The sequence below is a fragment of the Paramagnetospirillum caucaseum genome, assembly GCF_000342045.1.
In the GTDB taxonomy this organism is placed as follows: Bacteria; Pseudomonadota; Alphaproteobacteria; order Rhodospirillales; family Magnetospirillaceae; genus Phaeospirillum; species Phaeospirillum caucaseum.
In genome coordinates this window covers 1-56,585 of record NZ_AONQ01000021.1, presented here as the reverse complement: position 1 = coordinate 56,585, position 56,585 = coordinate 1, and the positions used below count along the sequence as shown (strand labels likewise).

The following is a 56,585-nucleotide window of genomic DNA, read 5'->3' as shown; positions in this document are numbered from 1 at the left end:
CCTTCGGCAGCAGCGGCGGCAGCAGAGACGGCCTTCAACGCTGATGGCCCAAGGTCACCACCCGTCACCAGGGAATGGGCGCGGGCGAGGGTGGCGACGCCGAAGGAGACGAGCAGGTCGCCGGCCTCGGCTGTGGTGAACTTGGTCGTGCCACCCTTAGCAGCAGCACCAGGTGCAGACCGTGCTGCCGGTCGGCACCAGCCCGCACGCTTGATCGCGGCATTGGTCTTTTGCCGCGATACACCGAGGGTGTCGGCGATTTCCGTCGCCGTCATGTGGCCGCTCTCGAAAGCCTCTTTGTGGGCATCGAGAGCGACCAAGCCGGGCTTATCGGGATCGCGACGAGCCATCGCCTCAGGCCGCCAGGCCGCGTTTGATGGCGTCCAGACCGCCTCGGGAGGCGCTGGGCTGGTGGTAGGTCTGGCCGGCAAGGCCAGGACCGACCCATTGGCGGTTGGTGGACCTGCCGTCCGGGTTTCGGACCTCGACCATTTCGGCACGATGCCATGTGACGCCGCGCTGCTGGTCGCGGGTCCGCTGGAATTCGGCCAGACAGGCTCCGACACTACCATCGGGGTCGGAAGGGTTCTCTTCGGCCTGACGCTGGCGCTGTTCCTCGACCTGTCGCCCCTCCCTGCGGCGGCCCTCGGCCTTGGCCTCCTCCCAGACACGGGCCAGGGTGTCGTATTCTTCGGCTTCGTGATCGGTCAGGTCTTCGGCGGCGGCCCGGCGCTGTAGATCATTGAAGCGGGACCAACTGAACTGGAACTCAGACATGGGGGGACTCCTTCGGGGGCTGGGGCCGGCGGCACCAACTGCCGGCGGCGGAGAGACGGGCGCGACGCTGTTCGCGACGTTGGGCTTCGAGGATTTCAAGGTGTGCGGCCAGGTGATATGCAGCTTCTCGACCCGCATAGATCGACTGCTCCCATTCCTGGTTGCTCACATGGCGACGAACATCTTTGCCATAGGCGGTGCGGAGCTGGCCTTCATCGACAGGGCCGGCTCCGCGCTCGAACCCCTTGCACAGGGTGTTGTAAAGGCCAACTGGGCTGGTGAGGCCGAACGCCTCCGCAACGGTAGCGGCGGTGTAATGCCGGCCTTGCTCCGACCAGGTGATGCGAAGCGCCAACCGAATGATAGGGTTGGAAGGGTCAAAGATGGGCATTAGCAGCCTGCGTATGTAGTTGTTCCTAACATTTTGTATCATGTCGTCGAGTCGCCGTCAAATCGGCCCCAGCCTGGCACGAGAGGGATTGCAAGCCGGGCTCCAAGAGGGCATATTCCGGCCTTGGGCAGTCCACAAAGACGGTCCACATGCGCTTTTTGGTGCCAGCTATCTAGTTGAAATAATAGCTGTTTTTCGCTTTCGGCTGGGGCTCCAGGCGCCCCAGCCAAGCTCTCCATCCGGATTGACAGACGGCCCGTCCCCGCTCAGCCCTTGGGCCAGGGCAGCATGCCGCGCGACAGCAGGTAGCCGCCGACCGTGCCGGCGAAGGCCAGGGCGGCGAGGATCAGGGCGCGGGGGCTCAGCATGGCCGGTCGGGCTCCAGCAATTGGTGGGTCGAGTTGCGGCGCGGCTGCCACAGGCCGCGCTCGATGGCTTCTTGCAGGCGGGCGCGGATTTCAGCCAGGGCGGCGGGGTTGTTGGTCCTGAGGAAGTCCAGCACCGCCTCGTCGCCGAGATAGGCCTCGGCCACCAGATCGAAATGGTGGTCCTTGACCGCCTTCGTGGTGGCGGCGAAGGCGAACAGGTAATCGACGCTGGCCGCCATCTCGAAGGCACCCTTGTAGCCGTGACGCATCACGCCCTTGATCCATTTCGGGTTGACCACCCGGGCGCGGACCACCCGGGCGATCTCGTCGTCCAGGGTGCGGATGCGGGGTGTTTCGGGGCGGGAATGATCGGCGTGCCAGATGGTGGGCGCCTTGCCCGAGGCGGTCTCTACCGCCGCCGCCAGCCCGCCCTCGAACTGGTAGTAATCGTCGGAATCCAGCAGATCGTGCTCGCGGTTGTCCTGGTTGTGCACCACCGCCTCGACCTTGGCGAGGCGGCCGCGGAACAGGGCGTGGCCGGCCTCGCCCTCCGCCCCGGCGCCATAGGCCCAGCCGCCCCACGCCATGTAGGATTCGGCCAGATCGGCCCGCGTCGCCCAGCCCTTCTCGTCGATCAGCGCCTGCAGCCCGGCGCCGTAGGCCCCCGGCATGGAGCCGAACACCCGGAACCCCGCCTGGCGCGCCGCCTGATCCGGCGGCACGCCGTCGGCCTCGAGGCGGAGGCGCTCGGTCCGGACCCGCTCGGCCAGGGGGTTGACCTCCGGCGGCTCGTCCAGGGCGGCGACGGCGCGCGCCGCCGAATCGAACAGGTCGATCAGGTTGGGAAAGGCGTCGCGGAAGAAGCCGGAGACCCTGAGGGTCACATCGATTCGCGGGCGGTCCAACACCGGGGCGGGCAGGATCTCGAAGCCGGCCACCCGGTTGGAGCCCACGTCCCAGCGCGGCTTGACCCCCATCAGGGCCAGCCCTTGAGCGATATCGTCTCCCCCCGTCCGCATGTTCGATGTGCCCCAGGCGGTCAGCGCCAATGCCCTGGGCCAGTCGCCGTGTTCCTGCAGATGGCGTTCCAGCAGCAGCTGGGCCGATTTCCAGCCCAGGCTCCAGGCCGCCGGGGTGGGCACGGCGCGGGTATCGACGGAATAGAAATTGCGACCGGTGGGCAGCACGTCGGGCCGCCCCCTGGTGGGAGCGCCCGAGGGGCCGGGCGGCACGAAGCGGCCGGCCAGGCCCTTCAGCAGGCCGTCGATCTCCGCCGCGCCGCAGGATTCCACCATCGGGCGCAGATGGCCGTCGATCCATTGCAGCACCGGAACCGTCCGGCTCCAGCCGGGCTCGGCCCGACGCTGGCCGGCGATCAGGGCGCGGGCGAGGCGCTCCAGGCGCTCCACCGCGTCGCCCTGGCTGCGCCAGGGATCGTCGCCGTCCAGGGCGGCGGGCCGCGGGCCGCTCCAGGCTTCGCCCGGCACGCAATCCAGGGGGTCGAAACCGTCCAGCCCCAGATCGGCGGCCAGGGCGCGGGGCAGCGAGACGCCCTCCGGCCCGCCGCCCCGTGGCACCCGGGCCAGGGCGACCAGCAGGTCGGTCAGCTGGTCGTCGGCGGGCGACACGCCGAACACATGCAGGCCGTCCCTGATCTGCAGTTCCTTCAGTTCGCACAGATGGTTGTCGAGTTTCCTCAGCGCCTCGTCCGGGTCGTCGTCGCGGCCGATGCCCAGATCGGCGTCCAGTCCGGCGGCGGCCGACAGGGTGAGGATTTCCCGCCGCAGCAGGCCCAGGCGGCGCGGGTCGATGCCCGCCGCCTCGTAATACTCGTCGACCAGCCGCTCCAACTCGCGCAGGGGGCCGTAGCTCTCGGCGCGGGTCAGCGGCGGGGTCAGGTGGTCGATGATCACCGCCGCCGCCCGCCGCTTGGCCTGGGTGCCCTCGCCGGGATCGTTGACGATGAAGGGGTAGAGATGGGGCAGCGGCCCCAGGACGGCCTCGGGGAAGCACTCCGCCGACAGGGCCAGGGCCTTGCCCGGCAGCCATTCCAGGTTGCCGTGCTTGCCCATGTGGACCACGGCGTCGGCCCTGAAGCCGTCCTGCAGCCAGGCATGGAAGGCGAGGTAATTGTGGGGCGGCACCAGATCGGGGTCGTGGTAGCTGGCGGCGGGGTCGATATTGTAGCCGCGCGCCGGCTGTACCGCTACCGTAACGAAACCGAAGCGGGTGGCGGGGAGGATGAACTCGCCGCAGGTCAGTTCGCCCTTGGCGAAAAAGGGATCGGCCTCGGGCGCGCCCCAGCGGGCCGTCACCCTGTCCTGCAGCGCCCTGGGCTGGGACTGGAACCAGGCGAGGTAATCGGGCAGGGACAGGGTTTCGCGCCGCTCGCGGTGGGCCAGGGCGCGCCAGTCGTTGGTGGCGCCCGCCTGCATCAGTTCGATCAGGGCGTTGCCGCATTCGGGAATGTCGCCCACCCGGTAGCCCGCCGCGTCCAGGGCGCGCAGCACCTGGACGGTGCCGGCCGGGGTGTCGAGGCCGACGCCGTTGCCGATGCGGCCGTCGCGGTTGGGATAATTGGCCAGCACCAGGGCGACGCGCCGCTCCCCCGCCGCCTTGCGCCGCAATGCGGCCCAATTGGCGGCCAGCCTCGTCACGAAACCGATCCGGTCGGCGACCGGGGCATGGGTGGCCAGGTCGCACTGGGTGGCCTCGTCGCGCCGCGCCCGCTTGAACGAGACGGCGCGGGTGATGATGCGGCCGTCCACCTCGGGCAGGGCGACGTTCATGGCGATGTCGCGCGGTCCCAGGCCCTGGTTGCCGCCGCGCCACCCCTCCTCGCTCCCCGACGCCAGGATGACCTGGAGAACCGGGCAATCGGCGGCGTCGAAGGGGCCGGGTTCCGCCTTGCCCGGCGACGACACGGCGAAGCCGGTGGCGTTGACGATCACGTCGGGCGGCGTCTCGGCCAGCAGGGCGCGGGCCAGCGCGGCGCTGACCGGGTCCTTCAGGCTGTGGACGAACAGGGCCGCCGCGCCCAGCCCCCGGTCCCGCAAGCCCTGCATCAGGGCGTCCACCGGCGCGGTGTCGCCGGCCAGCACCAGGGCGCGGTAGAACACCACCAGGGCGCGGGGCCTGCCGTCGAGAGGATCGGCGGCGCCGTAAAGACCGGCCTGGGGCAAGGGACGCGGCTCTAGCCACTCCGCCGCATGCCCGATCAGGCTGGCGGCATGGCCCAGGAACCAGCGGCAATTGTCCGGCCCGCCGTGCAGCAGATAGGCCCACAGGCGCTCCACCGCCGCGGGCGCCACGGTGGAATCGTCGCTGAGGTCGGGGTCGGGCTGGTCGGCGCCGGGCAGCAGGGCCAGCGGAATCTTCAAGCGGCGGCAGGCGTCGGCGATCTGTTCGATGCCGTAGGGCCAGTAGGAGCGCCCGCCCAGCAGGCGCACCACCACCAGACGGGCCTTGGCGATCACCTGCTCGACATAGAGGTCCACCGACATGTGGTGGGCGAGGCGGGTGAGATTGGCCAGCCGCAGGCCGACCGGCGCGCCCTCCCAGGCGGCGAAGGCGGTGGCCAGCGCCGCCAGCTCGGTGTCCGCCGCCGACAGAACCACCAGGTCGGCGGGACTCTGGCCGAGGTCGATGGCCTCGTTCCCGTCGGAAATGGTCCCGGCCTGGGCGGCGAGAAGATGCATCAGAGGCCCAGCAGCGCCGCTTCGATGGCGCTCCGGTCGAGGCCGGTGCGGCCGATCACCACCAGGGTCCCGACGCGTTCCTCGTCCGCCTTCCACGGCCGGTCGAAATATCGTTCCACACGCGTGCCGACCGCCTGGATGACGTGGCGGGCCGGCTTGCCGCTCACCGCCAGGAAGCCCTTGAGCCGCAGGATGTCGTGGGCCTCGATGGCGGCGATGGCGCGGCTCTCGACGGCGGCCGGGTCGTCGACCATGGGCAGGCGCACCGCGAAGCTCTCGAAATCGTCGTGGTCGTGGCCGTCCTCGGCGTCGTGGTGGGATGGCCGCGCGGCCAGATCCTCCTCGGCGGCGGCGGACAGGCCCAGCACCACCAGGGGGTCGATGGCCGACAGGCGGGTGGGGTGGGTCTTGACGCCGGGGCGCAGCCGCGCGCCGATGCCCTCCCGCAGGGCGGCCAGGGCGGCCTCGTCCAGCAGGTCGGCCTTGTTGAGGAGGATCAGGTCGGCGCAGGCCAGTTGGTCCTCGAACACCTCCTCCAGCGGATTGTCGTGGTCGGGGCGCGCCATCTCCTCCGGCGTCGAGGCGAAGCGCCCCGAGGCGGCGGCGGGGGAATCCACCACCGCCACCACGCCGTCCACGGTGACGCGCGAGCGGATTTCCGGCCAGTGGAAGGCCTTGACCAGCGGCTTGGGCAGGGCCAGGCCCGAGGTCTCGATGACGATGTGGTCGGGCGGATTGGGCCGGTCGAGCAGGGCCTGCATGGTGGGCAGGAACTCGTCGGCCACCGTGCAGCACAGGCAGCCGTTGGCCAGCTCGACGATGTTATCGTCGGCGCAGCCGGGCACGCCGCAGGCGGCCAGCAATTCGCCGTCCACCCCGATATCGCCGAACTCGTTGACGATCAGCGCGATGCGCCGTCCCCGGCTGTGGGTCAGCAGGTGGCGGACCAGGGTGGTCTTGCCGGCCCCCAGGAAGCCGGTGATGATTGTGGCGGGAATCTTGCGCATCTATGGAACGTCCTTGAGAAGCAGGGGAAGGCCGGCGGCGACGAACACCACCCGGCGGCTGATGACGGCCACCCGCTGGTTGACCCGGCCCTGGTGGTCGCGGAAGGCGCGGCCCAGGCTGGTGTCCGGCACCAGCCCCATGCCGACCTCGTTGGAGACCAGCACCACCGGCCCGGCGGGAGCGGCCAGCACCTCGCACAGGCGGTCGAGGGAACGGTCGATGTCGCGGCCGACATGCATCAGGTTGGACAGCCACATGGTCAGGCAATCCACCAGCACCGGCCGGTCGGGGCGCATGACGTTGTCCAGGGCGTCGGCGAGGTCGAGGGGCTCCTCCAGGGTGCTCCAGCCCGGACCGCGCCGGCGGCGGTGATGGTCGATGCGCTCGGCCATCTCGCCGTCCAGGGCCTGGCCGGTGGCGAGATAGAGGGCCGGCTGGCCGCCGAACAGGGATTCGGCATAGGCCGACTTGCCGGAGCGGGCGCCGCCCAGGACCAGGGTGGCCGGGGGAAGGGCGGGTGGCGGAAGGATGCTCATCCCGGCCGCCTATTTCCGTTTGTTCTGCGAAAGGAATTCGGCCAGTTGCTCGACCTCGGCGTCGGACAGCTTGCGCACGTTGGCGGCCATCATGCGGGCGCGGCGCGTCGAGCGGATCTCGTCGCGGATCGCCTTGATCTGGATCATCAGGTAATCCTTGCGCTGCCCGGCCAGGACGGGATAGTCGGCCAGCGGCCGGGCTCCGTCGGCGCCGTGGCAGCCGATGCAGCCCTTCTCGTCGAACAGCTCGGCGCCCTTGTCCGCCTTGGCCCGGTCGCCGGCCAGGGATTCGGCGGACCTTTGCGCCGCCAGCCAGTCGGCCAGGGCGATGCGGTCGTCGGGGCTGGTCTTCTCGATGACCGGCTGCATCGCCTTGACCGGGGCGGAGGCGCGGAGCCCGCTGGCGATCTCGTTCATCTGGCGCAGCAGATAGACGGAATTCTGTCCGGCGATGACCGGCGAGCCGGGAATGGGCCTGGCGCCGGCCTCGCCGTGGCAGGCGGCGCAGCCCTTGGCGGTGAACAGCGCCTTGCCGTCCTTGGCGGAATTGGCCGGGGCGGGATCAGCCAGGGCGGCGGGGGCGGTGAACAGAAGGGCGGCGGCGATCAGGGCGTAACGGGTCATGTCCACTCCAGTCGGCCGGCGGCGCCGCAGGCCGGGCAGCGCAGCGCGAAGTCGGGGGCATGGTGGCCGCAGCCGCCACAGGTCCAGGACGGTTCCGATACCGAATCGGTCGCGGCCCGGAGCGTCCAGGCGCCGGCGGCGGCCTCGTCCTTGCGCTCGTCGCGCTCGACCTGGGCCAGCAATTGGAAGACGGCGCGGGTGGGGCGCTGCTCCAGCGCCTTTTCCAGATGGGTGCGGGCCTGCCCCCACAACTGGGCGGCCAGCGCCGCCTCGGCCAGGGCCACATGGCCGTCAGGCGAGGCGGGATTGGCCTGGACCAGTTCCTGCATCCGTTTGACCCGCTCCAGGGCGCCTTCGCCCTCGCCCAGCGCCCGCCAGCCGGTGACCAGCAGCGGATGGGGGGCGGCCTTGAAGGCGGCCTTCAGCAACGCCGCCGCCTTGCGCCCCTTGCCGCGGCGGCGGTACAGCCCGGCGGCCAGGGACACGGCGGGAACGAACAGCGGGTCGGCGTCGCGGGCATCCAGCGCCCAATCCAGGGCCCGGGATTCGTCGCCGGCCGCCAGGGCCTCCTCGGCGCGGCCCAGCAGGATCAGGGCGCGGCGTCGCGCCAGTTCGGCTTCGGGCAGGGCGTGCCGCCGCCGGGCGGTGCGCAGCACCTGTTCGGCTTCCGCCCAGGCGCCGGCCTCCACATGCAGGTCGAGCAGCAGGGCGGCCAGATCCTCGGCGCCGGGCCGCAGCAGGAAGGCCTGGCCCGCCTGGTCGCGGGCGGTTTCGCGCTCGCCCTGCTTCAGCGCCAGCTCGGCCAACCCCTTGTGTCCCAGGAAGGCCGTCTCCCGGCGTTCGGTCATGACTTCATAACGCTGGCGTAACTGTCCGTCGTCGCCGCTCAGCCGGGCGGCCTGGGTGATGAGCAGGCCGGTGACCGCCGGGTCGTTCAGCAGCTTGTCGGCCCGGCGGGCCAGCTTTCCGGCGCGGGCGGCGTCGCCCGAGGCCGCCGCCGCCAACCCGTCGGATAGCGCGGCGTAGCCCTTGCGCTCACGCCCCAGCCGCCGCGATTCGAACCAGCGGCCGGGAGCGCCGAACACGCCGCGGACCAGGCGGTTCAGCATGGAGAACGCCACCAGCAGCAGCGCCAGGAAGGCCAGCAGTACCGGCACGGTGGTATCCATCCGCCAGCCTTGCCAGCGGATGGTGACCTCGCCCGGGCGGTCGGCCAGCCAGACGGCGCCGGCCACCGCCAGTCCGGTGAGGGCCAGGAAGGCGAGCAGCCGCCTCATAGCTTGGCTCCGGCCAGGGCCAGGGCCTGGGCGGTCAGCTGCGACAGGGCCTTGTCGGCGGCCTGCCGCGCCTTGGCCTCGGTGACCCAGGGCGCGGCGGCTTCGGCCGGGCCGCCGTCCAGGGCGTTCAGTTCGGCCAGGGCGGCGGCAAGATTGCCGCCGCTCAGCGCCGCCTGGGCGCGGCCGACGATGGCGGCGGTGTTGTGGCCCATGGCGGCGCCGTCCTCGCGGCGGATGGTGACCAGCGACAGCAGGCGGTCGGCGGTGCGCCGCCACCAGCCCTCGCCCTCGGGCAGGATCTCGGCGCGGATCAGCGCCGGGGCCAGGGCGTCGAAGCGCTGCGCCAGGGCGTTCCGGGTGGCGATGCCGGAGGCGGCCTGCCCTCCCAGCCCGTCGAGCAGGGCGAGGCTTTCCCCGTCCTCGCCGGCCAGCACGCGGGCGGTGCGCCATTCGGCTTCATAGGGCCGTCCGGCCGCCACCGCTTCGCGTAATTGTCCGGCGGCCAGCAGCAGGGCGGCGGCCGAGGACCGCTTGCCCTGCAGGTCGCGCAATGCCGTCTCCACCTGCTCCAGCCGGTCGGCGAGGCGGAGCAGGGCGGCGGCATCGGCCGAGTTGCGCTTGAGCTCGGCCACTTGTTTCGTTAGCGACTCGACCTCGCCGGCCGGGCCGGCGGCATGGGTGGTCTTCAGAGCCTCTTCCAGGCGGTCGAGGCGGGTGGCATCCACCGCCCCCGCCGTGGCGGGGCCGCGCGCCTCCAACTGGGCGATGCGGCTGGTGGCCGCCGACAGTTCGGCCCGCAGGTTCTCTACCTCGAAGGATTCGCCGGGGGCGGCGGCGGGCAGGCCGAGAGGGCCGCGCCAGAGGGGGAAGCTGGCATAGGCGCCGGCGCCCAGCGCCAGGATCGCCGCCACGGCGATCAGGCGGCCCGACGATGAGCGCGGCGGCGGGCTCTGCACCTCCGCGGGGGCGGCGGGCTCGGAAACGGGCTCTGACGTCATGGGCTGAATCCCCGGTTGAGATCGTCGTCGATGGCGGCGAGCAGGGCCGCCTGGCTGGGTTCGGCGGCTTGGCGCAGCACCCGCCAGGGCAGCGGGGCCAACTCGGCCGAGACATTGGCCGACAGGCCGTAGGCGGCGATGGCGCCGAGACTCTCCCGCATTCCGGCCCCGATCGCCAGGGTAGCAAAGGTCCGGGCGGTGCGGGGAGAGAAAAACAGGGCCAGCTGCAGGCCGCCGGCCAGCAAGCTGTCGCACAGGGCGGCGGAAAGGCGGGTGGCGGGCACCGCCCGGTAGAGGACCTGACGGCGCACCTGGAAGCCCCTGGCCGACAGCCATCCCGACAGGTCGCCGGCCGTCACCGTTCCGGCGGCGTGAAACAGCGCCCCGGCCTGGGGATCGGCGCGGGACGCCACCAGTTCGGCCAGGCTGTCCACGTCGCCGCCGGCGCATTGGACACGCGAAAAACCCATCTCGCGCGCCGCCCGGCCCGAGGCGTCGCCCACCGCCCAGATGGGCAGATCACGATCGGGGGAAAGGCGGGCCAGGGCGCGGATGCCGTTGGCACTGGTCACCAGGATGCCCTGGGCGCCTCCGGTGTCGACCGTGGCGCCCTCGACCGGGACGATGTCGAGCAGCGGCTCGACCATCACGTCGAGGCCGCGTTGGGCCAGCGCCCGCGCCACGCCTTCGGAATCCTCCTTGGGGCGGGTCACCAGGGCGCGCATGGCTCAGTGCGGCTTGATGAGATCGAAGAAGCCCGGCCCGGCTTGCCCGATCAGTTCCTCGGCGGCATCCTTGCCCATGGCTTCGGCGTCGGCGCGGCTGCCGGTGCGCGACGCGGCATGGATCTTTGTGCCGTCGGGGCTGACGATCAGGCCGCGGAACGACAGCCGGTCGCCGTCCAGCGTGGCCAGGGCGGCGATGGGGGTGCGGCACGAACCGTCCAGGCGGGTGAGGAAGGCCCGCTCCGCCGCGACGCGGACGAAGGAATCCGGGCAGTTCAGCGCGGCGAGATAGTCCAGCGATTCCTGGTCGCCGGCGCGGCAGGTGATGCCGATCGCGCCTTGCGCCACGGCGGGCAGCATGTCGTCTTCGGCGAGCGCCGAGGTGGCGTGCTGGACCAGCCCGAGACGCCGCAGGCCGGCCATGGCCAGCAGGGTGGCGTCGACCACGCCTTCGTCCAGCTTGCGCAGGCGGGTCTGGACGTTGCCGCGGAAGTTCACCACCTTGAGATCAGGGCGGCGGTGGAGAATCTGCGAACCGCGCCGCAGACTCGAGGTGCCCACCACGGCGCCCTGGGGCAGGTCGGCCAGCGAGCGGTACTTGCGGCTGATGAAGGCGTCGCGCACGTCCTCGCGCGCTAAGATGCAGGGCAGCACGATACCGTCGGGCAGCTGGGTCGGCACGTCCTTCATGGAATGGACGGCCAGATGGATGCGGCCCGAGAGCATGGCCTCGTCCAGTTCCTTGGTGAACAGGCCCTTGCCGCCGATCTCGGCCAGCGGGCGGTCCTGCACCAGGTCGCCGGTGGTCTTGATGACCTCGATGTCGATGGCGCCGTCGGCGGCCAGGGAGGGCCAGGCGGCGGCGAGGCGGTCGCGGGTCTCGTGGGTCTGGGCCAGGGCCAGCGGCGAACCACGGGTGCCGATGCGGAGGATGGGAAGTTTTGCGGTCATGGTCCGGTTGTTGTAGTAAGTCGGACGCCGCTCTGCAAAGGGATTTGCATCTTGCTTGTTTTGGGCATCGAAAGTTCCTGCGACGAAACCGCCGCCGCCGTGGTCAACGACCGGCGGGAAATCCTCGGCGAGGTGGTGCTGTCGCAGTTGGACGAGCACCGTCCGTTCGGCGGCGTGGTGCCGGAAATCGCGGCGCGCTCCCACCTCGCCCATCTGGACCGGCTGGTGGCCGAGGCCATGCGCCGGGCCGGGCTGGGATTCGCCGACCTGGACGGCGTGGCGGCCACCGGCGGCCCCGGCCTGATCGGCGGCGTGATCGTCGGCGTGATGACCGGCAAGGCCATCGCGCTGGCCTCGGGCAAGCCGTTCCTGGCGGTCAACCATCTGGAAGGCCACGCGCTCACCCCGCGCCTGACCCACGACATCGGTTTCCCCTACCTGCTGCTGCTGGCCTCGGGCGGCCATTGCCAGCTGCTGGCGGTGGAAGGGGTCGGCCGCTACACCCGGCTGGGCACCACCATCGACGACGCGGCGGGCGAGGCCTTCGACAAGGTGGCCAAGATGGCCGGCCTCGGCTATCCCGGCGGCCCGGCGGTGGAAAAGGCGGCGGCGGGCGGCGATCCCGCCCGCTTTGCCCTGCCGCGCCCCATGAAGGGCAAGCCGGGTTGCGATTTCAGCTTCTCGGGCCTGAAGAACGCCGCCCGCCTGCTGATCGAAAGCCTGCCCCAGCCGCTTGCGGAGCAGGATCAGGCCGACGTGGCCCGCGCCTTCCAGGACGCGGTGGCCGATTCCATGGCCGACCGGGTGCGCAGGGGGGCGCGCGAGATGAAATCCCGCTGGCCGGCGGCCCGCCATCTGGTGGTGGCCGGCGGCGTGGCCGCCAATGCGGCGCTCAGGCAGGTCCTGCTCCGGATCGGAAACGAAACGGGACTGGAATTCCTCGCCCCGCCGCTGAAGCTGTGCACCGATAACGCCGCCATGATCGCCTGGGCGGGGATCGAGCGGCTGCGCCTCGGCCAAAGCGACGACCTGTCCTTCGCCCCGCGCCCGCGCTGGCCGCTGGACCCCAACGCCCGGAAGGGAGCCCCCAACACCTGGAAGGGAGCCAAGGCGTGAGCAAGGCCTTCACCAAGGAAAGCGACGGCGACGACGAGCCGGAAGACACCCCCAAGGGCCTGCCGCCGGGCTCGAAGAACTACATGCGGCCCCAGGGCTTCGCGGCGCTGAAGGCCGAACTGGCCCAGCTGCTCAAGGTCGAGCGGCCCAAGGTGGTCGAGGTGGTGTCGTGGGCGGCGGGCAATGGCGACCGCTCGGAGAACGGCGATTATCTCTACGGCAAGAAGCGGCTGCGCGAGATCGACCGCCGCATCCGCTTCCTGACCAAGCGCATGGAATCGGCCCATGTGGTCGATCCCAGCCAGCAGAAGAAGCTGGACCAGGTGTTCTTCGGCGCCACCGTCACCTATGCCAATGCCAGGGACGAGGAGATCACCGTCACCATCGTCGGCATCGACGAGGCCGACCTGGAAAAGGGCCTGATCAGCTGGATTTCGCCGGTGGCTCGGGCGCTGCTGAAGGCCTTCGAGGGCGATTCCGTGCCCGTGCGGACTCCGTCCGGTGTCGAAATGATCGAGGTGGTGGGCATCCGCTACGGGGGGTGAGGCCCCCCTGCAGCGGATTGCGTCCTCAGGCCGCCTTGTCGAACAGGTCGTAGAGGCGGCTTTCCTCGCGCTCGACCCGGGCCTTGAACAGGCCGAGGATCTGCCGTGTGGCCGCCACGAAGCCGGCGGGATCGCGGCCGATGGCCAGCGGGCCGGCCCAGGCCTTCTTGTAGGAATCGAAGCGCAGCGACAGGCTGCCCATCTCGGCCTGGAACTCGGCGGCGGTGCGGCGCAGCGCCGTGTCGGGATGGGCGGCGCATTTGGGGTACAGCGTGTTGTCCTCGATGGCCAGATGGATGGAGAACTTGCCGAACAGGTCGAGCACCACCTTGGACACCGCCGCCGGGTCCTCGGCGATCCGCTTGGGGTCGAGCATGGGCTCGAGCCGGCCGACGACTCCCCGCAGATCGTCATGATGTTTACGGAAACCATCGGTCTTTCTCATGGCGGTATTCCTTCGTTTCAAGCTGATGAAGCGACAATACCCAAGTAATTGACTATGGTACTTGACGGCGGTCAAGCGTGGATGGGAACGGGGCTACCGCCGTCCGAACAGCTTCTCGATATCGCTCAGGCTGAGGGAGACGTGGGTGGGCCGGCCATGGTTGCACTGGCCCGACAGCGGGGTGGCCTCCATGCGGCGCAGCAGGGCGTTCATCTCGGGGATGGAGAGGCGGCGCCCCGCCCGCACCGAGCCGTGGCAGGCCATGGTGGCGCAGATGTGCAGCAGCCGCTCCTCGAGCGCGGTGGCGGCGCCCCACTCGGCCAGCTGGTCGGCCAGATCGCGCACCAGCCCCTGGACGTCGCCGTCGCCCAGCAAGGCGGGAACCTCGCGCACCACCACGGCGCCGGGGCCGAACGGTTCGACCACCAGCCCCAGGCGGGACAGCTCCCCGGCCCGTTCGGCCACGCGGGCGGCGCCGGCCTCGCCCAGGTCCACCACCTCGGGCAGCAGCAGGCCCTGGCGGGCTACCTTGCCCTCGGCCAGACCCAGCTTCAGGCGCTCGAACACCAGGCGCTCGTGGGCGGCGTGCTGGTCGACGATCACCAGCCCCTGGGCGGTCTCGGCGACGATATAGGTGTCGTGCAGTTGGGTCCGTGCCGCGCCCAGGGGATAATCGGCGGCCGCTCCGTCTTCTGTCTCGCGCTCGGCGGCGGGGGCGGCGGGCGGCAGGTCGAGGCCCAGGCCGGGTCGCAGCGGCGCCTCGGCCAGCCCGCCCAGGGGGGCCTGGGCGCCGATACCGGCGCGGAGCAGCGGCAGGGAAGGGCGCGGCGGCGGATGATGGGCGAAGGCGGGCGGCGGGCTGTTGCCCAACGCCCCCAGCGCCACCCCGGTCAGGGTGGAACTGGCCCGGTGGCCGGCCCCGGCCAGGGCGTGGCGGATGGCGCCGACGATCAGGCCGCGCACCAGCCCGGAATCGCGGAAGCGCACCTCGGCCTTGGCGGGATGGACGTTGACGTCCACCTGGTCGGGATCGAGTTCGAGGAACAGCGCCACCACCGGATGGCGGTCGCGGGCCAGCACGTCCTGATAGGCGCCCCTGACCGCGCCGATCACCAGCCGGTCCTTGACCGGGCGGCCGTTGACGAACAGGTACTGGGCGGCCGCACTGGCGCGGTTGTAGGTGGGCAGCCCGGCCCAGCCGGTCAGGCGCACCCCGTCGCGCTCGGCGTCCAGCGCCAGGGCGTTGGGCTCGAACTCGCGCCCCACCACCTGGGCGATGCGCGACAACAGGGCGGCGCCGGGCTCGCCGCGCCTGGCCGCGAGGTCCAGCACCCTGCGGCCGCCGTCGGAGAGGGAGAAGGCGATGTCGGGATGGGCCATTCCCAGGCGCTCGATGACGTCGGCGGCATGGGCCAGCTCGGTGCGCGCCGCCTTGAGGAATTTGAGCCGCGCCGGGGTGGCGTAGAACAGGTCGCGCACCTCGACGCGGGTGCCCTGGGGATGGGCGGCGGGGACCGGGCTTGCCTTGGCGCCGCCCTCCACCGACAGGCTCCAGGCGGATTCGGCGCCCCGCGGCCGGCTGGTCAGCGTCAGGCGCGCCACCGAGCCGATGGAGGGCAGCGCCTCGCCGCGGAAGCCCAGGAAGCGGATGCGCACCAGATCGTCGTCGGGCAGTTTCGAGGTGGCGTGACGCTCGACGGCCAGCATCATCTCGTCGGGGCTCATGCCGCATCCGTCGTCGCTGACCGCGATCAGCGACTGGCCGCCCTCGGCCAGCACCACGTCGATGCGGCCGGCCCCGGCATCGATGGCATTCTCCACCAGCTCCTTGACGGCGGAGGCGGGGCGCTCGACCACCTCGCCGGCGGCGATCTGGTTGACCAAAGTGGGGGGAAGGAGGCGGATGGACATGGTTACGCCGGATTTATGCCGAGAGCCTCGGCGAGGCGTTCGACAAACCGCCCCGCCCCGGTGACCGCCATGGCGGCCCGGTCGAGCGGAATTTCCGAATCGGCGCCGATCTCATAATCGGCGACGGCCTTCAGGTTATAGCTCTGGGCGAGGAAACGGCGACACCCGGTATCCAGCCTGGCTTCGTCCTGGGCGAGTCGGTTGAATTCGGCATGGACACCATGGTGGGACTTGGCGACCCGGCCTGTCCGTTCGAAGATCAGGGCCTGAGCCGCGTGAAAGGCGGCCAGATAGGCATTGCGGCCCGCGTCGTTGCCCAATCCGACGTCGAGGTTGGTGCGGGCGAAGGCAAGGCAGCGGCGGGCCTTGTCCAGATAGCCGGTCGCCTCGGGCGTCACAGATCAAGCCCCTCGCGGCGGATTTCGTGCATCAGCGGGGTGCGCTCCTCCCAGGCGCCGGCCCGGTAGGGCATGGCGTGGATGAAGGCGCCGGTATCGTCGAGAACCTGGGTGGTGAGTTCGGCAATGCGGTCCGCCTCGGCCCAGCGGTCGCCGAGATTCATCAGGAATACCGCCACGTCGTAATCGGAATCCGGACGGGCGTCGCCCCGAGCCCTCGAGCCGAACAGCACCACCCTCTGCAGGCGGTTGCCATAGGTCAGGGTCAGGGAATCGCGGAAACGGGTCAGGACCGGATCAACCATAGCCATGGCAAACCATAGCATGAAATCCGGCGGCCGGACTATTGGCCTCTACCCCACCGCCACTCTGTTGCGGCCGGAACGCTTGGCGGCGTAGAGCGCCATGTCGGCGCGCGACAGCATGGCATCGATGGTGGAATCGGTCTCCAGCCGCTCGGCGGTGCCGATGCTGATGGTGAAGGCGACGGTTCCCGCTTCGACCGGGATGCGGATGGCGGCGATGGCCTGGCGCAGCCGCTCGGCCACCTGCAGGGCGCCGTCCAGGTCGGTCTCGGTCAGCACGATGGCGAATTCCTCGCCGCCCAGGCGGCCCAGCACGTCCTCATGACGGATGACCTGGGCGCAGGTGTCGGACAGGGCCTTGATGGCCACGTCGCCCACCGGATGGCCGTAGGTGTCGTTGACGCGCTTGAAGTGGTCGATATCGAGCATCAGGGCGACCAGCGGCCGGCCGTGGCGCCGCGCCCGGTCGACCTCGGCCCCGGCCAGTTCCATGAAATGACGGCGGTTGAAGGCGCCGGTCAGCACGTCGGTGGTGGCCAGACGGCGCAGCTCGGCCTCCATGCGCTTCCTGTCGGTGATGTCGAGCATCACGCCGATCACCCCTTCCGGCCGCTTGTCGCGCCCGCGCCACACGGTCTTGTTGACCACCACGTCCAGGGCCTTGCCCGCCGCCACCTCCAGATGGGCCTCGAACTGGACGCGGCCGGTCTCGGCGATGGCCCGCAGGTCGGCCTTGGCCGAGATGGTGGCGAAGTCGGAATTGACCATCTCGGCGGTGGTGCGGCCGAGCCAGTCGGCGGCGGCGATGCCGTGCATCTCGCGGAAGGCGCCGTTATAGCCGAGATAGCGGCCGTCGGTGTCCTTCCACCACAGGGGATTGGGCACCGCCTCCAGCAGGCTTTCCACGAAGGCGCGGGCCTGGACGGCATGCGAGCGCTGTTCGGCCAGCTCGCGGGTGCGGGCGACCACCTGCTGCTCCAGGGTGTCGTTCATGTGGCGCAGCGCCGCCACCGCCCGGATCTGGCCGGTGATGTCGCGCGCCTCGATCATGTATTCCGGCGCGGCGCTCCGGGACGGCAATTGGGTGGCCTTGATCTGGGCATCGAAGGCCGAACCGTCGAGGCGGGCGAGGCGCACCGCACGATGCCGCCTTCGTCCAGCAGGGCGGCCAGGTCGGTGGCGACGATCTCGCGATACTCGCCGGCGAAGATTTCCGATACCGGGATGCCGACGAACTGGCTGGCGTCGCCGCCGCCCAGCACCTGCACGCCGGTGGCGTTGATATAGCCGATGCGCCCGCCGTGGCAGAGCAGCACCAGGTGCATGGAGCGCTCCACCAGGGCCTGGAAACGGTCCTCGCTGTAGCGGGCCGTGCGGGCCAGGCGTCCCTGGCGGGAAATGTCGCGCGCCGTGACCACCGCATGGGCCGGGCCCAACTCGCGGGCGGGATGGATCTGCAACTCGGCCTCGAAGGTGCCGCCGTCCAGGTGAAGCACCTTGATGGGGAAGGCGGAATCCTCGATCTCCTTGAGATGGAGAAGATCGTCGATCACCCCGGCGTAATCGCCGCCCACCAGATCGCGGAAGGCGCGGCCGATGATCTCTTCGGCGTTTTCGGCGCCCAGCATGGCGGCGCCGGCGCTGTTGACGTCCAGCACCACGCCGTCGGCGCACAGGCAGACGAGGTCGCGCGACACTTCCAGCACCGTCATGAAATTGGCGCCGAATCGCGGCCCCTTGCGCCGCCGCTCGGCCGGCGTTTCCACCCGTCCCATGTTGCCCATCCCGGCTTGCCCCTTCCCCGGGCGATCAACCTGAAATCTGGATCAGCATATACAGATTCGCAGGCGCCGTTACCAGCCTAAATGCCGGTCCGGAACTGGTAAGACCAAAGAACAATAATTAGTTGATTGTTATTGCCGCAGGGCGCGGATAGCTTTGATCAGCCCGGCGGTCGAGCAATCGTGGCTGCCGATTGTATTGCCGGGTGAAAGTTCCGGCAGGATGGCCTTGGCCAGCACCTTGCCCAGCTCCACCCCCCACTGGTCGAAGCTGCAGACGTCCCAGACCACGCCCTGGACGAAGACCTTGTGTTCGTAAAGGGCGATCAGCATGCCCAGGGTGAAGGGGTCGAGGCGGGGATAGAGCAGGGTGTTGCTGGGGCGGTTGCCGGGAAACACCCGGTGGGGCAGCTGGCGGGCGATCTCGTCCGCCGCCGTGCCGGCCTGTTCCAGCTCGGCGCGGGCCTCGGCCTCGGTCTTGCCCCTCATCAGCGCCTCGGCCTGGGCCAGGACGTTGGACAGCAGCATCAGGTGATGCTCGCCCAGCGGGTTGTGGCTGTGGGCGGCGGCCAGGAAGTCGCAGGGGATCAGGCGGGTGCCCTGGTGGATCAGCTGGTAGAAGGCGTGCTGGCCGTTGGTGCCCGGTTCGCCGAACACCACGGGGCCGGTGCCCCAGGCCACCGGGGCGCCGTCCTTGGCGGTGCCCTTGCCGTTGCTCTCCATGTCCAGCTGCTGGAGATAGGCCGGCAGGCGGTGCAGGTACTGGTCGTAGGGCAGCACGGCATAGGATTCGGCGCCGAGGAAATTGGCGTTCCAGATGCCGATCAGGGCGAGGATCACCGGCAGGTTGGCCTCCAGGGGCGCGGTGCGGAAATGCTCGTCCATGGCGTGGCCGCCGGCCAGCAGTTCCTCGAAGCGCTCGAAGCCCACCGCCACGGCGATGGACAGGCCGATGGCCGACCACAGGGAATAGCGGCCCCCCACCCAGTCCCAGAACCCGAACATGTTGGCGGTGTCGATGCCGAACCCGGCCACCGCCTCGGCATTGGTGGACAGCGCGACGAAATGGGCCGGGATGGCGGCCTCGCCCAGCCTTTCCACGGCCCAGGCCCGGCAGGTCCGCGCGTTGGCGATGGTCTCCTGGGTGGTGAAGGTCTTCGACGCCACGATGAACAAGGTGGTCTCGGGATCGCAGAGCTTCAGCACCTCGGCGGCGTGGCTGCCGTCCACGTTGGAGATGAAGCGGACCGCCAGATCGTCCTTGTGATAGGGCTTCAGCGCCTCGGTGACCATCACCGGCCCGAGGTCCGAGCCGCCGATGCCGATATTGACCACGTTGCGCATGGGCCGTCCGGTGGCGCCCCGCCACTCGCCCGAACGGACCCGCCCGGCGAAGGCCTTCATGCGCTCGAGCACGGCGCGCACCTCGGGCATCACGTCGTGGCCATCGACCGTCACCGGGCGGTCCGAGCGGTTCCGCAGCGCGGTGTGCAGCACGGCGCGGCGCTCGGTGACGTTGATCCTGGCCCCGCCGATCATGGCGTCGCGGGCGGCCGGCACCCCGGCCTGCGCGGCGAGGCGCAGCAGGGCGGCCATCACGTCCTCGTCGATGCGGTTCTTGGAATAATCGAGCAGCAGCCCGTCCAGGCGGGCCGAGAAACGCCCGAAGCGCTCCGGGTCCTCGGCGAACATCTCGCGCATGGGCCGCCGGCCGGTGGTGGCGGCCAGGGCCTCCAGATCCTTCCAGGCGGGAAGTGACGTCGGATGTGCCATGAGATTCCCCCGTATCAGTCGGGGGAATCCTACCCTACCAGACGAAGAAGAACACCCCCCACATGCCGAGCTGGGCGAAAGCCCCGGCCAGCCCCAGCCCCCAGGCGGCCAGCCGGCGGGCGAAGGCGGCGGCGGGCAGCGAGCGCCACAGCAGCAGGGCGCTCCACAGCAATCCGCCGGTCAGCAGCAGGGCGCGGGCGTCGGGCACCCAGGCGAGGAACACCCCCTCGGCGGTGAGCTGGGTCAGCGTCATGGACGACAGGCCGACGATGAGGCCCGCCGCCCCGGCCGGCACCAGCCCGTAGCCGAGGCGCCACAGCAGGCGCTTTTCGCCCAGCACCCGGGCGGCGGCGGCCAGCCCGGCCAGCCCGATGCCGCCCAGCGCCAGGGCGGCGCCGCCCATATAGGCGACGATGCAAAAGCCGTCCAGCAGGCTGAACACCTCGCCGGTCTCGTCGGAATTGGTCAGCAGCCACCAGGGCAGGGTCTCGGTCATGGGGAACAGGATGTCGCGCTCGATCAGGATGCGGGCGATGCCCTGCTTCAGGGCGACGAACCACGGCGAGCCGGCCCACTGGAAGGCGCCGGTCGCCACCCCCATCACCCCGAACAGCAGCAGGACGATGTCCCAGGGCGACACCTCGCGGGCCGGCAGGGCGGCGATCTCGGAGCCGGGCAGGCGGGGCGCCAGTTCGACGGCGTCGCGATGGCCGGAACAGCGGCCGCACATGTGGCACGAGCCGCCGCCGGTCATGGCGCGGACGTCCACCAGGGTGGCGCAGTCCACCGCATGGGTGCGCGGCGCCACCCGCCAGGCCTCGGCATCGACGCGGAAATGGACGGGGGCGAGGCGCGACAGCAGCGAGAATACCCCGCTGGCCGGGCAGAGATAGCGGCACCACACCCTTTTTCCCCGCCCGTAGACCAGCCCGATGCCCAGCGCCATGACGGTGGAGGCGCCGAGGATCAGCAGCGCCGCCTTGGGGTATTCGTAGACGGTGATCATCTGGCCGTAGACGGTGGTGCAGACGAAGGCCACGAACGGCCAGCCCTTCCAGCGCAGCCAGGCGGGAATGGCCCGGCCGAGGCCGTGGCGGCTGACCCATTCGGTCATGGTGCCCTCGGGACAGAACAGGCCGCACCATGCGCGGCCCATCACCACCATGCTGACCATGACGAAGGGCCACCACACGCCCCAGAAGGCGAACTGGGCGAACAGCACCAGATTGTCCCAGATATGCTGGGCATCGTCGGGAACCGGCAGGAAGGCCGGCACGGTCACCAATCCGAGATAGATGACGACCATCAGCCACTGCACCGCCTGGATGGTCCCGGAATGGCGGGCCAGGAAATGGCCGATAACGGCCAGCGGGGCGGAGCGGGAGGAGAGGGCGTTCATGCGGTCCTCAAAAAGATCAAACCATGCCCGGCATTGGGACCGGGCATGGCCGATAGTGATAATACGACTGAGAGGCGCTTGCACCCATTAATAGGCCAGCTGCCCCCTCAATCCCAGGGCGTAGACCACGGCGCCCGACGGGTCGCCGCCGGCATGGCGGATCACCTGGGCGTCCGGGGTCAGCTCGAAATTGGGAAGCAGGCGGTAGCGGTAGTAGACCTCGGCCATCTGCTCGAAGGAAACCGCGCGGTAGCCGAAATCCGGCGTGCCGTCGGCATCGTTGTCCAGCGTTTCGGAGCGGTCGCGGAACTTCTTGTTGACGTGGGACGCCGCCAGGGCGAGACCCAGTCCGTCGGCGCCGCGTCCCCAATAGGAGCCGCCGATTTCGCCGCCGACGGTCAGGCTCTGGTCGAAGCGGGGGTTGCCCTTCACCTCGTGGCCGTAACGCGCGAACAACGTGACGTAATCGTCCACCTTCTGGTCGAAGGACAGGCCGATGCCGGCATGCTTGGCGCGCCGGCTGTCGAAATCGGTGGCGCGGTCGTTCATCCAGCCGTAGACGCGGTAATTGCCTTCCAGGCCGCCGAAGAAGCGCTGGGTGGTTTCCGCCTGGACGATGCGGAAGGGGAAATCGGTGGAGTTCTGGAAGGCGGCGCCGTTGCCGGTCTCGAACACGCCGGCCTGAAGGCGCCAGACCTGCGACTTGTCGGATTCATTGGTGTAGGCCACCCGCAGGCCGGGGGTGAAGCCCAGCCCGTCGACGCCGATGTCGCCGCCGGCGTCCAGCAGCGGATTGTGAACCAGGGCCTGGTTCATGAAGAAGCGGGTCTCGTCGGCGGCCACCGCGTTCTGGTCGAAGAACACGAAGGGGTCCATCTTGCCGAGGGTGGCTTCCAGCTTTCCGCCCAACCCGGCGGTTTCCAGCTGGTAATAGGCTTCCACCAGCCCGATGGCGGCGTCGGAATTGTCGGCGCCGGGGCGCTGGAAGGCGGTGGCGTTGACCGAGGAGAAGGAGTTTTTGACCGAACCGACGCCCTGGCCCTGGCCCATGCGCACATGGGTGAAGATGGTGCCCTTGATTCCGGCGGCCTCGCCGCCGGGCAGGCTTACGGTCACGTCGCCGCGCCAGTTGAGCTGGCTTTCCTTGTCCAGCTGCTGGCCCGCCAGGTTCTGGCCGACCATGGTCATGCCGGCGCCGACCTTGACGTCGCCCAGGGCGTCGAGAATCTTCTTGCCCTTCCTGTAGGACAGCGCGTCGGTCTCGGTGGCCTTCATGCGGGCGGCGAGCTGCGGCTCGGTCTCGCTGATGGTGTCCTGTTCCAGGGCCTTTTCCACCGCGGCGTTATGCTGCTCCAGCTTTTCGATGCGCTGCACGGTCTCGGTGGCGACCGGCTTTTTGCGCTCCAGCTCCTCGACGCGGTTGGCCAGGCGCCGGATCTCGGCCAGCAGCTCGGCGGTGGAAGGGTCCTTGGCGGCCCAGGCCGGGGTAGCGGCGATCATGCCGATCGCCGCCACCGTCGCGATGGAACGGGCGCTCATCAGTAGCCACCCTTCTTGCCGATGCCGGCGAAGACGAATTCGTAGTCGAGCTTGAAGGCCGGGAACCACGGACGCACGCCGGTGGCGCGGTCGGTGTGGCGGCCGTAATGCTTGCCGGCATGGTTCTCGGGGGCGTTGGGCGGATAGATGGTGTAGGTGACCTTGTACTTGCCGGGGCCCTTCAGCTTGATGTTGTCGCCGTAATGGGGGCCGTCGCTGGCCACCATGGGCATCATGTCGCCCTTGATCACCTCGCCGGTGCCGTCCTTGACCAGCTCGTAGGTCACATGCAGGTAGGGAATCCACGCCCCTTCGGGATAGCCGTTGGGATTGCCCTGCAGCGCCTTGATGTCGGCCTCGATATGGATGTCCGACTGCTCGGGCTGGGTCATCATGCCGTCGGGCTCCATGCGCACCGCCTGGAGATAGACGGCGCCGATCTCCATGCCGTAGCGGTTCTCGGGGGCGCCGATGGGATACTCCACCGCCATGGCCGGGACGGTGGCGGTGAACAGGCCCGCCACGAGGGCGAGGGCGGAAAGGATGCTCTGACGATTGGTCATGGGGGCCTCTATGCCAATGGTAATGCGACTGCAAGTGACTCGCAGTTGCTGTTCCTAGCCGCTCTGCCGCGGCCTGTCAACAGCCATACTTTTCCTCCGGGTTAGGCGGGAAAGGCCGGCCAGAGCCCTTCCGGCGGATAAATCACATATGAAACAATCCCCTGGAAAAGCTGCAAATAATTCCCACAATCAGGGTCTGGACAAAGCGCTAGGACTTGAGTATGAGAATGCGAGGCGCTATCAATAGCCAAGGAAACGGCCATGCCTGTTCTTTCCCGACTCATTCTTCCGGTTCTGTCGGCCCTGCTGCTCGCCCTGTGGAGCCCGGGCGTCCTGGCCGCCGACGAGGTGCTGGTCAGGCTGACCATCAAGGATCACCGGTTCAGCCCCGAACGCCTGGAAATTCCGGCCAAGACCAAGGTGATCCTGCTGATCAGGAACGAGGATGCCGAGCCCGAGGAGTTCGAGTGCCTGGAATTGCGCCGGGAAAAGATCGTCTTTCCCGGCGCCGAGGTCCGGGTGGTGCTGGGCAAGGTCGATCCCGGCGAGTACCCCTTCTTCGGCGAGTATCACGAGGCCACCGCCAAGGGGGTCATCGTCGCCCGGTGAAGACCTTAATACCGATGATCCGTCGCCTTCCGGCCGTCCTCGGTGCTTAAATAACCTTACAAGAAAAGTGGTTATTTCGCAGCCTTGGGGAGGATGTGGCCATGGACGATTTTTCCAAGAACCTGCTGATCGCCGCCTTGCCCGGCGGCAGCTACTGGCTGCTCGGCCTTTTGCTGCTGTAGCCACCCGTTTCCCGCCGTGTCAGGATTTCCCGACACGGCCGGGAGGAAGGGCATGAGGGACGAGGTCGAGATCGTCGCCGGGTGGCAGCCGGGCGCCATCGGCGACATCGTGGCGATGCATTCGCGCTATTACGCGCTCCACTGGAATTTCGGCCCCTATTTCGAGGCCAAGGTGGCCTGCGAGCTGGCCGCCTTCGTGCGTGACCGCCACCGCTTCGCCAGCCAATTGTGGTGCGCCGTGGATTCCCGCGACCGCATGGTGGGATCGGTGGCCATCGACGGCGCCAAGGGGCTGGAGACGGGCGCGCATCTGCGCTGGTTCATGGTCGATCCCCACCGCCAGGGCATGGGGGCGGGATCGCGCCTGCTGGATACCGCCCTGGAATTCTGCCGGGAAAAGGGCTTCGCCTCGGTGCATCTGTGGACCTTCGCCGGGCTGCACGTCGCCCGGCGGCTCTACGAGGCGCGCGGGTTCGTCCTCACCCAGGAGCTGACCGGCGAGACCTGGGGCAAGCCGGTCACCGAGCAGTGCTTCCAGCTGGGTCTGGCGGGATGACCCCTTGCGTCGGCGGGGGCTTGCCTCAATAGTGCGGCCATGAGTCTGTTCCGCTCCATCGCCACGGTTGGCGGCTTCACCATGCTGTCGCGCGTCACCGGCCTGGCGCGCGAGATGATGATCGCCCATTTCCTGGGCGCCGGCGCGGTGGCCGACGCCTTCTTCGTGGCCTTCCGCTTTCCCAACCTGTTCCGCTCGCTGTTCGCCGAAGGGGCGTTCAACGCCGCCTTCGTGCCGCTGTTCACCGGCAAGATGGCCGCCGAGGGGACGGAAGCCGCGCGGCGCTTCGCCGAGCAGGCCTTCGCCGTGCTGGGCCTGGCGCTCGCCCTGTTCGTGGCGGTGATGGAGCTGGCCATGCCCTGGGCCATCTACGGCCTGGCGCCCGGCTTCGCCTCGGTGCCGGGCAAGATGGCGCTGGCCGTCGAGTTCTCGCGCATCTGCTTTCCCTACCTGCTGTTCATCTCGCTGGTGTCGCTGCAGGCCGGGGTACTGAATTCCATGGGTCGCTTCGCGGCGGCCGCCGCCACGCCGGTGCTGCTCAACCTGACCTCCATGGCCGGGCTGTGGTTCCTTGTCCCCTATTCCGAGACCGCCGGCCACGCCATGGCCTGGGGCACCTTCGCCGCCGGAATCGTGCAGTTCGTCTGGCTGTCGCGCGCCGCGCGCCGCGTCGGCATGGGGCTGGGGCTGACGCGGCCCCGCCTGACGCCCGAGGTCGGGCTGCTGTTCCGGCGCATCGTGCCCGGCGCCCTGGGGGCCGGGGTCTATCAGGTCAACCTGGTGATCAACACCATGATCGCCTCCATGGTGGCCGACGGCGCGGTCAGCTACCTCAACTACGCCGACCGGGTCAACCAGCTGCCGCTCGGCGTGGTGGGCATCGCCATCGGCACCGCCCTGCTGCCCACCCTGTCGCGTCAGTTGAAGGCCGGCGAGGCGGAAGCGGCGCGCGCCAGCCAGAACCGCGCCATGGAGCTGGGCCTGGCGCTGACCTTGCCGGCCGCCGTGGCCCTGATGGTCATCGCCGTCCCGGTGATCCGGGTGCTGTTCGAGCGCGGCTCGTTCGGACCCGATGAGACGGCGGCCACGGCGTCCGCCCTGGTGGCCTTCGCCGTCGGGCTGCCGGCCTATGTGCTGGTCAAGGTGCTGGTCCCCGGCTTCTTCGCCCGCGAGGACACCGCCACGCCGGTGCGGGTGGCGGGGGTGGCCATGGTGCTCAACGTCGTCCTCAACCTGTCGCTGGCCAAGCCGCTCGGCCATGTGGGCATGGCGCTGGCCACCGCCATCGCCGCCTGGGCCAACGTGGCCATCTTAGGCGTGCTGCTGGCCCGGCGCGGCTATTTCACCGTGGACGGGCGCCTGAAGTCCAAGGCGCCGCGCATCGTGGCCGCCTGCGCCGTGATGGGCGGCGCGCTGTGGGGGGGCAAGCTGGCGCTGTGGCCCCTGGCCCAGGGGCAGCTGATGGCGGTGGGCATCCTGGCCGGGCTGGTGGCGCTGGGCGCCGTCGTCTTCCTGGCGGCGGCCCAGCTGCTGGGCGCGCTGAGCCTGGGCGAGATCAGGGGCATGATGCGGCGCAAGCGGGGTTGATTTGGGCGGGCCAGGGAGTATACCTCTCCCCCTGAAGGTTCTCTCCCGGAGTCACTCCCCGTCATGAAGCGCATCTTTTCCGGCGTCCAGCCCACCGGCAATCTCCATCTCGGCAATTACCTGGGCGCCATCCGCAACTGGGTGCGGCTTCAAGACGAGTACGAGTGCATCTTCTGCATCGTCGACATGCACGCCATCACCCTGTGGCAGGAGCCCAAGGAGCTGACCCGCAACATCCGGGAAGTCACCGCCGGGATGATCGCCGCCGGCGTCGACGCCTCGAAGCACGTCGTCTTCAACCAGTCGATGGTTCCCGCCCACGCCCAGCTGGCCTGGATCTTCAACTGCGTGGCGCGCATGGGCTGGCTGAACCGCATGACCCAGTTCAAGGACAAGGCGGGCAAGCACAAGGAGAACGCCTCGGTCGGGCTGTTCGCCTATCCCAACCTGATGAGCGCCGACATCCTGGCCTACAAGGCCACCCATGTGCCGGTGGGCGAGGACCAGAAGCAGCATCTGGAACTGGCCCGCGACACCGCCCAGAAGTTCAACAATGATTTCGGCGTCGAGTTCTTTCCCCAGCCCGAGCCGATCATTCCGCCCGAGGCGGCGCGCATCATGAGCTTGCGCGACGGCGCCAAGAAGATGAGCAAGTCGGACGAATCCGATTACTCGCGCATCAACATGACCGACGATGCCGACACCATCGCCTTGAAGATCAGGAAGGCCAAGACCGACCTGGAGCCGCTGCCCGGCACCCTTGAAGGCCTTGAAGGCCGCCCCGAGGCCTCCAACCTTCTGGGGATCTACGCGGCGCTCGCCGACAAGGAGAAGGCCCAGGTGGTCAGCCAGTTCGAAGGCCGGCAGTTCTCGGAATTCAAGAAGGAGCTGGTGGATCTGGCCGTCTCGGTGCTGGGTCCCATCAACACCGAGATGAAGCGCCTGATGACCGATACAGCCCATATCGATTCCATCCTGCGTTCGGGCGCCGAGCGGGCCGATGCCATCGCCCGCCCGATCATCAAGGACGTCTACGATATCGTCGGGTTCCTGCGGCCGTGACCCAGCGCTTCGCCGAAACCCTGCTGAACGGCATCGCCGCCGCCCTGGCCGGCATCGCCGCCGTGCTGCGCCATCCGTCGCGGCGCTTCGTGCTGTGGGCCTTCGCCATCGTCGTGGTGCTGGTCTTCCCCATCGCCATGGTGGCGATCAGCAAGGTGGACGACAATCCCGACTTCGCCCCGGGCAACGTCATGGCGCCGCGCTCGCGCGGCGTGGCGGTGGCCGCCGCCCTGATCTCGCGCGAGCTGGACGTCAGCAAGTGGCACGCCAACGATCCGTTCTTCATGCCGGGCGCCTGGCTGCGCGACATGCCGGCCTTCCAGCTGGGGCTGGTGGGCGGGCTGGCCCGCATGGTCGGCGCGCTCAATTCCGAAAAGGGCGTGGCCTTCGGCCCCAACGGCGTCGACGTCAACCTCAACCACGCCGCCGGCCTCTTGAAGTATCCCGGCACGGTGTGGAAGTTCGACACCCACAAATCGTGGCTGCCCACCGCCTCGGCCGAGAAGCAGTACCGCAACGCCCAGCGCTCGCTGGACCTCTACAATGATCTGGTGGCCGCCGGCTCGGCCGGCTTCGAGCGCAAGCCGGAGGCGCTGGCCGCCCTGGTCGAGGCGCTGGTCCGCGACCTGGACGAGGTCACCGAGTCCATCGACCACCATCTGGCCGCCGGCCGCCCGGTACTGCTGGATTTCGGCGTGGACGGGGTGTTCTACGGCAATAAGGGCCGGCTCTACGCCTATTCCATCGTGCTGCGCGAGCTGGGCCGCGATTTCGAGAAGGTGCTGGCCGAGCGCCGCCAGCTCGAGGCCTGGACCCGCATGGTCGATCATCTGGCCGCCGCCGCCCGCCTGCGCCCCTGGCTGGTATGGAGCGCCGCCCCCGATTCCAGTTTCCTGCCGAACCATCTGGCCGCCCAGGGCTATGCCACGCTGCGGGTGCGCATGCAGGCCGCCGACGTCCTGGCGGCGCTGAAATAGCGTGAACATTAGAAAACCATAAAATTCCTGTTGCCATCATACCCCGGTTGGAGCGACAACCAAGGAACCCCGCAAGCGCCGCCTGAGAGCGCAAGGGGCAGGGGGCGGAAGGAATGCAGATCTACCTTCCCATCGCCGAGATGTCGGTGAACGTTTTCGTCATCCTGGGACTGGGTGGCGCCGTGGGATTCATGTCCGGCCTGTTCGGGGTCGGCGGCGGATTCCTGATGACTCCGCTGCTGATCTTCCTGGGGGTGCCGCCCACCGTGGCGGTGGGGACCGAGGCCAACCAGATCGTCGCCTCGTCGGTGTCCGGCGTGCTGGCCCATTGGCGGCGCGGCAACGTCGACGTCAGGATGGGGCTGATCCTGACGCTGGGCGGCTTCGTCGGCTCGACGCTGGGTGTCTATCTCTTCCGGTGGCTGCGCGGCCTGGGCCAGATCGATCTGGTCATCTCGCTGTGCTACATCGTCTTTCTCGGCATCGTCGGCGCGCTGATGCTGGTGGAGAGCATCCAGGCGCTGCTGGCCAGCCGGCGCAACGGCGGCGCCGTTGCGGTGCGCAAGAAGCACCAGCACGGCTGGATGCACGGCCTGCCGCTCAAGATGCGCTTCCGCCGTTCGCAGCTCTATATCAGCGCCATCATCCCGGCCACCATCGGCCTGTTCGTCGGCATTCTGGCGGCGCTGATGGGCGTGGGCGGCGGCTTCATCATGGTGCCGGCCATGATCTACCTGCTGGGCATGCCCACCTCGGTGGTGGTCGGCACCTCGCTGTTCCAGATCATCTTCGTCACCGCCAACGCCACCTTCCTGCAATCGACCATGAACCACACGGTGGACGTGGTGCTGGCCCTGCTGCTGCTGCTGGGCGGCGTGGTCGGCGCCCAGGTCGGCGCCCGCTTCGGCGTCAAGCTGAAGGGCGAGCAATTGCGCTCGCTGCTGGCCCTGATGGTGCTGGGGGTCTGTCTCAAGCTGCTGTTCGACATGGTGACGGTGCCGAACGAACTGTTCGCCGTCGGGACGGGGGGCAAGCACTGATGAGGCGGTTGCTCCTGGCTTTATCCCTGCTGGCGCTTTGCGCCCCGGCCCCCTTTGTGCCAGCCCACGCCGCCGAGCCGCTGGTCGCCGACCTGTCCAAGCATCTGGTGGCCATCACCACCGGCTTCGCCGGCACCGACGTGCTGCTGTTCGGCGCCATCGAGGAGGTGGACGGCGGCAAGACCGGCGACGTGGTGGTGGTGGTGCGCGGTCCCAACAGGTCCGAGACCCTGCGGCGCAAGGACCGCACCGCCGGCATCTGGATCAATTCCGGCATCGCCAAGGTGGACAACGCTCCGTCCTTCTACCAGGTGGCCTCGACCCGTCCGCTGGACCAGCTGGCGCCGCCGGCCATCCTGGGGCGCCACCAGATCGGGCTGGATCACCTGGACCTCGCCCTCCGGGTCAAGGACGGCGGCGCGGATACGGCGGAATACCGCAAGGCGCTGATCCGCCTGAACCAGAAGAAGGGTCTTTACGGCGACAAGGTGCTGGAGATCGGCATGCTGAGCCAGCGCCTGTTCCGCACCGACGTGCATTTCCCCGCCAACGTGCCGGTGGGCGTCTACATGGTCGAGGTCTACCTGATGGTGGGCGGCCAGGTGGTCAGCGCCCAGACCACCCCCCTGGTGGTCAGCAAGATCGGCATCGGGGCCGACGTCTATGATTTCGCTCACCAGCAGGCGGCGGCCTACGGCATCATCGCCATCGCCCTGGCGGCCTTCGCCGGCTGGCTCGCCGCGATCGTCTTCAAGAAAGCCTGAGCATTCCCGGGGAGGACATCATGCCGACCAATCGCGTGTTCCTGGTGGTTGTGGACGATTCGCCCGAGATGCAGGCGGCGTTGCGTTTCGCCTGCCGCCGCGCCCGCTCGTCGGGCGGGCAGGTGGCGCTGCTGCGCGTCATAGAGCCCACCGAATACGAGCATTTCGCCTCCATCGGCAATCTGATGCGCGCCGAGGCGCGCGAGGCGGCCGAGGAATTGCTCAACCGCCTGGCCGGCGACGTCAACCAGTTGTCGGGTCATGTTCCGGTGCTTCACGTCCGCGAGGGCAATCCCCGCGACGAGCTGATCGCCCTGATCGCCGAGGAGCCCTCCATCTCGGTGCTGGTGCTGGCCGCCGACACCGGGCCGGGCGGGCCGGGGCCGCTGGTCACCGCGCTGACCGGCAAGTATATCGGCAAGCTGCGGGTGCCGCTGACCCTGGTGCCGGGCAGCCTGACACCCGACCAGATCGACGCGATCAGTTAGGCGAGTCCCTCAAGCGCCGGCCGGTTTCATCCTACTCCTTGACTCGGAGATAGACGACGCCATCTACTAGGGGCAGTTTTCGTGCTCCGAAGCGTAAGGACCCCCATGTTCATCCAGACCGAACCCACCCCCAATCCCGCCACCCTGAAGTTCCTGCCCGGCACCGTGGTGATGGGCCAGGGGACCGCCGATTTCGCCGAGGCCTCGCGGGCCGCCGGCTCGCCGCTGGCCACCCGCCTGTTCGCCATCGAGGGCGTGGGCAGCGTGTTCCTCGGCACCGACTTCATCACCGTGGCCAAGATCGATGCCGCCGACTGGCAGGTGGTCAAGCCCCAGGTGCTGGCGGCCATCATGGACCACTACAATTCCGGCGATCCGGTGATCAATCCCGGCTCCGAGGCGGCCGCCGCCACCGGCGACGACGACGGCATCGTCATGCAGATCAAGGAACTGCTGGATACCCGCGTGCGTCCGGCGGTGGCCCAGGACGGCGGCGACATCATCTTCCGCGCCTTCGAGGACGGCATCGTCTACCTGCACCTGCAGGGCGCCTGCTCGGGCTGTCCCAGCTCCAGCGCCACCCTGAAGCACGGCATCGAGAACATGCTGAAGTATTATGTTCCCGAGGTGATGGCTGTCCAGGCGGTCGAGTAACCGCCTCTTTTTCAACCGTTTCATCCGCATGCCCCGAGCCGCCGGCTCGGGGCATGTTCTGTTTTTGTTCGTATATCGGGCGGTTTTGGGTTGATTTAGCTCAATCGCCTCGGGTAAGGTCGTTCTCGATATTGCACTGCAACAAGGCGGAGGCAGCCCCATATGCGAGCCGGGTCGATCGGATCCCGAATCTTCACAGCAGCCAGTTTCGCAGCCCTTCTCGGCGCGGTTGGCGGTCTATACTGGATGGTTCTTCACGATACCGCCGCGCCCGTCGCGGTGTCCCGTCCCCAGGTGGAGCAGCCCGCGCCGCAGCAGGCCGCCGCGCTCACCGGCGACGATGTCAGCAGCGCTGCCCGCCTCAATCTGGCACTCGACCGCATGGGCTACCGCCTCGAGGCGGTGGCGGCCGGTCAGGTCGACGTGCCGCCGCTGTTCCTGCCCCATATTCCCGGCGACATCGACGATCTGTCCGACAGCGATGACCGGAAGGCGGTGTTCCTGCGCGTCATGCTGCCCCTGGTGCTGGCGGTGGACGAGGAGATCGCCGCCGAACGCTCGCGCCTGCTCGACATCATGACCCGCAAGGCCAACCGCCTGCATGTGGCCGCCTCGGATCAGGCCTGGCTGGCCGATCTCGCCCGGCGCTACGAGGTGGAGGACGGCAATTTGCGCAAGCTGCTGTCCCGCGTCGACGTGGTGCCGGCCTCCCTGGCCCTGGCCCAGTCGGCCGAGGAATCCGGCTGGGGCACCTCCCGGCTGGTGCGCCGCTCGCGCAACCTGTTCGGCCATACCGTCGAGGCTTCGGCCGACGGCAGCGGCATGCGCAACTTCACCACGCTGTACGAGGCGGTGCGCGCCTATGCGCACAACCTCAACACCCATCGCGCCTATGAGGGATTGCGCCGGGTCCGCGCCCAGACCCGCGCCGAGGGGGCGTGGCCCGACGGCCATGCCCTGGCGGCGGCGCTGTCCGGCTATTCCGAGCGGGGCGACGCCTATGTGCAGACCATCCGCACCCTGATCCGCCGCAACGAACTGACCCGCTACGACCAGGCCCGCCTGGGCCGGGTTCAGGCCCGGCGGGGCTGATCCCATATCCCGGTGATCGCAATCGATCACCGGGAGCGCCCAAGCGGCGGACAGGCGCGAGCGCCCTTGCCTTCCGCGGCATAAGGCGCGCGCCCGGCGAGGGAAAAACCCAGGTCTGATCCTCGGGGAGAAGCGGGGGCTTTGCCCGCTTCACTCCATCAGATCCTGGCGGTCGATGCCCAGGATGTGCTCCATCACCCAGAACCGCAGGTAATGGTCCACCAGGATGCGGGGGCCGTGGCCCTCCGCCGCCGCCAGCTGGTCGAACTCAGCCAGCATGCGGGCGTGGTCGGCCCGGTGGCCGGACAGCGGCCTGCCCCGGGCTTCCAGGTGCCGTTCCTCGGCGGCGAAGTGCTGGCGGGCCAGGTGCAGGAATTGCTGCAGCAGAGGGCTGACGGCGGCGTGGTCCTCGGTCCGGGCCGCCCGCGACAGCTGGTTGAGCAGGTCCACCATGTCCCGGTGCTGGTCGTCCACCCAGCCGATGCCGATGGCCATCAGCTCGGTCCATTTCAGGGCCGGACTGGCGGAATGGGCGCGGACCGCATCCCAATAGGCGGCATCCTCCAGCATCTCGTGGTCCAGCAATATCCTTTCCAGCTCCTCCAGGACGCGGTGGCGGGCCTGGACCGTGGACAGATCGCCCGCCGAATGCAGCCCGGAATCCAGGCGCTCGAGGATCATGGCGTGGGCCCGGCCATGGCCGCTGGCGGCGTCGAAGCCGGCCCCGCTGAAGATCACCTTTTCCACCGAGAAATGGTGGGCCAGGGCGCGGCGGAACTGGGTCAGGGCCTGCAGAAACGGTGCGGCGCCGTCGTTGTCGCGGGCCGCCAGGGCGGCCTGCTGGATCAGCTCGCTGAGCCGGCCGTGCTGCTGGTCGATGAGCGGGTTCCCGCTGGGGGGAATTCGGTGCGCCGGGGACATGGCCCTTTTCCGCGCAATCACAAGGACGGGGACCAGGATGACACGGTGTCGCCGCGACGGCAATAAGCATTAGAACGAGAAAAACCCCCGCCGGCTTCCCGGCGGGGGTTTCGCTTGATCACATCGCGTCGGGTCAGACGGCGACCTTGGCGGCCACGTCCCTGAACTCGGCGATCTGGTCGAAGTTCATGTAGCGATAGACGTCGGCGGCCTTGGCGTTGACCACGTTGACCTGCTCCAGATACTCGGCGACCGTCGGGATCTTGCCCATCAGGGCGCAGACGGCGGCCAGCTCGGCGGAACCGAGATAGACGTTGGTGTCGATGCCCAGACGGTTGGGGAAGTTGCGGGTCGAGGTGGACATGGCGGTCGAGCCCTTGCGGATCTGCGCCTGATTGCCCATGCACAGGCTGCAGCCGGGCATTTCCATGCGGGCGCCCGACTTGCCCAGTACCGAGTAGTAGCCTTCCTCGTTGAGGATCATGGCGTCCATCTTGGTGGGCGGCGCGATCCACAGCCGCGTCGGGATGTCGGACTTGCCCTCCAGCACCTTACCGGCGGCGCGGAAGTGACCGATATTGGTCATGCACGAACCGATGAACACCTCGTCGATATGGGCGCCGGCCACTTCGGACAGCAGCTTGACGTCGTCGGGATCGTTCGGGCAGGCGACGATGGGCTCCTTGACGTCGGCCAGATCGATCTCGATCACGGCGGCGTATTCGGCATCGGCATCGGGGGCCAGCAGGTCGGGCTTCTTGATCCAGGCTTCCATGGCCTTGATGCGGCGGCCCAGGGTGCGCGGGTCCTCGTAGCCGTTGGCGATCATCCACTTCATCAGGGTGATGTTCGACGTCATGTACTCGATGATTGGAGCCTTATCCAGGCGCACCGAGCAGGCGGCGGCCGAACGCTCGGCGGCGGCGTCGGACAGCTCGAACGCCTGCTCGACCTTGAGGTCGGGCAGGCCCTCGATCTCGAGGATGCGGCCGGAGAAGACGTTCTTCTTGCCCTTCTTCTCCACGGTCAGCAGGCCGGCGCGGATGGCGTAGAGCGGGATGGCGTTGACCAGGTCGCGGAGCGTGACGCCGGGCTGCATCTTGCCCTTGAAGCGCACCAGCACCGATTCCGGCATGTCCAGCGGCATGACGCCGGTGGCGGCGGCGAAGGCCACCAGACCGGAACCGGCCGGGAAGGAGATACCGATGGGGAAGCGGGTGTGGGAATCGCCGCCGGTGCCCACGGTGTCGGGCAGCAGCAGGCGGTTCAGCCACGAGTGGATGACGCCGTCACCGGGGCGGAGCGCCACGCCGCCACGGGTGGAGATGAAGCCCGGCAGCTCGCGGTGGGTCTTGACGTCCACCAGCTTGGGATAGGCGGCGGTGTGGCAGAAGGACTGCATCACCATGTCGGCGGAGAAGCCGAGACAGGCCAGATCCTTCAGCTCGTCGCGGGTCATGGGGCCGGTGGTGTCCTGCGAGCCGACCGTGGTCATCTTGGGCTCGCAATAGGTCCCGGGGCGCATGCCCTTGCCCTCGGGCAGGCCACAGGCGCGGCCGACCATCTTCTGGGCCAGCGAGAAGCCCTTGCCGGTATCCTTGGGCACGGCCGGCAGGCGGAACAGGGTGGAGACCGGCAGACCCAGGGCCTCGCGGGCCTTGGTGGTCAGGCCGCGGCCGATGATCAGCGGAATGCGGCCGCCGGCGCGCACTTCGTCGAAAATCACCTCGGACTTGACGGTGAATTCGCTGATGACCTTGCCGTCCTTCAGCGCCTTGCCCTCATAGGGACGCAGCTCGACCACGTCGCCCATGTTCATCTGGTTGACGTCCAGCTCGATGGGCAGGGCGCCGGCATCTTCCATGGTGTTGTAGAAGATGGGGGCGATCTTGGTGCCCAGGCAGACGCCGCCGAAACGCTTGTTGGGGACGTAGGGGATGTCCTCGCCGGTGAACCACAGCACCGAGTTGGTGGCGGACTTGCGCGAGGAGCCGGTGCCGACCACGTCGCCCACATAGGCCACCAGATTGCCCTTCTTGGCCAGGGCCTCCAACTGCTTCAGCGGGCCGCGGGCGCCGGGCTCGTCGGCCTCGATGCCGGGGCGGGGATTCTTCAGCATGGCCAGGGCATGCAGGGGGATGTCGGGACGGCTCCAGGCGTCGGGCGCGGGCGACAGGTCGTCGGTGTTGGTCTCGCCGGTCACCTTGAAGATGGTGACGGTCAGCGACTTCGGCACTTCCGGGCGCGAGGTGAACCACTCGGCGTCGGCCCAGGACTGCAGCACCCCCTTGGCGTTGGCGTTGCCCTTGTCGGCCAGATCCTTGACGTCGTGGAAGAAGTCGAACACCAGCAGGGTCTTCTTCAGCCCCTCGGCGGCGACGCCGCCCACCTTGGCATCGCCCAGCAGCTCGATCAGCGGCTTGACGTTGAAGCCGCCCAGCATGGTGCCCAGTAATTCGGCGGCCTTCTCGCGGCTGATCAGCGCGCAGGAAACGGTGCCCTTGGCCACCTTGTCCAGGAACTCGGCCTTGATCTTGGCGGCGTCGTCCACGCCGGCCGGGACGCGATAGGTGATCAGATCGACGAGGGTCTGCTCCTCGCCCTTGGGCGGATTCTGCAGCAGGCCGACCAGGGCCTCGGTCTGCTCCGCCGACAGCGGCAGGGGGGGAATCCCGAGCGCGGCGCGTTCGGCGACATGCTGGCGATAGGCTTCAAGCACGGCGTAATCCTCTCGATCATGGTTGCGGCCCCACTTCCGGGTGGTTCGGCCGATCCGTTGGACGCACGCAAGCACCGCGACCTTGGCTGCTGCCGAGGCCCCCGGTGTCCGGTGCGCAGGATACCACCCTTAAGTGGGGGTTCAAGCGGAAGAAAACTACCCCCAACCCCGGCCCGGGGAAAAGACAATTTCTTGCCGCCAGCCCGCATGGCGTCCATGAAATCGCCACAATTGGCCCCGATGATCCCTGTCATGGCCCTCCACATGGCCGTCGCTCCCTGACCCCCTCTGGAGCGGCGAGCCGGCCAGACGCGGCGGCTGGTGCTTCCCCCCTGGCACCAGCCGCCGCACTTATTTCCAGGTCCCTCGATCGAGATATTTACCGGCAAAGCCGGCGCGCGCGGCCCCCTGGACCCAGCCGCGACACGTCACAGCAAGGCCGGTGGCGCGTCTTGCTGCTCCAGCCAGGGCGGCGGCAGCAGGAATTCCGAATCGGGGTCATGCCCGGCATGGCGGCGCTTGGCCAGGGCGCGGGCGTTGACCGCATAGCAATAGGTGCAGCCGTGCGGGCAGGTGTCGTACTCGCCGATGTCGCGGCTTTCATGGCACAGGCAGCCGGGGCGGTTGCCCTTGACCTTGGCGGCGATCCGCCGGTCCAGGCCCCAGCCCCTCGCCACGTCCTCCAGCCGCCTTGCGTCGATGCAGGCCGCCGGCGCGACGCCCTCCGCCAGCAGGTCGGGCTGCGAACACAGCGTCAGGCGGATGCCGTGGGCCGCCGCCGCCTGGGCCAGCCGGGGCAGCAGGGCGCGCTTGTCCTCCGCCGGCGGATCGCCCCAGCCGAAGCGGTGGGCGCGGGCGGCGGCGGCCAGATTGCGCCCGGTCTTGCGGTAGAGGGTGGCGAAGGACACCGACGCTTCGTCGGTGATTCCCGCCAGCCGCGCCGCCAGCCGGGCGAAATTCTCCTCGTGCCAGTCCAGCGGCGTCAGCGAGCTGGCCAGGATGGGATCGTAGCGCCACACCACCACCCGGGGGCCATGGGTCTTGGCGATCTCGGCCATCAGGGACAGCGACCGCTCGACCTCGATCACCGAGCTTTCCAGGGCGCGGGGATAGCCGGTGACGGTGCAGTGCAGCGCGAACGGCATTCCGGCCCGGCGGATCTCGGCCAGGGCGTCGAGAAACGGTCCGGGATTGCGGGTCCAGAACACGAAGCCGTCCACGCCAAGGCGCAGGGGGATGGTGGAGACCTGCCGGCCATAGGGATTGACCGCCTTGGCCCAGCCCGCCCGGAAACGGTTGAGGAACCAACGGCCGTAGAAGGCGGGAATGTCGGTGCGATAGCTGGCCGAGACGATCATCGCGCCATTATGGAACTTGCAGGCGAATCCTGCCACATCGACTCGGATGTGAAGTTTATCGTATTGATTTAAAACGTAATTTCATGGTTTGCTCATGACTCGCGAGTCGTTTTTCGTTGCCCTGGCGGCGGCGGTCATTTATAAAACCGGTGACCTCGATTGGTTTTGTCGATAACCCTGTGGTCCGATCCCGGCGCGCGATCCGCGAGCGACGGGCGAATCGGAGCACCAGCGAAACAGAGGAGAACAGCCTTGCGCGACAGGCTCCTCCCGGCAGTGATGCTGGCGATCATGGCGGCGACCTCTCCGGCCTTGGCGGGCGACCTCGCCAAGACGGAAGCGGTGCGAATCGCCGCCGCCGATGGCGCCCAGACGGCGGCCATCCTGCCCGGCACCAATCGCGAGGCCCGTGTCGCCCCCCTGCCCAAGCCGCTGTCCGCCGCCGATGCCGACCTCTATCGGCGGGTGATGGCGCTGCAGGCCTCGGGCCAGTCGGCCGCCGCCGACCGCGAGCTGGGCAAGATCCGCGACGAATTGCTGAAGGGCCATGTGCTGGCCGGCCGCCTGCTGGCCCCGGCCGCCAAGCCCAAGTTCCAGGAAATCCGCGCCTGGCTGTCCGAATACGCCGACCTGCCCCAGGCCGAGGCCGTCCACAATCTGGCCAAGGGCGTCAAGGGCGCCAAGGGCGTCGGCGCCCTGCGCGCCCCGGCCAGGGGCGGCCTCAAGGGCACCGGCATCGAGTTCGAGGCCGACGGCGCCACCTGGGAAGAGGCGGCCTACGACGTGGACGGCTCCCCCGCCAGGGTCAAGGCCTTCAAGGCCAGGCTCCGCCAGGCGCTGCGCGACGAGGAGCCGGCCCGGGTCGAGGCCATGATGGCCTCGGCCGAGGCCCAGGCCATGGCGCCGCTGGATTTCGACCGCATGCGCCTGATGGCGGCCGCCGATCATTTCGCCGGCGGCCGCGACGAGCCCGCCGCCACCCTGGCCGGCCTGTCGGCCGAGCGCTCGGGCGAGCTTCTGCCCGCCGCCCACTGGATCGCCGGCCTGGCCCAGTGGCGCATGGGCAAGCCCGATCTGGCGCGCCGCCATTTCGAGGAGGTGGCCAAGCTGGCCGACGGCCAGGACTGGCTGTCCGCCGCCGGAGCCTTCTGGGCCGGGCGGGCCAATCTGGTCACGCGGCGTCCCGAGGCGGTCAATCACTGGTTCGAACTGGCCGCCACCTCGTCCCGGACCTATTATGGCCTGCTGGCGCGCGCCCAGTTGGGGCACCAGACCCAGTTCTCATGGGAGGTGCCGCCCTTTACCGAGGGCGATGCCGACCTGCTGATGCGCGTTCCCGGCGCGCGCCGGGCGCTCGGCCTGCTGCAGCTGGGCGACCGCGCCGGCGCCGAGGAGGAGTTGCGCAAGCTCTATCCCAATGCCGGCAAGGGCCTGCGCCAGTCTATGCTGGTCATGGCCTATGCCGGGCAGATGCCCGCCCTGGCGGTGCGCCTGGGCGGTTCGCTGCCGCGCGAGAACGGCCGCCTGCACGACGCCGCCGCCTTCCCGGTGCCCGACTGGACGCCCAAGGGCGGCTGGCAGGTGGACAAGGCCCTGGTCTTCGCCCTGGTCCGCCAGGAATCCTCGTTCAACCCCAATGCCCGCTCCGGCGCCGGCGCCACCGGGCTGATGCAGCTGATGCCGGCCACCGCCGCCGCCATCGGTGGAAAGGGCGCCCGCGACCGCCTCACCGACCCCGAGCACAACCTGGCCCTGGGCCAGCGTTATGTGGGCAAGCTGCTGGCCGAGGAGCCGGTCAACGGCAACCTGCTGCTGATGGCCGCCGCCTACAATGCCGGCCCTGGCAATCTGGGCCGCTGGCTGGCCAACATCCGCCACAACGACGACCCGCTGCTGCTGGTGGAAAGCCTGCCGTCGCGCGAGACCCGCGCCTTCGTGCAACGGGTGATGACCAGCTACTGGATCTACCAGAGCCGCTTCGCCCACCCGTCGGACACCCTGGAATCCGTGGCGGCCGGCGAATGGCCGCTCTATTCCGGCCAGGACCCGGTCCAGCCCAAGCCGCGCAAGGCGTCGCGCTGATCGATTTTCAGTCCGGCCGCGTCCGCCCCGTCTTGACTCGGGCGGGTGGCGTCGCCACCCTTTCGCCATGACTCTCCTTCACGGCACCTGCGTGGCCATCGGCGGCCGCGGCGTTCTTCTGCGCGGCCCCTCGGGCGGCGGCAAGTCGGATCTGGCGTTGCGGCTGATCGACGGGGGGGCGCTGCTGGTGGCCGATGATCAGACCCGGCTGGAACGCCGGGGCGACACCCTGGTGGCCCGCCCGCCCGCCACCATCGCCGGAATGCTGGAGGTGCGCGGCCTGGGGCTGATCCGTCTTCCCCATCTGGAGCAGGCGCCCCTGGATCTGGTGGTCGATCTGGTCCCCGCATCCGAGGTGGAACGGCTGCCGGAAGCGAACACCTTGGAATTGCTCGGATTGACGCTCCGCCATCTGCGGCTGGCCCCCTTCGAGGCCTCGGCGGCGGCAAAGGTTCGCCTTGCGATGCGCGCTTCAACGCGGGATATAATGCCGCCGTGATGAGCGACCTGCACTCCAGCCCGACGGATTCCACCCCGGCCGGCGCCGCCGAAGGCGGCGGCCGGGTGGTGCTCGTTACCGGCATGTCCGGGGCGGGCAAGACCATGGCGCTGAAGGCGCTGGAGGACATGGGCTGGGAGGCGGTGGACAACCTGCCGCTCTCGCTGGTGGCCAGTCTGGTGCGTTCCGGCGAGGGTCTGGCGCGCCCCCTGGCGCTGGGCGTCGACATCCGTACCCGCGATTTCGGGGTGGAGCCGGTGCTGGCGGCGCTCGACCGCCTGATGGCGGAAAGCGGCCTGGACGTGCGGCTGCTGTTCCTGGATTGCGAGGATGACGTCCTTTGCCGCCGCTTCACCGAGACGCGGCGCCGCCACCCCATGGCGGTGGACCGGCCGCTGCTGGACGGCATCCGCCACGAGCGCACCCTGGTCTCGCCGCTCAAGCGCCGGGCCGACGTGATGATCGACACCACCAACCAGCCGCCCGCCGAGTTCAAGCGGGTGCTGGCCGGGCATTTCGGGCGGGAAGCGTCCGGCGGGTTGGTGGTGTTCGTCACTTCCTTCGCCTACCGCAACGGCCTGCCGCGCGAGGCCGATCTGGTGTTCGACGCCCGCTTCCTGGCCAATCCCCATTACGTGCCCGAGTTGAAGCCGCTGACCGGCCGCGATCCGGCGGTGGCCGAATACGTGGCCGCCGACCCGGCCTTCGGCCCGTTCCTGGAATCGCTCACCCGCCTGCTGGAGCCGCTGCTGCCGCGCTTCGCCGCCGAGGGCAAGAGCTACCTCACCATCGCCGTCGGCTGCACCGGCGGCCGTCACCGTTCCGTCGCCATCGCCGAGCGTCTCGCCGGGTGGATGAAGCGCCGCGGCGGGCGGGTCGAGCTTCGCCATCGCGAACTCGACGAAGGGAGTTCATGATGTCACTGTGCAAGACGCGCGGGAACGGGGCCGGTGGAGCCGGCTTTCCTCCCGCCCAAGGGGGATTGAGATGATCGGACTGGTACTCGTCACCCACGGCCGGCTCGCCGACGAACTCGTCGCCGCGCTCGAGCACGTGGTCGGGCCGCAGCCCAATGTCGGGGCGGTATGCATCGGACCCGACGACGACATGGAGCAGCGCCGCAACGACATCCTGTCCAGCGTGGCGCGCTGCGACGACGGCGCCGGCGTGGTGGTGCTGACCGATATGTTCGGCGGCACGCCGTCCAATCTGGCCATCTCCATCATGGACAAGGCCAAGGTCGAGGTGATCGCCGGCGTCAACCTGCCCATGCTGATCAAGCTGGCCAGCGTGCGGCATTCCGAGCCCCTGGCCGATGCCGTCGCCAGTGCCCAGGAAGCCGGCCGCAAGTACATCAACGTGGCCTCCAAGCTGCTGACCCAGGATCGCAAGTGATGCCGGACGCGACCGAAACCGGCGGCGAACTGACCCGGACGGCGACCATCGCCAACCGGCGCGGCCTGCATGCCCGCGCCGCCGCCAAGTTCGTCAAGCTGGCCGCCACCTTCGACGCCCAGATCACCGTCGGCCATCGCGGCACCGAGGTGTCGGGCCTGTCGATCATGGGGCTGATGATGCTGGCCGCCGCGCCGGGCTGCTCCATCGAGCTGAAAGTGACCGGAAACCAGGCGTTCGAGGCCATGGAGGCCCTGTTCGATCTGGTCGACCGCAAGTTCGACGAAGACTGACGGCTGCTGCCATGGCGACGCGCGGCGGCAGCAAGGCAGGCGGACGGGCAAGGGCGGCGGCTCATCCCGCCACCGCGACCGGCGGCGAACCGGTGCGTGCCGAACTGGTGCGTGATGGCCTGGGGGTGTCGCGCGGCATCGCCATCGGCACCCTCTACCTCCACGATTCCGGCACCATCACCGTCCCCGAGCTGCGCATTCCCGCCGCCCGCCTCGATGCCGAATGCGTCCGTTTCACCGAAGCGGCCGCCAATGCCGGCCATCAGGTGGAGCAACTGCAGGACAAGGCCGGGCGTCTGGGCGGAGCCGCCGGCGAGGAACTGGGCTACCTGCTGGACGCCTACCGCCAGATGCTGCACGGCTCGCGCCTGCTCAGGGGCGTCGAGACCCGCATCCGCGCCGAACGCATCAATGCCGAGGCCGCCGTCCAGCAGGAGATCAACGAGATCGTCCGCGGCTTCGAGGCCATGGACGATCCCTATCTCGCCGCCCGGGTCGCCGACATCAAGGATATCGGGCGGCGCCTGCTCCGCGCGCTGACCAACACCGCCTACCGTCCCTTCACCGCCCTGCCCCGGAACGCGGTGATCATCGCCGAGGAGATGACCCCGGCCGACACCGCTTTGCTCGACCCGGCCCAGGTGGCCGGCCTCGCTGCCGTGATGGGCGGCAGCGAGGGCCATACGGCCATCATGGCCCGTTCGCTGGGCCTGCCCTCGGTGCTGGGCATCGCCGACCTGCTGACCGGGGTCAAGGGCGGCGAAACGGTGATCGTCGACGGCACCAACGGCCTGGTGGTGATCAATCCCCAGCCCGAGACCCTGGCCTTCTACCGCCGCGAGCGCGCCGCTTTCCTCAAGGCGCGGCGCGTCCTGTCGCGCCTGAAGGACGTGCCCGCCGTGACGCGGGATGGCGGACGCATCGGCCTGCAGGCCAACATGGAACTGCCCAACGAGGTGGGGGCGGTGCTGGATTCGGGGGCCGAGGGCATCGGCCTGCTGCGCAGCGAGTTCCTGTTCATGAACCGCGACGACGTGCCCAGCGAGGACGAGCAGTACGGCATCCTCAAGGATGTCATCGAGCGCATGGGCGGACGCACCGTCACGGTGCGCACCTTCGACGCCGGCGGCGACAAGCTGGCCCCGGCGCTCGGCTGCACCATCGGCCCCAATCCGTCGCTGGGCCTCCGGGCCATCCGCCTGGGCCTCGCCCGCCAGGACCTGCTGGAAGCCCAGCTGGCCGCCATCCTGCGCGCCGCATGGCACGGGCCGGTACGCATCCTGATCCCGATGATCGCCACGGTGGGCGAACTGCGCGCCACCCGCGAGGTGATGAACCGGGTGATCCGCCGCCTGCGCAAGGCCGGCATGCCCCTGCCCGACCCGTTGCCGCCGCTCGGCGCCATGATCGAGATTCCCGGCGCGGCCCTGTCGGCCGACGCCATCGCTTGGCACGCCGATTTCTTCGCCATCGGCACCAACGACCTGGTGCAGTACACCCTGGCCATCGACCGCGCCGACGAGGCGGTGGCCCATCTCTACAACCCGCTGCACCCGGCGGTGCTGCGCCTGATCCAGTTCACCACCCAGGCCGCCCACCGGGCCAATATCCCGGTCAGCGTCTGCGGCGAGATGGCCGGCGACCCCCGCTATGCGCCCCTGCTGCTGGGCCTCGGCCTGCGCGAGCTGTCCATGACCACCTCCAACCTGCCGGTGGTCAAGAACCGCATCCGCTCGCTCAACCTCGTCGCCGCCGAGGGGCTGGGCCGCACCATCATGGAGCAGACCGATTCGGGAAAGATCGGCCAATTGCTCGACAATTTCGAGGGGCGTTGAGCCCAAAGGGGAGGGGGAACCATGCGGATCGTCTTCGCCGTCGCCATGGCGGTGCTGCTGGGGGCGAGCCAAGCGGTCGTCGCCCAGAACGCCTATCCCTCGGTGGAACTGCTGTCCACCGGCACCACGGTGGTCGGCGAGCCGATCCGCTATCCCGACAGCGGTCCGGCCCGGGTGACCTCGACCATCGTCACCCTGGCGCCCCATTCCGAGGCGGCCCTGCATCTCCACCCCGCTCCCATGTACGCCTACATCCTGGAAGGCGAGGTGGTGGTGGATTACGGCCCCCACGGCCGGCGCACCTATGTCCAGGGCCAGGCCCTGATGGAAACCATGGCCGTGCCGCACAAGGGCATCAACGCCACCGGCCGGCCGGTGCGCATCCTGTGCGTCTTCATGGGCGCCGAGGGCACCGCCAATGTCAGCCTGGTGAAGTAGGCCATGCCCACATAAAGATATCTTTATATCGTATTGCGTTTTGCCAAGAGGCCTGCTACACAGGCCGCAGCTGGAAAACCACGTCTTAAGGGACCGCCATGACCGCCTTCACCGATTACAAGGTTGCCGATATCGCCCTGGCCGCTTGGGGCCGCAAGGAGCTGGACATCGCCGAGAGCGAGATGCCCGGCCTGATGGCCACCCGCGAGGAATTCGGCCCCAGCCAGCCGCTGAAGGGCGCCCGCATCGCCGGTTCGCTGCACATGACCATCCAGACCGGCGTGCTGATCGAGACCCTGAAGGCTCTCGGCGCCGACATCCGCTGGGCGTCGTGCAACATCTTCTCGACCCAGGACCACGCCGCCGCCGCCATCGCGGCCGCCGGCATCCCGGTGTTCGCCGTCAAGGGCGAGACCCTGGAAGAGTACTGGGACTACACCCACCGCATCTTCGAGTGGAACGACGGCGGCTGCCCGAACATGATTCTGGACGACGGCGGCGACGCCACCCTGCTGATCCACCTGGGTATGCGCGCCGAGAAGGACCTGTCGGTGCTGAACAACCCGACCTGCGAGGAAGAGGAAGTCCTGTTCGCCTCCATCAAGAAGAAGCTGGAGACCGACAAGACCTTCTACACCCGCAACGGCACCGCCATCCGCGGCGTCACCGAGGAGACCACCACCGGCGTGCACCGTCTCTATGAGATGGAGAAGAAGGGCACCCTGCTGTGGCCGGCCATCAACGTCAACGACTCGGTGACCAAGTCCAAGTTCGACAACAAGTACGGCTGCCGTGAATCCCTGGTGGACGGCATCCGCCGTGCCACTGACGTCATGCTGGCCGGCAAGGTCGCCGTGGTCGCCGGCTTCGGCGACGTGGGCAAGGGTTCGGCCGAGTCGCTGGCCAGCCAGGGCTGCCGCGTCATCGTCACCGAGATCGACCCCATCTGCGCGCTGCAGGCCTGCATGGAAGGCTACGAGGTCGCCACCATGGAAGAGGCCGCGCCCCGCGGCGATATCTTCGTCACCACCACCGGCAACGTGGATGTGATCACCGTCGATCACATGCGGGCCATGAAGGACCGCGCCATCGTCTGCAACATCGGTCACTTCGACTCGGAGATCCAGGTCGCCGGCCTGAAGAATTTCGAGTGGAACAACATCAAGCCCCAGGTGGACGAGATCAAGTTCCCCAGCGGCAACCGCATCCTGCTGCTGGCCGAGGGCCGCTTGGTCAACCTGGGCTGCGCCACCGGCCACCCCTCCTTCGTGATGAGCGCCTCGTTCACCAACCAGGTGATGGCCCAGATCGAGATCTTCACCAATCCCGGCAAGTACGAGAAGAAGGTCTACGTCCTGCCCAAGACCCTGGACGAGAAGGTCGCCACGCTGCACCTGGCCAAGCTGGGTGCCACCCTGACCAAGCTGAACCAGAAGCAGTCCGATTATATCGGCGTCGCCGTCGAAGGCCCCTTCAAGCCCGAGACCTATCGGTACTAGACTGCTCGTTCGAGCGGATGGAACCCCCTTCCGGCGACGGAAGGGGGTTTTTTCTTGGGGAGACGCCGTCCATGTGCACCTGTGGCAAGCCCGATTCCACCCGCCGCCGCCTGTTGACCGGCATGGCGGCCCTGGCGGCCTTCGGCAAACTGCGTCCGGCCTCGGCCATGGCGCCCTCCGGCGGCTCCCTGCGCCAGAGCACCGGTGACGTCATGATCAACGGTAAACCAGCCGCTGCGGGCAGCGCCGTCGTTTCCGGCGACACGGTCGCCGCCGGTCCTGGCGGTACGGCGGTGTTCACCCTGGGCGACGACGCCTTCCTGCTGCGGGCCGGCGGCGCGGTGACCGTTTCCGACCGCCCGGCCGGGCGCGAGATCAACCTGGAGAGCGGCCGCCTGCTGTCGGTGTTCGGGCCGAAGACCGTCACCCTGAAGACGCCGCTGGCCAATGTGGGCATCCGCGGCACCGCCGTCTATCTGGAAAGCCACCCGGCGGCGACCAATATCTGCGTCTGCTACGGCCACGCCGTGATGAGCCCCAACGCCGCGCCGGGCCGGGCCGAGGAGGTGCGGACCCGCCACCACGACGCGCCCCGCCGGGTCTTTGCCGCCGGGCGTGACCCGGTGATGGAACCCTACATGGTGACCGACCACGCCGACGAGGAACTGGTGATGCTGGAAGCCCTGCAGGGCCGGGTGCCGCCGTTCGCCGGCAAGTAGTGCCCCCTTGCCCTGGGCCGCGCTTGGCCCCAAACTCTGGCCCCATGCGCGCCCCGATCCTTGCCCTTTGCCTGCTGCTCGCCGTCCCCGCCGCTCTTGCCGAGACGGTGGCGCCGGTGCACGGGCTGGCCATGCACGGGGCGCCCAAATACGGGCCGGGATTCCGGCATTTCGACTACGTCAACCCCGACGCCCCCAAGGGCGGCGAGATGCGGCTGGCCGAGATCGGCGGCTGGGACACCCTCAATCCCTTCATCGTCAAGGGCGACCCGCCGGGCGGGTCCGACCTGCCCTTCGAGACCCTGATGGCCAATTCGGCCGACGAGGCGTTTTCCGAATACGGCCTGATCGCCGAGACCGTCGAGGTGCCCGCCGACCGCTCGTGGGTGGTCTTCAACCTGCGGCCCCAGGCCCGCTGGCATGACGGCAAGCCGATCACCGCCGAGGACGTGGCGTTCTCGTTCGACATCCTGAAGGCCAAGGGCCATCCCCGCTACCGCTTCTACTACGCGGCGGTGGATAAGGTGGAGGTGCTGGGGCCGCGCCGGGTGCGCTTTAGTTTCAAGCCCGGCGACAACCGCGAGCTGCCGCTGATCGTCGGGCAGTTGCCCATCCTGCCCAAGCATTACTGGCAGGGCCGCGACTTCGCCGTCACCACCCTGGAGCCGCCGCTGGGCAGCGGCCCCTACAAGGTGGCGGCGTTCGAGACCCAGCGCACCATCACCTATGAGCGGGTCCGGGATTACTGGGGTGCCGATCTTCCCGTGCGTAAGGGCGAGTACAATTTCGACCGTATCCGCTACGATTCCTACCGCGACACCACGGTGGCGCTGGAGGCGTTCAAGGCCGGCGAGTACGACTGGCGGCTGGAGAACGAGGCCAAGAAATGGGCGACCGCCTATGAGGATTGGGCCGGGCTGAAGGACAAGCGGGGCCGTCGCCAGGCCTTCGCCAACCAGCGTCCGGCCGGCATGCAGGGCTATGCCTTCAACCTGCGCCGTCCGCTGTTCGCCGATATCCGGGTGCGCCAGGCCCTGGGGCTGGCCTTCGATTTCGAATGGACCAACAAGACCCTGTTCCATGGCCAGTACAAGCGCACCGGCTCGTACTTCGCCAATTCGGAACTGGCTTCGGTGGGGCTGCCCTCGGCCCAGGAACTCGCGGTGCTGGAGCCTTTGCGCGGCAAGGTGCCGCCCGAGGTGTTCACCACCGAGTTCAAGCCGCCGGCCACCGAGGGCGACGGCAATATCCGCCCCAACCTGCGCGCCGCCATGAAGCTGCTGGAAGAGGCGGGGTGGATGGTGGTGGACGGCAGGCTGGTGAATGCCTCCGGCCAGCCCTTCGCCTTCGAGATCCTGCTGGTCCAGCCCGCCTGGGAGCGCATCACCCTGCCGTTCGCCCGCAATCTGGCCCGTCTCGGCATCGAGGCCGGCGTGCGCACCGTCGACACCGCCCAGTACAAGAACCGCCTCGACCACTTCGATTTCGACATGGTGGTTCATGTCTGGGGCCAGTCACAGTCGCCGGGCAACGAACAGCTGGGCTATTGGGGCACGGAATCCGCCGATGCCCCCGGCGGCCAGAATCTGGCCGGCATCAAGAACCCGGCGGTGGATTCCCTGGTCGATCTGGTGATTTCCGCTCCCGACCGCGAGACCCTGGTGGCGCGCACCCGCGCCTTGGACCGGGTGCTGTTGTGGAACCATTACGTCATCCCGCAATGGCATCTGGGTCTCGACCGGCTGGTGTGGTGGGACAAATTCGGCATGCCCGACAAGGTTCCCTCCAGCGGGGTGCAGCCCATGACCTGGTGGGTGAGGAAATGATCGCCTACGCCCTTCGCCGTCTGGCCCTGATCCCGCTGACCCTGTTCGGCATCATGCTGATCAATTTCGCGGTGGTGCAGTTCGCCCCCGGCGGGCCGGTGGAGCTGATGATCTCGCGGCTGCAGGGCACCGCCGTCGATGCCGCCGCCCGCGTCTCGGGGGCGGGCTCGGGCGAGACCGCCCAGGTCAAGGCGGCCCCGGCCCAGGGCGGCCAGGGGGCCTATCGCGGGGCCCAGGGCTTGCCGCCCGACTTCATCAAGGAGATCGAGAGGCAGTTCGGCTTCGACCGTCCGGCGCACGAGCGCTTCTGGCTGATGATGGGCCAGTATGCCCGTTTCGATTTCGGCAAGAGCTTCTATCGCGATGTCTCGGTGATCGGGCTGGTGATCGAGAAGATGCCCACCTCCATCTCGCTGGGGCTGTGGAGCACCCTGATCATCTATCTGGTGTCCATTCCGCTGGGTATCGCCAAGGCGACGCGGGACGGCTCGCGCCTCGACGTGGCGTCGTCCTGGGCGGTGATCATCGGCTATGCCGTGCCCGGCTTCCTGTTCGCCATCGCCCTGATCGTCGTGTTCGCCGGCGGCCAGTATTTCTCGTGGTTCCCGCTGAGGGGGCTGTCCTCGTCCGGCATGGAGGGGGCTTCCCTGGCGGCGCGGGCCGGGGATTACTTCTGGCACCTGGCGCTGCCGGTAACCGCGTTGGTGGTTGGCGGATTCGCCGGGTTGACCATGCTGACCAAGAACTCCTTCCTGGAGGAGATCAACAAGCAATACGTGGTGACCGCCAGGGCCAAGGGCCTGTCCGAACGGCGCATCCTCTACGGCCATATCTTCCGCAACGCCATGCTGCTGATCGTCGCCGGTTTCCCCCGCGCCCTGGTCGGCATCCTGTTCACCGGCTCGGTGCTGGTGGAGATCATCTTCTCGCTCGACGGCATCGGCCTGCTGGGCTTCGAGGCGGTGAGCAACCGCGACTATCCGGTGATGTTCGGCACGCTCTACGCCTTCTCGCTGCTGGGTCTGGTGCTCAATCTGGTCAGCGACCTGACCTATCACTGGGTCGATCCCCGCATCGATTTCGAGGGGAGGGGGGGATGAGCCTGACGCCGCTCGACCGCCGCCGGCTCGACGCCTTTTGCCGCAATCGGCGGGGATTCTGGAGCCTGTGGATCTTCCTGGCCCTGTTCCTGGTCACCCTGGCCGCCGAACTGGTGGCCAACGACCGGCCGATCATGGTGCGCTATGACGGGGCGATGTACTTCCCCATGGTCAGGGACTATCCCGAGGTGACCTTCGGCGGCGATTTCCTGACCTATGCCGATTACCGCGATCCCTACATCGTGGAAAAGATCGCCGAGAAGGGCTGGGCGCTGTGGCCGCCGGTTCCCTTCGACTACCGCGCCATCAATTACGACCCGCTGGCTACGCACCCGTCGCCGCCGTCGGCCAGAAACTGGCTGGGCACCGACGACCAGGGCCGCGACGTGGTGGCCCGGCTGATCTATGGCCTGCGCCTGTCCATCTGCTTCGGGCTGGCGCTGACCCTGGTCAGTACCGTGGTCGGCGTGGCGGCGGGCGCGGTGCAGGGCTATTTCGGCGGCAAGGTCGATCTGGCCTTCCAGCGCTTCCTGGAGATCTGGGGCGGCCTGCCGGAATTGCTGATCCTGATCATCATCGCCTCCATCATCAAGCCGGGCTTCTGGACCCTGCTGCTGGTCCTGGTGCTGTTCTCGTGGACCAATCTGGTCGGCGTGGTCCGGGCCGAGTTCCTGCGGGCCCGCAACTTCGATTACGTCCGTGCCGCCCGCACGCTGGGCATGAGCGATTCCCGCATCATGGTCCGCCATGTGCTGCCCAACGCCATGGTGGCCACCGTCACCTTCATGCCGTTCATCCTCAATTCCTCCATCGTGTCGCTGACCGCGCTGGATTTTCTCGGGCTCGGCCTGCCGCCCGGCTCGGCCTCGCTGGGCGACCTGCTGCGCCAGGGCAAGGAGAACCTGCAGGCCCCCTGGCTGGGCCTGACCGGCTTCGTGGTGGTCGCCACCCTGCTGTCGCTGCTGGTCTTCGTCGGCGAAGCGGTGCGCGACGCCTTTGATCCGAGAAAGACGACCTGATGAGTGAAAACCCCCCTCTCCTTGTCGTCGACGATCTGGCGGTCAGCTTCGGCCCGGTGGACGCGGTCAAGGGCGTGTCCTTCACCCTGGCCAAGGGCGAGACCCTGGCCCTGGTGGGCGAAAGCGGCTCGGGCAAGTCGGTGACGGCGCTGTCCATCCTGCAATTGCTGCCCTATCCCCGCGCCCGCCACCCCAGGGGCTCCATCCGCCTGGACGGCGCCGAACTGGTGGGCGCGCCGGAGCATGCCCTGCGGAAGGTGCGCGGCGCCCGCGTCGCCATGGTGTTCCAGGAGCCCATGACCTCGCTCAACCCCCTGCATTCCATCGAGAAGCAGGTGGGCGAGGTGCTGGAGCTGCATCGCGGCATGCGCGGCGCGGCACTGCGCGCCCGCGTGGTGGAACTGCTGGCCCTGGTGGGCCTTCCCCAGCCCGAGAAGCGCCTGGGCGCCCTGCCGCACGAGCTGTCGGGCGGCCAGCGCCAGCGGGTGATGATCGCCATGGCCCTGGCCGGCGAGCCCGATATCCTCGTCGCCGACGAGCCGACCACGGCGCTGGACGTCACCATTCAGGCGCAGATCCTGGCGCTGCTGAAGGATTTGCAGGCCCGCCTGGGCATGGCCCTGCTGTTCATCACCCACGATCTCGGCATCGTGCGCAAGATGGCCGACCGGGTTTGCGTCATGAATGGGGGCGAGATCGTGGAAAGCGGTCGGCTGCCCCAGGTGTTCGATGCCCCCGCCCATCCTTACACCAAGCGCCTGCTGGCGGCCGAGCCCAAGGGCAAGCCCCACCGCCCGCCCGAGGGCGAGCCGGTGGTGATGGCGGCCCGCGACCTCAAGGTATGGTTTCCCCTGAAGGCCGGCCTCTGGCGCAAGACCGTCGGCCACGTCAAGGCGGTGGACGGGGTCAGCCTGGACTTAAGGCGCGGCCACACCATCGGCGTGGTGGGCGAATCGGGCTCGGGCAAGACCACCCTGGGCCTCGCCTTGCTCCGCCTGCTGGACTCGGAGGGCGAGATCGCCTTCGGCGGGACGGCCATCCACTCCATGAGCGCCGGAGAGCTGCGGCCGCTCCGCCGCCAGATGCAGATGGTGTTCCAGGATCCCTACGGCTCGCTCAGCCCCCGCATGTCGGTGGGCCAGATCGTCGGCGAGGGCCTCGAGGTGCACGAACCGGCCATGCACGCCGCCGAACGCCACCGGGTGATCGCCGAGGCCCTGGCGGAAGTGGGCCTCGACCCGGCGACGCGCGACCGCTATCCCCACGAATTCTCCGGCGGCCAGCGCCAGCGCATCGCCATCGCCCGCGCTTTGGTGCTCAAGCCCAAATTCATCGTCCTGGACGAGCCGACCAGCGCGCTCGACGTCTCGGTCCAGGCGCAGATCGTCGATCTGCTGCGCGACCTCCAGGCCCGTCACGCCCTGGCCTATCTGTTTATCAGCCACGACCTGCGGGTGGTGCGCGCCCTGGCCGACGACCTGATGGTCATGAAGGACGGCAAGGTGGTGGAGGCCGGCCGCGCCGAGGATCTGTTCAAGGCCCCCAAGACCGCCTACACCAGCGCCCTGATGGCGGCGGCGTTCGATCTGGAGGTGGCATGACTCCCCAGCGCCACACCCATCTCGACGCCCTGGCCATGACCCTGATGATCGGGCTGTGCGCCCTGTGGGGCCTCAACCAGGTGGCGGCCAAGGTGGCCAATGCCGGCATTTCGCCGGTGCTGCAGGCGGGCTTGCGCTCGGCCGGATCGACCCTGCTGCTGATGGGCTGGAGCCGCTGGCAGGGAATCCGCCTGTTCGAATCCGACGGCTCGGGCCGGGCCGGGCTGGCGGCCGGGCTGCTGTTCGCCGCCGAGTTCGCCCTGATCTTCTGGGGGCTGGAATACACCACGGCGTCGCGGGCGGTGGTGTTCCTCTATACCGCGCCCTTCGTGGTGGCGCTGGGCATGCACCTGCTGGTCCCGGCCGAACGCCTGACCCGGAACCAGACCGTGGGCCTGCTGTGCGCCTTCGGCGGCATCGTGCTGGCCTTCGGCGACAACCTGTCGCTGCCCGATCGCCGCCAGCTGGTCGGCGACCTGATGCTGCTGGTTTCGGCGGTGATGTGGGGCGCTACCACCGTGCTGGTGCGCACCACCCGCCTGGCGGCGGTCAGCCCCAACAAGACCCTGCTGTACCAGTTGGGGGTGTCGGCCCTGGCCCTGCCCGTCGCCTCGCTGCTGCTGGGCGAAAAGGGGGTGATCGGCGAGCCGTCGGCGCTGATCTGGGTGTCGCTGGCTTGGCAGATCGTGGCGGTGGCCTTCGCCTCGTATCTGGCGTGGTTCTGGCTGATCTCCCGCTATCCCGCCACCAGGCTGTCGGCCTTCTCGTTCCTGACGCCGCTGTTCGGCATGCTGTTCGGCGCGGCCCTGCTGGGCGAGCGCATCACCTGGGGCCTGGGCGGAGCCATGGTCCTGGTGGCGGCGGGCATCTGGCTGGTGAACCGGAAGTGATTTGAAAGTGATTCCGGCCCCTTGCATTGCCGGATCGCCCGAGCTATAAGCGTCCCCTTCCTGAGCGGACAAGGCTGTTAGGGCTGCCTTGCCGTTCCTCGTCGCTGAACCATTCAGACTAAGGATAAGCGCAAATGCCCAAGATGAAGACCAAGAGCTCCGCGAAGAAGCGGTTCAAGCTCACCGGCACCGGCAAGGTGAAGGGCAACGTGGCGTTCAAGCGTCACTGCCTGTCGGCGAAGTCGCAGAAGATGAAGCGCCAGGCGCGCGGCACCTTCCTGCTGTTCAAGACGGACAGCGACAACGTCAAGAAGTACTTCCTGCCGAACGGAGGCTGATAAATGGCTCGCGTCAAGCGGGGCGTCACCACGCACGCCCGTCACAAGAAGATTCTCAAGCTCGCCAAGGGCTATCGCGGCCGGTCCAGCACCTGCTTCCGGGTCGCGATCCAGAAGGTCGAGAAGGCCCTGCGGTACGCCTATCGCGACCGCCGCGCCAAGAAGCGCAATTTCCGCGCCCTGTGGATTCAGCGCATCAACGCCGGTTCGCGCGCCTACGGCCTGCCGTATTCGCGTTTCATGGACGGCTTGAAGAAGGCCGGCATCGCGCTCGACCGCAAGGTGCTGTCCGATATCGCCATCCGCGAACCCGAAGCGTTTAAGTCGCTGGTGGAAAAGGCTCAGGCCGCCCTCCAGTAGGACTTCCTTTCGGGAAGAAATGTGTTGGAGAGGGGCCGGCCCGTATGGGACGGCCCCTTTTCGCGTCTTGGGGAACGAGAGAGATGCAGGACCTCGATAAACTCCAGTCCGAAGCCTTGGCCGCGGTGGCCGCCGCCTCCACCCTGGACCAGCTGGACGCCGCCCGCGTCGCCGCGCTGGGCAAGAAGGGCAGTATCACCGGCCTGATGAAGTCCCTGGGCGGCATGGGCCCCGACGAGCGCAGGGCCGCCGGTGCGGCGCTCAACGCGGCGCGGGACCGGATCGAGGGCGCGCTGGCCGCCGCCAAGGCCGGTCTGGAGACCAAGGCCCTGGACGAGCGCCTGTCGCGCGAGCGCCTGGACGTGACCCTGCCGTCGCGACCCGAGGCGATGGGGCGCATCCATCCCATTTCCCAGGTCATGGACGAGATGGCCGCCATCTTCGCCCAGATGGGCTTCGACGTGGCGGAAGGTCCGGACATCGAGGACGACTTCCACAATTTCAACGCGCTGAACATTCCGCCCGAGCATCCGGCGCGCCAGATGCACGACACCTTCTATTTCGGCGAGAAGGCCGACGGGGGCCGCCACCTGCTGCGCACCCACACCAGCCCGGTGCAGATCCGCACCATGCTGGCCAACAAGCCCCCCATCCGCATCATCGCGCCCGGCCGCACCTATCGCTGCGATTCGGACATGACCCACACCCCGATGTTCCATCAGATCGAGGGGCTGGTCATCGACGAGGTCACCCATATGGGCCACCTCAAGGGCTGCCTGCTGGAATTCGTCCGCGCCTTCTTCGAGGTGGACGACGTGCCGGTGCGCTTTCGCCCCAGCTTCTTCCCCTTCACCGAGCCCTCGGCCGAGGTGGATATCGGCTGTTCGCGCGAAGGCGGCGAGTTGAAGATCGGACCCGGCGCCGGCTGGCTGGAAATCGGCGGCTCGGGCATGGTCCATCCCAATGTGCTGCGCAATTGCGGCATCGACCCCGACCGCTACCAGGGCTTCGCCTTCGGCATGGGCGTCGAGCGCATGGCCATGCTGAAATACGGCATTCCCGACCTGCGCACCTTCTTCGATTCCGATTTGCGCTGGCTGAAGCATTACGGCTTCGTGCCGCTCGACGTTCCCACGCTCGCGGGAGGGCTGACCCGATGAAGTTCACGCTGGACTGGCTCAAGACCCATCTCGACACCGAGGCCACCCTGGCCGAGATCGAGGTCGGCCTCACCGCCATCGGCCTCGAGGTCGAGGGCATCGACGACCCCGCCAGGCATCTGGGCGGCTTCGTGGTCGGCCATATCCTGGAGGCCGAGAAGCATCCCGACGCCGACAAGCTGAAGCTGTGCAAGGTGGATTCAGGGGACGGCGTGCTGCAGGTGGTCTGCGGCGCTCCCAACGCGCGCGCCGGCCTCAAGGTCATCCTGGCCCAGCCGGGCACCTATATCCCCATCACCGGCGAATTGCTGAAGAAGGGCAAGGTCAGGGGCGTCGAAAGCCAGGGCATGATGTGCTCGTGGCGCGAGCTGAAGTTGGGCGAGGACCACGAGGGCATCGCCGAGCTGGACGTCTCCATCGCGGTGGGCGCCCGCCTGCTCGACGTCATGAGCTTCGATCCCATGATCGAGATTTCGGTCACCCCCAACCGCGTCGACTGCCTGGGCGTGCGCGGCATCGCCCGCGATCTGGCGGCCTTCGGCCTCGGCAATCTCAAGCCGCTCAAGGTCGAGCCGGTGCCGGGCGCCTTCAAGAGCTCCATCGGCGTGCGCCTGGACTTCGCGCCCGAGGATGCCAATGCCTGCCCGCTGTTCGCCGGCCGCCTGATCAAGGGCGTCAGGAACGGCGACAGCCCGCAATGGCTGAAGGACCGCCTCTCCGCCATCGGCCTGCGTCCCATCTCGGCCCTGGTGGATATCACCAACTTCTTCGCCTACGACCTCTGCCGCCCGCTGCACGTCTTCGACGCCGCCAAGGTCAAGGGCGACATCCGCGCCCGTCTGGCGCGTGACGGCGAGACCCTGGCCGGCCTCAACGGCAAGACCTACACGCTGGATGCGGGCATGACGGTCATCGCCGACGACAACGGCCCCGAGGCCCTGGCCGGCATCCTGGGCGGCGAGCACTCGGGCTGCACCGAGTCCACCACCCAGGTGTTCCTGGAAGCCGCCTATTTCGACCCCATCCGCACCGCCGCCACCGGGCGCAGGCTGGACATCCTGTCCGACGCCCGCTTCCGCTTCGAGCGCGGCGTCGATCCGGCCTTCGTGGTGGCGTCCATGGAACTGGCCACCCGCATGATCCTCGATCTGTGCGGCGGCGAGGCCTCCGAGCCGGTGATCACCGGCACCGAGCCCGACTGGCAGAAATCCATCGTGCTGCGTCCCAACCGCGTCGCCGAACTGGGCGGCGTCGACGTCTCCGTCCAGCGTATGGAGACCATCCTCAACGACCTGGGCTGCGCCGTGGCGGAGCATGCGGATGGTTTGCTGGTCAACCCGCCGTCGTGGCGCGGCGACATCGCCGCCGAGCACGATCTGGTGGAGGAGATCATCCGCATCAACGGCTACGACAACATCCCCGCCACTCCCATGCCGCGTCCGGCCATGCCGAAGCCGGTGCTGACCCCCGGCCAGCGCCGTTCCGGCTGGGTGCGCCGCCAGCTGGCCACCCGCGGTCTGGTGGAGACGGTGACCTGGTCGTTTCTGCCCGAAGCCCACGCCGTGATGTTCGGCGGAGGCGCGCCCGAAATGCATCTGGCCAATCCCATCTCCGCCGATCTCGACGTCATGCGTCCCTCGGTGCTGCCCAATCTGGTCACCGCCGCCGGCCGCAACGCCGACCGCGGCATGAAGGATCTCGGTCTGTTCGAGCTGGGGCCGCAATTCGACGGACCCGAGCCGGGCCAGCAGCGGCTGGTGGCCGCCGGCATCCGCGCCGGACGGGCGCGCGGCCGCCACTGGGCCGAGCCGGCGCGGGCCGTGGACGCCTTCGACGCCAAGGCGGATATCCTGGCGGCGGTTGCCGCCGCCGGAGCCAATCCCGAAAGCCTGCAGGTGGTGGCCGAGGCCCCCGCCTGGTACCACCCCGGCCGTTCCGGCACGCTCAAGCTGGGCAACAAGCCGGTGGGCTTCTTCGGCGAACTGCATCCCGGCGTCCTGGCAAGGCTGGACGTCAAGGGGCCGGTGGTCGGCTTCGAGCTGTTCCTCGAGGCCCTGCCGGCGCAAAAAGCCAAGGCCACCAAGGCCAAGCCGCTGCTCAAGGCCTCGGCCCTGCAGCCGCTGGACCGCGACTTCGCCTTCACCCTGGATGCGGGCGTGGCGGCGGATGCGGTGGTCCGCGCGGCGAAGAACGCCGACAAGGCGCTGATCACCGACGTGGCGGTGTTCGACCTCTACGAGGGCGACAAGATGGCGGCGGGCAAGAAGTCGCTGGCCATCACCGTGACGCTGCAGCCCAGCGACAAGACGCTGACCGACGAGGAGATCGAGGCGGTGGGCGCGAAGATCGTCTCGGCGGTGGCCAAGGCCACCGGCGGCGAATTGCGGGGTTAAC

Annotated in this window: 54 protein-coding genes (1 of these 54 running past the window's edge); 30 read left to right on the top strand and 24 right to left on the bottom strand. The window is 68.7% G+C overall.

Features of this window, described 5'->3' with window-relative positions; all coding sequences use genetic code 11:
- From H261_RS09585 to hemC, 11 genes are all read right to left on the bottom strand, one after another.
- A protein-coding gene (locus H261_RS09585) for a hypothetical protein (protein WP_040476131.1) crosses the window boundary here: on the bottom strand, positions 1-350 show its 5' portion. 151 nt of this gene lie to the left of the window's left edge; the window shows 350 of its 501 coding nt (coding positions 1-350); it begins with the start codon at positions 348-350; its stop codon lies off the left edge, out of view.
- A gap of 4 nt (positions 351-354) precedes the next feature.
- The gene (locus tag H261_RS09580; RefSeq protein WP_008616871.1) at positions 355-777 is read right to left on the bottom strand and encodes a hypothetical protein; all 423 of its coding nucleotides are present in this window, start codon (positions 775-777) and stop codon (positions 355-357) included.
- Entirely contained in the window at positions 770-1,168 is a 399-nt protein-coding gene (locus H261_RS24770; protein ID WP_152426802.1) for a hypothetical protein, read from the bottom strand. The genes H261_RS09580 and H261_RS24770 overlap by 8 nt, the downstream gene beginning before the upstream one ends.
- 361 nt (positions 1,169-1,529) lie before the next feature.
- On the bottom strand, positions 1,530-5,234 hold the full coding sequence (gene cobN / locus H261_RS09570; protein WP_008616869.1) for a cobaltochelatase subunit CobN: 3,705 nt from the start codon (positions 5,232-5,234) through the stop codon (positions 1,530-1,532).
- On the bottom strand, positions 5,234-6,241 hold the full coding sequence (gene cobW, locus H261_RS09565) for a cobalamin biosynthesis protein CobW (protein ID WP_008616868.1): 1,008 nt from the start codon (positions 6,239-6,241) through the stop codon (positions 5,234-5,236). Before cobW ends, cobN begins: the two co-directional genes overlap by 1 nt.
- Positions 6,242-6,778, bottom strand: coding sequence for a bifunctional adenosylcobinamide kinase/adenosylcobinamide-phosphate guanylyltransferase (gene cobU / locus H261_RS09560; protein ID WP_008616867.1), 537 nt, complete (start codon positions 6,776-6,778; stop codon positions 6,242-6,244).
- A 9-nt stretch (positions 6,779-6,787) separates the two neighbouring features.
- The gene (locus H261_RS09555) at positions 6,788-7,402 is read right to left on the bottom strand and encodes a c-type cytochrome (protein WP_008616866.1); all 615 of its coding nucleotides are present in this window, start codon (positions 7,400-7,402) and stop codon (positions 6,788-6,790) included.
- Positions 7,399-8,679 carry a heme biosynthesis protein HemY gene (locus tag H261_RS09550; RefSeq protein WP_008616865.1) on the bottom strand — a complete coding sequence of 427 codons (1,281 nt, stop codon included), beginning with the start codon at positions 8,677-8,679 and terminating at the stop codon, positions 7,399-7,401. The genes H261_RS09555 and H261_RS09550 overlap by 4 nt, the downstream gene beginning before the upstream one ends.
- Positions 8,676-9,677 carry a COG4223 family protein gene (locus H261_RS09545; RefSeq protein ID WP_008616864.1) on the bottom strand — a complete coding sequence of 334 codons (1,002 nt, stop codon included), beginning with the start codon at positions 9,675-9,677 and terminating at the stop codon, positions 8,676-8,678. The genes H261_RS09550 and H261_RS09545 overlap by 4 nt, the downstream gene beginning before the upstream one ends.
- A complete protein-coding gene (locus H261_RS09540; RefSeq protein ID WP_008616863.1) occupies positions 9,674-10,402 on the bottom strand; it encodes a uroporphyrinogen-III synthase in 729 nt (242 codons plus the stop codon). Before H261_RS09540 ends, H261_RS09545 begins: the two co-directional genes overlap by 4 nt.
- Positions 10,403-10,405: 3 nt before the next feature.
- Positions 10,406-11,353 (bottom strand): hydroxymethylbilane synthase, encoded by a 948-nt coding sequence (gene hemC / locus H261_RS09535; RefSeq protein ID WP_008616862.1) that lies wholly within the window; start codon positions 11,351-11,353, stop codon positions 10,406-10,408.
- A gap of 51 nt (positions 11,354-11,404) precedes the next feature.
- Between hemC and tsaD the strand changes: the two genes are divergently transcribed.
- On the top strand, positions 11,405-12,469 hold the full coding sequence (gene tsaD, locus H261_RS09530; RefSeq protein ID WP_040476127.1) for a tRNA (adenosine(37)-N6)-threonylcarbamoyltransferase complex transferase subunit TsaD: 1,065 nt from the start codon (positions 11,405-11,407) through the stop codon (positions 12,467-12,469).
- Positions 12,466-13,014 carry a transcription elongation factor GreB gene (greB, locus tag H261_RS09525; protein WP_008616860.1) on the top strand — a complete coding sequence of 183 codons (549 nt, stop codon included), beginning with the start codon at positions 12,466-12,468 and terminating at the stop codon, positions 13,012-13,014. Before tsaD ends, greB begins: the two co-directional genes overlap by 4 nt.
- Positions 13,015-13,039: 25 nt before the next feature.
- On the opposite strand, the gene H261_RS09520 is transcribed toward greB, so the two are convergent.
- The 10 genes from H261_RS09520 to H261_RS09475 all read right to left on the bottom strand — a co-directional run bounded on the left by H261_RS09520 (position 13,040) and on the right by H261_RS09475 (position 23,128).
- Entirely contained in the window at positions 13,040-13,459 is a 420-nt protein-coding gene (locus H261_RS09520; protein WP_008616859.1) for a hemerythrin domain-containing protein, read from the bottom strand.
- Between the two features lie 93 nt (positions 13,460-13,552).
- Positions 13,553-15,370: a DNA mismatch repair endonuclease MutL gene (gene mutL / locus H261_RS09515; protein WP_008616858.1), complete on the bottom strand. Its 1,818-nt coding sequence runs from the start codon at positions 15,368-15,370 to the stop codon at positions 13,553-13,555.
- Between the two features lie 2 nt (positions 15,371-15,372).
- Positions 15,373-15,768: a HEPN domain-containing protein gene (locus H261_RS09510; protein ID WP_008616856.1), complete on the bottom strand. Its 396-nt coding sequence runs from the start codon at positions 15,766-15,768 to the stop codon at positions 15,373-15,375.
- Complete coding sequence (locus H261_RS09505) at positions 15,765-16,073, bottom strand: nucleotidyltransferase domain-containing protein (protein ID WP_008616855.1); 309 nt, start codon at positions 16,071-16,073, stop codon at positions 15,765-15,767. The genes H261_RS09510 and H261_RS09505 overlap by 4 nt, the downstream gene beginning before the upstream one ends.
- Positions 16,074-16,121: 48 nt before the next feature.
- Complete coding sequence (locus H261_RS09500; RefSeq protein WP_008616854.1) at positions 16,122-17,210, bottom strand: GGDEF domain-containing protein; 1,089 nt, start codon at positions 17,208-17,210, stop codon at positions 16,122-16,124.
- Positions 17,120-17,848 carry a PAS domain-containing protein gene (locus tag H261_RS24525; protein WP_161625020.1) on the bottom strand — a complete coding sequence of 243 codons (729 nt, stop codon included), beginning with the start codon at positions 17,846-17,848 and terminating at the stop codon, positions 17,120-17,122. The genes H261_RS09500 and H261_RS24525 overlap by 91 nt, the downstream gene beginning before the upstream one ends.
- Before the next feature lie 138 nt (positions 17,849-17,986).
- Entirely contained in the window at positions 17,987-19,627 is a 1,641-nt protein-coding gene (gene pgi, locus H261_RS09490; RefSeq protein WP_008616852.1) for a glucose-6-phosphate isomerase, read from the bottom strand.
- 34 nt (positions 19,628-19,661) lie between these two features.
- Positions 19,662-21,026 (bottom strand): 4Fe-4S binding protein, encoded by a 1,365-nt coding sequence (locus H261_RS09485; protein WP_008616851.1) that lies wholly within the window; start codon positions 21,024-21,026, stop codon positions 19,662-19,664.
- Between the two features lie 87 nt (positions 21,027-21,113).
- Positions 21,114-22,565 carry a carbohydrate porin gene (locus H261_RS09480; RefSeq protein ID WP_008616850.1) on the bottom strand — a complete coding sequence of 484 codons (1,452 nt, stop codon included), beginning with the start codon at positions 22,563-22,565 and terminating at the stop codon, positions 21,114-21,116.
- Positions 22,565-23,128, bottom strand: a complete 564-nt coding sequence (locus H261_RS09475) for an iron transporter (protein ID WP_008616849.1) — start codon at positions 23,126-23,128, stop codon at positions 22,565-22,567. The genes H261_RS09480 and H261_RS09475 overlap by 1 nt, the downstream gene beginning before the upstream one ends.
- A 261-nt stretch (positions 23,129-23,389) precedes the next feature.
- Here H261_RS09475 and H261_RS09470 point away from each other — a divergent pair, with 261 nt between their 5' ends.
- The 10 genes from H261_RS09470 to H261_RS09425 all read left to right on the top strand — a co-directional run bounded on the left by H261_RS09470 (position 23,390) and on the right by H261_RS09425 (position 32,139).
- Entirely contained in the window at positions 23,390-23,737 is a 348-nt protein-coding gene (locus H261_RS09470) for a cupredoxin domain-containing protein (protein WP_008616848.1), read from the top strand.
- Positions 23,738-23,971: 234 nt separating this feature from the next.
- Positions 23,972-24,475: a GNAT family N-acetyltransferase gene (locus H261_RS09465; protein WP_008616833.1), complete on the top strand. Its 504-nt coding sequence runs from the start codon at positions 23,972-23,974 to the stop codon at positions 24,473-24,475.
- A 39-nt stretch (positions 24,476-24,514) separates the two neighbouring features.
- A complete protein-coding gene (murJ, locus tag H261_RS09460; protein WP_008616831.1) occupies positions 24,515-26,062 on the top strand; it encodes a murein biosynthesis integral membrane protein MurJ in 1,548 nt (515 codons plus the stop codon).
- A gap of 63 nt (positions 26,063-26,125) precedes the next feature.
- Entirely contained in the window at positions 26,126-27,124 is a 999-nt protein-coding gene (trpS, locus tag H261_RS09455) for a tryptophan--tRNA ligase (RefSeq protein WP_008616829.1), read from the top strand.
- Positions 27,121-28,101: a hypothetical protein gene (locus H261_RS09450; RefSeq protein ID WP_008616827.1), complete on the top strand. Its 981-nt coding sequence runs from the start codon at positions 27,121-27,123 to the stop codon at positions 28,099-28,101. The genes trpS and H261_RS09450 overlap by 4 nt, the downstream gene beginning before the upstream one ends.
- Positions 28,102-28,214: 113 nt before the next feature.
- Positions 28,215-29,141 (top strand): sulfite exporter TauE/SafE family protein, encoded by a 927-nt coding sequence (locus H261_RS09445; RefSeq protein WP_008616826.1) that lies wholly within the window; start codon positions 28,215-28,217, stop codon positions 29,139-29,141.
- Positions 29,141-29,905: a TIGR02186 family protein gene (locus H261_RS09440; protein ID WP_040476123.1), complete on the top strand. Its 765-nt coding sequence runs from the start codon at positions 29,141-29,143 to the stop codon at positions 29,903-29,905. The genes H261_RS09445 and H261_RS09440 overlap by 1 nt, the downstream gene beginning before the upstream one ends.
- A gap of 20 nt (positions 29,906-29,925) precedes the next feature.
- Positions 29,926-30,393: a universal stress protein gene (locus H261_RS09435; RefSeq protein ID WP_008616824.1), complete on the top strand. Its 468-nt coding sequence runs from the start codon at positions 29,926-29,928 to the stop codon at positions 30,391-30,393.
- A 105-nt stretch (positions 30,394-30,498) separates the two neighbouring features.
- The gene (locus H261_RS09430) at positions 30,499-31,047 is read left to right on the top strand and encodes a NifU family protein (RefSeq protein WP_008616823.1); all 549 of its coding nucleotides are present in this window, start codon (positions 30,499-30,501) and stop codon (positions 31,045-31,047) included.
- Between the two features lie 246 nt (positions 31,048-31,293).
- Positions 31,294-32,139, top strand: coding sequence for a glucosaminidase domain-containing protein (locus tag H261_RS09425; RefSeq protein ID WP_008616821.1), 846 nt, complete (start codon positions 31,294-31,296; stop codon positions 32,137-32,139).
- A gap of 150 nt (positions 32,140-32,289) precedes the next feature.
- On the opposite strand, the gene H261_RS09420 is transcribed toward H261_RS09425, so the two are convergent.
- The 3 genes from H261_RS09420 to H261_RS09410 form a co-directional block, all read right to left on the bottom strand.
- Positions 32,290-33,060, bottom strand: coding sequence for a hemerythrin family protein (locus tag H261_RS09420; RefSeq protein ID WP_008616819.1), 771 nt, complete (start codon positions 33,058-33,060; stop codon positions 32,290-32,292).
- A gap of 133 nt (positions 33,061-33,193) precedes the next feature.
- Entirely contained in the window at positions 33,194-35,779 is a 2,586-nt protein-coding gene (gene acnB / locus H261_RS09415; RefSeq protein ID WP_008616817.1) for a bifunctional aconitate hydratase 2/2-methylisocitrate dehydratase, read from the bottom strand.
- Positions 35,780-36,207: 428 nt separating this feature from the next.
- Positions 36,208-37,137 (bottom strand): DUF1848 domain-containing protein, encoded by a 930-nt coding sequence (locus H261_RS09410; RefSeq protein ID WP_008616815.1) that lies wholly within the window; start codon positions 37,135-37,137, stop codon positions 36,208-36,210.
- 252 nt (positions 37,138-37,389) lie between these two features.
- Here H261_RS09410 and H261_RS09405 point away from each other — a divergent pair, with 252 nt between their 5' ends.
- The 18 genes from H261_RS09405 (at position 37,390) to pheT (ending at position 56,584) form a co-directional block, all read left to right on the top strand.
- Positions 37,390-39,219, top strand: coding sequence for a lytic transglycosylase domain-containing protein (locus tag H261_RS09405; RefSeq protein WP_152426801.1), 1,830 nt, complete (start codon positions 37,390-37,392; stop codon positions 39,217-39,219).
- A gap of 67 nt (positions 39,220-39,286) precedes the next feature.
- Entirely contained in the window at positions 39,287-39,718 is a 432-nt protein-coding gene (locus H261_RS09400) for an HPr kinase/phosphorylase (protein WP_008616810.1), read from the top strand.
- Positions 39,718-40,635, top strand: a complete 918-nt coding sequence (rapZ, locus tag H261_RS09395) for an RNase adapter RapZ (protein WP_008616808.1) — start codon at positions 39,718-39,720, stop codon at positions 40,633-40,635. Before H261_RS09400 ends, rapZ begins: the two co-directional genes overlap by 1 nt.
- A 70-nt stretch (positions 40,636-40,705) precedes the next feature.
- On the top strand, positions 40,706-41,113 hold the full coding sequence (locus H261_RS09390; RefSeq protein ID WP_008616805.1) for a PTS sugar transporter subunit IIA: 408 nt from the start codon (positions 40,706-40,708) through the stop codon (positions 41,111-41,113).
- Positions 41,113-41,406 carry an HPr family phosphocarrier protein gene (locus H261_RS09385; RefSeq protein WP_008616803.1) on the top strand — a complete coding sequence of 98 codons (294 nt, stop codon included), beginning with the start codon at positions 41,113-41,115 and terminating at the stop codon, positions 41,404-41,406. Before H261_RS09390 ends, H261_RS09385 begins: the two co-directional genes overlap by 1 nt.
- An 11-nt stretch (positions 41,407-41,417) precedes the next feature.
- A complete protein-coding gene (gene ptsP / locus H261_RS09380; protein ID WP_008616801.1) occupies positions 41,418-43,241 on the top strand; it encodes a phosphoenolpyruvate--protein phosphotransferase in 1,824 nt (607 codons plus the stop codon).
- Positions 43,242-43,262: 21 nt separating this feature from the next.
- Complete coding sequence (locus tag H261_RS09375; RefSeq protein ID WP_008616799.1) at positions 43,263-43,679, top strand: cupin domain-containing protein; 417 nt, start codon at positions 43,263-43,265, stop codon at positions 43,677-43,679.
- Positions 43,680-43,777: 98 nt separating this feature from the next.
- Positions 43,778-45,178 carry an adenosylhomocysteinase gene (gene ahcY / locus H261_RS09370; RefSeq protein WP_008616797.1) on the top strand — a complete coding sequence of 467 codons (1,401 nt, stop codon included), beginning with the start codon at positions 43,778-43,780 and terminating at the stop codon, positions 45,176-45,178.
- 71 nt (positions 45,179-45,249) lie between these two features.
- On the top strand, positions 45,250-45,897 hold the full coding sequence (locus tag H261_RS09365) for a FecR family protein (protein ID WP_008616795.1): 648 nt from the start codon (positions 45,250-45,252) through the stop codon (positions 45,895-45,897).
- 44 nt (positions 45,898-45,941) lie between these two features.
- On the top strand, positions 45,942-47,723 hold the full coding sequence (locus H261_RS09360) for an extracellular solute-binding protein (protein ID WP_008616793.1): 1,782 nt from the start codon (positions 45,942-45,944) through the stop codon (positions 47,721-47,723).
- Entirely contained in the window at positions 47,720-48,823 is a 1,104-nt protein-coding gene (locus H261_RS09355) for a microcin C ABC transporter permease YejB (protein ID WP_008616791.1), read from the top strand. The genes H261_RS09360 and H261_RS09355 overlap by 4 nt, the downstream gene beginning before the upstream one ends.
- A complete protein-coding gene (locus tag H261_RS09350; RefSeq protein WP_008616789.1) occupies positions 48,820-49,842 on the top strand; it encodes an ABC transporter permease in 1,023 nt (340 codons plus the stop codon). Before H261_RS09355 ends, H261_RS09350 begins: the two co-directional genes overlap by 4 nt.
- The gene (locus H261_RS09345; protein ID WP_008616787.1) at positions 49,842-51,443 is read left to right on the top strand and encodes an ABC transporter ATP-binding protein; all 1,602 of its coding nucleotides are present in this window, start codon (positions 49,842-49,844) and stop codon (positions 51,441-51,443) included. The genes H261_RS09350 and H261_RS09345 overlap by 1 nt, the downstream gene beginning before the upstream one ends.
- A complete protein-coding gene (locus H261_RS09340; protein WP_008616785.1) occupies positions 51,440-52,333 on the top strand; it encodes a DMT family transporter in 894 nt (297 codons plus the stop codon). Before H261_RS09345 ends, H261_RS09340 begins: the two co-directional genes overlap by 4 nt.
- 134 nt (positions 52,334-52,467) lie before the next feature.
- A complete protein-coding gene (gene rpmI, locus H261_RS09335) occupies positions 52,468-52,671 on the top strand; it encodes a 50S ribosomal protein L35 (RefSeq protein WP_008616783.1) in 204 nt (67 codons plus the stop codon).
- Positions 52,672-52,674: 3 nt separating this feature from the next.
- A complete protein-coding gene (rplT, locus tag H261_RS09330) occupies positions 52,675-53,031 on the top strand; it encodes a 50S ribosomal protein L20 (protein ID WP_008616781.1) in 357 nt (118 codons plus the stop codon).
- A gap of 83 nt (positions 53,032-53,114) precedes the next feature.
- On the top strand, positions 53,115-54,191 hold the full coding sequence (pheS, locus tag H261_RS09325; RefSeq protein WP_008616780.1) for a phenylalanine--tRNA ligase subunit alpha: 1,077 nt from the start codon (positions 53,115-53,117) through the stop codon (positions 54,189-54,191).
- Positions 54,188-56,584: a phenylalanine--tRNA ligase subunit beta gene (gene pheT, locus H261_RS09320; protein ID WP_008616779.1), complete on the top strand. Its 2,397-nt coding sequence runs from the start codon at positions 54,188-54,190 to the stop codon at positions 56,582-56,584. The genes pheS and pheT overlap by 4 nt, the downstream gene beginning before the upstream one ends.
- Position 56,585: the final 1 nt, after the last annotated feature.

Bases quoted from the DNA above. Each gene is read 5' to 3' on its own strand.
- hemC (WP_008616862.1), bottom strand. From the start codon at position 11,353: ATGACCGCAAAACTTCCCATCCTCCGCATCGGCACCCGTGGTTCGCCG.
- H261_RS09425 (WP_008616821.1), top strand. From the start codon at position 31,294: ATGGTTCTTCACGATACCGCCGCGCCCGTCGCGGTGTCCCGTCCCCAG.
- H261_RS09360 (WP_008616793.1), top strand. From the start codon at position 45,942: ATGCGCGCCCCGATCCTTGCCCTTTGCCTGCTGCTCGCCGTCCCCGCC.
- H261_RS09480 (WP_008616850.1), bottom strand. From the start codon at position 22,565: ATGAGCGCCCGTTCCATCGCGACGGTGGCGGCGATCGGCATGATCGCC.
- mutL (WP_008616858.1), bottom strand. From the start codon at position 15,370: ATGTCCATCCGCCTCCTTCCCCCCACTTTGGTCAACCAGATCGCCGCC.
- H261_RS09340 (WP_008616785.1), top strand. From the start codon at position 51,440: ATGACTCCCCAGCGCCACACCCATCTCGACGCCCTGGCCATGACCCTG.
- H261_RS09440 (WP_040476123.1), top strand. From the start codon at position 29,141: ATGAGGCGGTTGCTCCTGGCTTTATCCCTGCTGGCGCTTTGCGCCCCG.
- rpmI (WP_008616783.1), top strand. From the start codon at position 52,468: ATGCCCAAGATGAAGACCAAGAGCTCCGCGAAGAAGCGGTTCAAGCTC.
- H261_RS09350 (WP_008616789.1), top strand. From the start codon at position 48,820: ATGAGCCTGACGCCGCTCGACCGCCGCCGGCTCGACGCCTTTTGCCGC.
- H261_RS09365 (WP_008616795.1), top strand. From the start codon at position 45,250: ATGTGCACCTGTGGCAAGCCCGATTCCACCCGCCGCCGCCTGTTGACC.
- pheS (WP_008616780.1), top strand. From the start codon at position 53,115: ATGCAGGACCTCGATAAACTCCAGTCCGAAGCCTTGGCCGCGGTGGCC.
- H261_RS09465 (WP_008616833.1), top strand. From the start codon at position 23,972: ATGAGGGACGAGGTCGAGATCGTCGCCGGGTGGCAGCCGGGCGCCATC.
- ahcY (WP_008616797.1), top strand. From the start codon at position 43,778: ATGACCGCCTTCACCGATTACAAGGTTGCCGATATCGCCCTGGCCGCT.
- H261_RS09580 (WP_008616871.1), bottom strand. From the start codon at position 777: ATGTCTGAGTTCCAGTTCAGTTGGTCCCGCTTCAATGATCTACAGCGC.
- H261_RS09410 (WP_008616815.1), bottom strand. From the start codon at position 37,137: ATGATCGTCTCGGCCAGCTATCGCACCGACATTCCCGCCTTCTACGGC.
- ptsP (WP_008616801.1), top strand. From the start codon at position 41,418: ATGGCGACGCGCGGCGGCAGCAAGGCAGGCGGACGGGCAAGGGCGGCG.
- H261_RS09555 (WP_008616866.1), bottom strand. From the start codon at position 7,402: ATGACCCGTTACGCCCTGATCGCCGCCGCCCTTCTGTTCACCGCCCCC.
- H261_RS09475 (WP_008616849.1), bottom strand. From the start codon at position 23,128: ATGACCAATCGTCAGAGCATCCTTTCCGCCCTCGCCCTCGTGGCGGGC.
- H261_RS24525 (WP_161625020.1), bottom strand. From the start codon at position 17,848: ATGGGACGGGTGGAAACGCCGGCCGAGCGGCGGCGCAAGGGGCCGCGA.
- H261_RS24770 (WP_152426802.1), bottom strand. From the start codon at position 1,168: ATGCCCATCTTTGACCCTTCCAACCCTATCATTCGGTTGGCGCTTCGC.
- pheT (WP_008616779.1), top strand. From the start codon at position 54,188: ATGAAGTTCACGCTGGACTGGCTCAAGACCCATCTCGACACCGAGGCC.
- H261_RS09385 (WP_008616803.1), top strand. From the start codon at position 41,113: ATGCCGGACGCGACCGAAACCGGCGGCGAACTGACCCGGACGGCGACC.
- H261_RS09485 (WP_008616851.1), bottom strand. From the start codon at position 21,026: ATGAACGCCCTCTCCTCCCGCTCCGCCCCGCTGGCCGTTATCGGCCAT.
- cobW (WP_008616868.1), bottom strand. From the start codon at position 6,241: ATGCGCAAGATTCCCGCCACAATCATCACCGGCTTCCTGGGGGCCGGC.
- H261_RS09520 (WP_008616859.1), bottom strand. From the start codon at position 13,459: ATGAGAAAGACCGATGGTTTCCGTAAACATCATGACGATCTGCGGGGA.
- cobN (WP_008616869.1), bottom strand. From the start codon at position 5,234: ATGCATCTTCTCGCCGCCCAGGCCGGGACCATTTCCGACGGGAACGAG.
- H261_RS09400 (WP_008616810.1), top strand. From the start codon at position 39,287: ATGACTCTCCTTCACGGCACCTGCGTGGCCATCGGCGGCCGCGGCGTT.
- H261_RS09540 (WP_008616863.1), bottom strand. From the start codon at position 10,402: ATGCGCGCCCTGGTGACCCGCCCCAAGGAGGATTCCGAAGGCGTGGCG.
- H261_RS09430 (WP_008616823.1), top strand. From the start codon at position 30,499: ATGTTCATCCAGACCGAACCCACCCCCAATCCCGCCACCCTGAAGTTC.
- H261_RS09390 (WP_008616805.1), top strand. From the start codon at position 40,706: ATGATCGGACTGGTACTCGTCACCCACGGCCGGCTCGCCGACGAACTC.
- H261_RS09550 (WP_008616865.1), bottom strand. From the start codon at position 8,679: ATGAGGCGGCTGCTCGCCTTCCTGGCCCTCACCGGACTGGCGGTGGCC.
- H261_RS09420 (WP_008616819.1), bottom strand. From the start codon at position 33,060: ATGTCCCCGGCGCACCGAATTCCCCCCAGCGGGAACCCGCTCATCGAC.
- H261_RS09345 (WP_008616787.1), top strand. From the start codon at position 49,842: ATGAGTGAAAACCCCCCTCTCCTTGTCGTCGACGATCTGGCGGTCAGC.
- H261_RS09445 (WP_008616826.1), top strand. From the start codon at position 28,215: ATGCAGATCTACCTTCCCATCGCCGAGATGTCGGTGAACGTTTTCGTC.
- H261_RS09470 (WP_008616848.1), top strand. From the start codon at position 23,390: ATGCCTGTTCTTTCCCGACTCATTCTTCCGGTTCTGTCGGCCCTGCTG.
- pgi (WP_008616852.1), bottom strand. From the start codon at position 19,627: ATGGCACATCCGACGTCACTTCCCGCCTGGAAGGATCTGGAGGCCCTG.
- H261_RS09435 (WP_008616824.1), top strand. From the start codon at position 29,926: ATGCCGACCAATCGCGTGTTCCTGGTGGTTGTGGACGATTCGCCCGAG.
- H261_RS09505 (WP_008616855.1), bottom strand. From the start codon at position 16,073: ATGGTTGATCCGGTCCTGACCCGTTTCCGCGATTCCCTGACCCTGACC.
- H261_RS09355 (WP_008616791.1), top strand. From the start codon at position 47,720: ATGATCGCCTACGCCCTTCGCCGTCTGGCCCTGATCCCGCTGACCCTG.
- murJ (WP_008616831.1), top strand. From the start codon at position 24,515: ATGAGTCTGTTCCGCTCCATCGCCACGGTTGGCGGCTTCACCATGCTG.
- H261_RS09375 (WP_008616799.1), top strand. From the start codon at position 43,263: ATGCGGATCGTCTTCGCCGTCGCCATGGCGGTGCTGCTGGGGGCGAGC.
- cobU (WP_008616867.1), bottom strand. From the start codon at position 6,778: ATGAGCATCCTTCCGCCACCCGCCCTTCCCCCGGCCACCCTGGTCCTG.
- rplT (WP_008616781.1), top strand. From the start codon at position 52,675: ATGGCTCGCGTCAAGCGGGGCGTCACCACGCACGCCCGTCACAAGAAG.
- trpS (WP_008616829.1), top strand. From the start codon at position 26,126: ATGAAGCGCATCTTTTCCGGCGTCCAGCCCACCGGCAATCTCCATCTC.
- H261_RS09545 (WP_008616864.1), bottom strand. From the start codon at position 9,677: ATGACGTCAGAGCCCGTTTCCGAGCCCGCCGCCCCCGCGGAGGTGCAG.
- rapZ (WP_008616808.1), top strand. From the start codon at position 39,718: ATGAGCGACCTGCACTCCAGCCCGACGGATTCCACCCCGGCCGGCGCC.